The sequence below is a fragment of the Celeribacter halophilus genome, assembly GCF_900114135.1.
Classification (GTDB): Bacteria; Pseudomonadota; Alphaproteobacteria; order Rhodobacterales; family Rhodobacteraceae; genus Celeribacter; species Celeribacter halophilus.
In genome coordinates this window covers 295109-350335 of sequence record NZ_FORY01000001.1, presented here as the reverse complement: position 1 = coordinate 350335, position 55227 = coordinate 295109, and the positions used below count along the sequence as shown (strand labels likewise).

The following is a 55227-nucleotide window of genomic DNA, read 5'->3' as shown; positions in this document are numbered from 1 at the left end:
GCAGGAGATTCTGCTCGACCAGATTATCGAGCTGGACGACTGCCAGCGCATGGTGCTGAGCTATGAAGATGTGATCTGTATGCATCCGCTGATCTTCGAGAAGGGTCAGTTCTACAAGAAGGCGAATTTCAAGCTGCCGTGGCTGCGCAATGTATTTGCCGATCACGATATGGAATTCTTCATCGGGTTGCGCAATCCGGCGACATTCGTGCCCAATGCCTTTGCCAAATGCGGAGCGAACACCAGTTTCGAGGCCTTCATGTCCGGCGTCGATCCGGAAACCCTGCGCTGGTCGGAGCTTCTCGAACGGATTCAGGCGGCCTGTCCCGATGTGGGGATCACCTGTTTCGCCTATGAGGACACGCCGCTGACATGGTCGCAGGTGATGCGCGAGATGACGGGGGTTGGTCCTTTGGTGCCCATGTCGGGCGGTTTGGACATTCTGGCTACGATCATGAAGCGCGAGGGCATGAAGCGGCTGCGCACCTATCTGAACACCCATCAGCCACAGAACGAAGAACAGCGACGCCGGATTATGCAGGCGTTTCTCGACAAATATGTGGATGAGGACACGCTGGAAGAAGAGATCGACCTGCCCGGATGGGACGAGGCGCTGGTGGCGCGGCTGAGCGAGGCCTATGAAGAGGATCTCGACCGGATTGCAGGGATGAACGGCGTGCGTTTCATCGCGCCGTAAGCTGCGGAGCTTGGTGTCAGTTTTCCAGATGTCGGGCAATCAGCCCGTCCAAGCGGCTCACCGGATGGGATTTCACCCATTGCGCGACACGGCATCCGGCCTGCGCATAGGCGCTGGCATCGCGGGCGGCGGCGGAGTGGCGCCAGTCGTGGGATTTGATCGGCAACGCCCCCTGCCCCGGATCGCATGTGTCGGGGTTCACGTGTGACACCCAGACCGCAATCCCCTCGTCCACCCAAGCCGGAAAACGCATCTGGCCGCGCAGCCCGATTTGGCGGTGTAGCGCCACATGGGCCAGTTCATGGGCGATGATCTCCGTGTCATGGCCGTCTGGTGTGAGGTAGAAGAGATGGCTGCCATAGGTCATCGCGCGCGCATCCATATCGCCCATCACCTTGTTGCAGGTCTCGGTATAGCAGATCAGGATGCGGGGTCGCGCCTGCGGGCCGAACACTTCGGCGACGCGCGCCTCGGCGCGGGCAAGGCGGGTCAGCAAGGGCACGGACGTGGTGGGGCCGCGCAACTCGGAATAGACCTGCGGGGCAATTTCCCTGAACCCGAAACAGGACGGGCAGACTCCGGCCAGAACCGGAGACCGCCACAGAAGACCCAGCCCGATCCCGAAACCGAGGCCAAGCGCGACAAGCACGGCGGCGGCTCGGTTGCGGGTATGTCGGGTCATGGGAACCTCGCCGGACGAACGCCTCAGCGCATGCCCAGAGCTTCTTTATACATATCGAGAATGGCCTCTTCTTCAGCGATCTCGTCTGCGGATTTCTTGCGCAGCGCGATGAGTTTGCGCATGGCCTTGGTGTCGTAGCCACGGCCCTTGGCCTCGGCCATCACCTCTTTTTGCTGATCAGCGATGTCTTTTTTCTCAAGCTCAAGGCGCTCGTAACGCTCGACGAACTGGCGCAGCTCGTCGGCGGTGACACGGTAGGATGCGTCGGGACCGGATGCGTGGCCGGAGGTGTTGTCGTCGTCCATCATGGGGAAACCTTCCTCAAAGTTTTTGCTCTTATCAAGTCCTGATCCCTACCCGCGACGCCGCGCTATGGCAAGCCTGTCCCCCCGCACAAAGCGAGAGGATTTCCGCGCAATTTGCCCCCGCGCTAGAGCGAGGCGATCTCGACCCCTCGGGCCTCAAGTCCGGCGCGCAGTCCCGTTGTCATCGCCAGCGCCCCCGCCGTGTCACCATGCACGCAGATCGTGTCGATCTTGCACGGAATGCGTTTGCCACTCTCGGCAATGATCGCGCCCTCTTGGAGCATCGCCAGAATCCGCGTGGTGATTGCCTCCGGATCATGCAGAACGGCACCGGGCTGGCTGCGATCCACCAGCGTGGCGTTGTCGTTATAGGCTCGGTCGGCGAAAATCTCCCCCGCCCAAGCGCAATCAAGCTCGCGCACCACCTGCTCCATCGCGGTCGCCGCCAGCACCATAATCACAATGTCGGGCTGCACTTTGAGCGCGGCTTCGTAGCAGACCCGCGCCAGACCGGCATCCTCGGAGGCCATGTTGGCCAGCGCCCCATGCAGTTTGAGATGTCGCACCTCGCCGCCCGCCGCACGCGCCATCGCCTGTGCCGCGCCGAGTTGATAGGTCACCATATTGGCGATTTCCTCATGGCTCAGCGCCAGACGCCGCCGCCCGAAACCCTTGAGATCGGCAAAGCCCGGATGCGCGCCGATGCCGACACCGTTGGCCACGGCCAGACGCATGGTCTCGGCCATCACATCCGGATCACCCGCGTGAAAACCGCAAGCGATATTGGCCGAAGTAATCACTTCCATCAGCGCCGCATCGTCGCCTTTGGACCAGTCGCCATAGCCCTCGCCAATGTCGGAGTTCAAATCCGTTTTCAGCATCTCTCAACCCTCCAGGTCATCGCCAGCGGTCACACCGCTGATCAGTTGATAGCGTAAAAGATCATGGATCGTCGCCGGATCACGGATGAGCGGCTTGGCGCGTCTGCGCAGATCCTTGAGCCGTTTCTCTTGTGCGGCGGCGATCCGGTCGGCCTCCTCCAGCGTGATCTGCCGGAACCGCAGCGCCGCGCCCAAAGGGGCCTGCGCCACCACGGGCAGGTCTGCGGCAATCACCGTGCCGATCCGTGGATAGCCGCCGATGGTCTGACATTCGTTCAGCAGCACATAGGGCAAACCGTCACCGGTCATCTGGAGATCGCCCTCCAGAATAAAGTCTGACGCCAGCCCTTCTGGCGTTTGAGCCGGAAACCGTGCCTCCGCTTCCAGCCGCACGCCCTGACGGTTGGCCATGACCGATCTGGCAAATGTCGTCGCCTCGAAGCGTTCGCGGGTCTCAGGCGCGAAGAGCGCGGTTTGCGGCCCCGCGATATAGCGCAGCTCGCCGCCAGAAAACCGCGTGTCCAGCGGCAAGCCCAGCGCAGAGGCGCCCGTATCTTGATCCGGTCCCAGCGGCAGGCGCGCGCCCGTTGCAAGCGCCGCGCCGATCCCCGCAACACCGTGGGTCGAGCGGCTGCCCATCACCTCGGGCGTCTCGATCCCGCCCGCGAAGGAGAGATAGCCATAGGTGCCGCGCTCCGCCGCGCCGATGCTCAGACGCTCTCCGGCCTCCAGCAGATGCGACGCATTCCAGCGCAACTCCTTACTGCCGAGTCTGACCCGCATGGGCGCGCCGGTCAGGGCAATGCGCGTGGGCGCGGTGACTTCAAACGTGCCGCCAAAGCCCGCCATCTCGATGGCCGCCAAAGGCTGACGATGCCCCAGAAGGGCGGCGGCTTCATAGAGGGCGACCGGATCGGCAGCACCTCCGCGCGACAGGCCCAAATGGGTCAGCCCCGTGCGCCCGAGGTCTTGCACCGTCAGGCCGGGGCTGGATTTATGGATCACAAGCTCTGTCATCGGCGCACCTCCAGCCGTGCCCCGCCTGCGGGATCGCCTGCAGACAAAAGCACCGACATCTCCGACCCCGAGACCGGCACCAGCCGCATCTCGTCGCCCGCACGCAGCGGGATCGGCGTGTCGCTGTCGGGACGGAAAGGACGAAAGGCCGTGCGGGCCACCTGACGCCAGCCGGTCGGGGAGGCATTGGCGAAGAGCACAAGCTGGCGCACCGCCAAGGCAATCGCGCCCTGCGGCACCTGCGGGTTGAGCGCAGACATGCGCGGCAGGTCATAGGGCGCGGGCAAGAGGCCGAGATAGGGCTGCCCCGGTGCAAACCCGATGGCCAGCACCCGCAGAGGCGTTTGCGCGATGTCTTCGATCACCTGCGCCGCAGCGCGACCGCTCAACGTGGCGACCTCGTCGAGATCGGGGCCGTGCTCTCCGCCAAAGGCCACGGGCACCTGCCACAAACGCGCAGCGGGTTCCGGCGTGGCCGTGTGCCAGTCTTCGGCCTCCACAAGACGCGCGATGGCGGCGCGCATGGTGGCCCGCTCCGAGCTTGCCGGATCAAAGGAGAACAGCACGGAGGTGAGACAGGGCGAGACCTTTGTCACGCCCGGCAATGCGCCGGACCGAGCGGCCTCTTGGGCCTGCGCATGCAGCTTTTGCACGGCGGCTGTGACCCATGGCTCCAGCGTCAAAGCGAATCGGACCAGCCATCCGTCACGCCCCAAGGTCAGGATTTCCGGCGCACCGGTCCCTGCAGGTCGTCGCGAAATTTCTTCCGCGATTTCAGGTGGTTTCCCACGCATTTTCATATCCCTGTTGTGCGACGTCTGACTGCGTCTTGAAAGTTTTCATTGACATAAATCTCAAAACGCTGACAATTTGTCAACGATATGACATCGAGGTGAACCAATATCACCCGATCCCAACAGGAGAGAAAAGATGAATAAATTTGCATTCACCCTCGCAGCCGCGATGGGCGTTGCCACTGCCGTATCCGCCGACACTTGGGACATGCCGACCCCCTACGGGGATGCGACCTTTCACACGGTGAACATCCGCGAATTTGCCGCCGATGTGGCCGAGGCCACCGATGGCGCGCTGGAGATCGAGGTCCATTCCGCAGGCTCTCTTTTCCCTCACGGCGAGATCAAGAACGCTGTGCGCTCCGGTCAGGTGCCGCTGGGCGAGTTTTTCCTCTCGACACTGGCGAATGAAGACCTTGCCTTCGGCATGGACAGCCAGCCCTTCCTTGCCACGTCTTATGAGGAGGCCGAAAAGCTCTGGGCCGCGCAGAAACCTGTGATTACCGAGCTTCTGGGCGAACAGGGTCTGATGCCGTTGTTCTCCGTCGCATGGCCTGCGCAGGGGCTTTACACAAATGGCGAGATTGCCACGGTAGACGATCTGTCGGGGCTGCGGTTCCGCGCCTATAACCCTGCGCTCGAACAATTCGCTGCCCTTGCCAAAGCCGCGCCGGTTCAGGTTGAAGCCGCCGATATTCCGCAGGCGTTCACCACCGGTCAGGTCGAAGCGATGATCACCTCGCCCTCGACGGGTGCCAATTCGAAAGCATGGGATTTCGTTGACACCTATACGCCGATCAACGCATGGGTGCCGAAGAACATCGTGGTGGTGAACCAGCGCACCTTTGACCGTCTCGATGAAACCGTGCAAGCCGCCGTTCTGGCCGCTGCTGCCGAGGCCGAGAGCCGCGGTTGGGAGATGTCCAAGGCCGAAGCCGAGGAAAAAACCGCTGTCATGCAAGAGAACGGCATGACGATTGCAACTCCGACGCCGGAACTGGTCGCAGGTCTTCAGGCCATTGGCGAAGAGATGCTCGCCAAGTGGAAAGAAGAGGCCAGTGAAGACGCTCTGGCCATTCTCGACGCCTATCAGGCCGAGTAACCCCTGCCCCGTCCTGCCGGTCCGCTTCGCACGAGCGGGCCGCGCCTTGTTCTGTTGGGAGACCCTTGGGAGTTGCCGCCATGCGCCGCCTGCTTGATACGCTTTACACGATTTCCGGCGGTCTGGCCGCCCTGTCCATTCTCGCGATCTGTCTACTGGTCAGCGCACAGGTCGGACTGAACATCCTTGCCCGTCTGGGCGGGCCGTCCTTATCCTTCACCATCCCCTCCTATGCCGATTTCGCAGGCTATCTGCTGGCGGCTGCGAGTTTTCTGGCGCTGGCGCCAACCTTTCGCCACGGCACGCATATTCGGGTCAATCTGGTGATCTCGCGTCTCGGCGCACGGGTGAGCTGGGCTCTGGAGCTGTTCACGCTGGCGGTGGCCGGATGCGCTATGGGATATGCCACATGGTATGCAGCCAGCCTGATGATGGAGAGCCACCACTACGGCGACAAATCCACCGGCATGATCGCCGTGCCGATCTGGATACCGCAGGTGGTGATGGTGCTGGGGCTGGGTCTTTTGACGCTGGCCATCCTTGATCGACTGGTCGAAAGCCTGCGGGCGCGCCAGCCGGTTCTCACAGATGATGCGACGGAGTAAACATCATGTCTGATCCCGTCGTCTTCTCGATCCTTCTCGCCTTGTTGCTCGGCCTGCTCGCCAGTGGCGTCTGGGTGGCGGTCGCGCTGCTCACCGTGGCTCTGGCCGGTCTCACCTTTTTCTCCAACGCGCCGACAGGGCTGGTGATGGCCACCACGCTCTGGGGCCATAGCCACAGCTGGCCTCTGGCCGCGCTGCCGCTCTTTATCCTCATGGGGGAAATCCTGCTGCGCTCGCGCCTGTCGCAGGATATGTTCTCCGGCCTCGCACCGTGGCTGGGCCGTGCGCCCGGACGGTTGCTGCATGTCAACGTGCTGGGCTGTGCGATCTTTGCAGCAGTTTCCGGCTCCTCCGCCGCCACCGCCGCCACCATCGGACGCATGTCCGTGCCGGAACTGACCAAGCGCGGCTATCCCGAAAGCCTGATCCTCGGCACGCTGGCGGGTTCTGCCACGCTGGGCTTTCTGATCCCGCCCTCGGTGATCCTCATTGTCTACGGCGTGGCCACCGAACAATCCATCGCGCGGCTGTTCATTGCGGGTATCCTGCCGGGGATCATGCTGGTCGGGCTGTTCGGCGGCTATGTGGCACTTCGGGCATGGATGAATCCGGCCCTCATCCCCGTCGAAGACAGCCATTTCTCACTGCGTGAAAAGCTTCGCGCCTCCAAGAGCCTCCTGCCCGTCATCCTGTTGATCGGTAGCGTGATCGGCACGATCTACACCGGCGTGGCCTCCCCCACGGATGCCGCCGCCGTGGGCGTGCTGTTCTCCATTATCCTCGCCGTCTCCACCGGCAGCTTCACCCGCCGCGATTTCATGGATGCGCTCATGTCGGCCATGCGCACCAGTGCCATGATCGCCTTTATCCTCTTGGGCGCTGCGGTTCTGTCCGTCGCAATGGGCTTCACCGGCATCCCGCGCAATCTGGCGGCGTGGATCGGCACATTCGGCCTCTCCCCCTATGCGCTTCTGGCGGTGCTGACGGTGTTCTTCATCGTGCTGGGGTGCTTCCTCGACGGGATTTCGGTCGTGGTGCTCACCACCTCGATCATCCTGCCGATGGTGGAGGCCGCAGGAATCGACCCGTTGTGGTTCGGCGTCTACCTCGTCCTTGTGGTGGAGATGAGCCAGATCACCCCGCCCGTGGGGTTCAACCTCTTTGTGATCCAAGGGCTGACAGGAACGAATATCCTGCGCATTGCCAAAGCCGCCCTACCCTTTTTCGGGCTGTTGCTGTTGGCGGTCGTGCTCATCACGCTGTTTCCGCAGATCGTCACATTCCTGCCCTCCGCGATGGGGAACTGACGCCGTTTGCGTCCCCCGCGCGGCGTCACAAAGACGAGGCCGCGCGGCTGGCCTGATCGTAGAAACCGGACAGGACCCGCAGCGCGGCGGCGATCTCGCTCAGGTTTGCGCCTGCCATATTTCCGCCTTCAAATGGCTCCAACAGACATTCCTCGCGCACCTTGCGGTAACTCTCGCACAGGGCGCGGCCCGTCTCCGAGGTGCGATAGAACACTTCCTTGCCGCGTTTCTCCGAGGTCAAAAGTTCCAGCTTCAGCAATTTGCGCAAGGCGTAATTCACCGTATGGGTGTCCTCGATATTGAGCAGAAAGCAGATGTCGGTCAGTCGTTTTTCACGGTCGCGGTGGTTGGTGTTGTGCAGCACAAGGATTTCCAGAGCGGACAACTCCCCCATCCCTGCCGCCGCCATGCACCGCTGCATCCAGCGGGCAAAACTGTTGTAGGCGATAATCATGCCATATTCGAATTCGGAAGCCTCCGCCGCCGGACCTTCGGCAAGGTGCTGCGAGGAAACGATGCGGCGTTGTGGGTCTGACATGGGAAACCTTCCAGAAATATCCGTCCTTACCCGCATATTATAAATAATTTGTAGGTGTTTTGTAGCTTTTTCACCGCTATATTTCGATGTCCTTACCTCGTGCTGCGCAAATATGGGGGTGAGCGCATCTTTGGGCCTGTGCAAATGCTTGCTTGAACGCGCCGGTTCTGTTTCAAGCGGGGCACGCGCACAAGAGCATAAACGAGGGACGAAGATGGACATATTGATCTGGGGCGGAGTGGCTTTGACTTTGGGGGGCGTGGCCCTGTTGGTCTATTGCATCATGGCCGCGCTGAAGGCCAAGAAAGCCGGTGGCACGGATGAAGAAATCCGCGCACGGCTCCAGAAGGTCGTGGCCCTCAATCTCGTGGCCCTTCTGGTCTCTGCGATGGGGCTGGGCGCGGTCACCATCGGCATCATCCTCGGCTGATCTTTTGATTCTCGGACTGCGGGGGCAATGCCCCTGCCTGACCCGGCGCCCTTAGGGGCGGCGGCCATATTTTGCGGCGTAATTATGCAGCCTTCCCCATCAAAGCGGCAGCAATCCGCGCACCGTTTCCTCTAACGAGACAGTGAACCGGAAAACCTTAACCCTCTCTTCAGAATGCCCCATAAAAGCCTTAATTGGAGAAGAGATGGTTAACCAAATTCAAGATTATCTCTGATCCAAAGACCTGCGGGTTGGTACGGCACCGAAAATGCGCCTGCCCGACGCCACAGGGTCTGCGTAAAGAGAGCAAGGAGAAGTCCGGTGAGTGAGCAGAAGACCGAGTTGGAAAACGCGATGAGCGCGGTCAACGATATTTCGGATTTGCCACGGGAAGACTGGCGCGATGCCATCGCCGAGTTGGGCGAGGAGCTGGGCTATTTCCAATCACTGGGTGACGGGCACAGCGTGGCCTTTCTGGACGAGAAACCGTGCCTTCTGGTCACCTTCGAGAGCTATGAACGCGCCACCGAGCGCACGGAGAACGGCTACCCACTCGGGATGACACTGGCCGGACAGCATGGCTGGTCCTCGCTCACGCTGATGTCGCATGGGACCGACGAGACCGGCGACTGGTTCCGGTCCAAAAAGATTTACCGCTATTTCGACCGTCTCGTGGACGAGGGGTTTTTCGAGGATTTCGATCAGGTGGTGTTTTATGGCGCAGGCGCCTGTGGCTATGCGGCCGCGGCCTATTCCGTGGTCGCCCCCGGTGCCACGGTCATCACCATCGCGCCGCAAGCCACGCTCAACGGGCGGCTCGCCTCTTGGGACCACCGTTTCCCGAAAACCCGCCGTATGGATTTCACGACACGCTACGGCTTTGCCCCTGACATGCTCGAAGGGGCGGAGAAGGCCTATGTCTTCTATGATCCCAAGGTCGAGCTCGACGCGATGCATGCGGCGCTGTTCAACGCCCCGCATGTCGCCCGTGTGCCCTGCCGGATGTTCGGGGTTGATCCGGAATATGAACTCATGGAGATCGGTGCACTGGCTCCGATCCTTGAGGCCGCGATGGAAAGCCGCCTCACCCAGCGCGTGATCACGCAAGCCCTGCGCAAACGTCGCGAGAATCTGGGGTATCTGCGCCGTCTTCTGGCCGAAACCGCCCCCAGTTCACGTCCCTATCAGACCGTGCTGCTGTGTCGCCATGTGTTGCGCGACCGCAAACACGCGCCACGTTTCCAGCGCGCCTACAATGCGGCGGCAGAAATCCTGAAAACACAGGGCAAACCGCTCCCCGCAGAGCGTGCGAAATCCGAGAGCGAGACCGCCTGAGCACAGGCTCAGGCGAGGCCGCCCTCCTCCTCGACAAAGCGCAATACCTCCTCGACGCCCTGACCGTGACGCAGCGCGGCCATGACATAGGCATTGGAGCCGCGGGCGCGTTTGGTGTCCGCTTCCAGAAGCACCGGATCGACGCCCACATGCGGTGCGAGGTCCACCTTGTTGACGATCAGCATATCCGAACGCGTCACCCCCGGCCCGCGTTTGCGCGGAATGTCCTGCCCCGCCGCCGTGTCGATCACATAGAGCGTCAGATCCGCCAGTTCCGGCGAAAATGTCGCCGCGAGATTGTCGCCGCCACTTTCGATCAAGATCACGTCGAGATCGGGAAAAGCCTCCGTCAGATCGGCAATCGCCGCAAGATTGATCGAGGCATCCTCACGGATCGCCGTATGCGGACAGCCGCCGGTTTCCACGCCGCGAATACGCTCCATCGGCAGGATTTGCTGGCGCATCAACGCCTCCGCATCCTCGCGCGTGTAAATGTCATTGGTGATGACCGCGATGGAATATTTCTCCGAGAGTGCCTTGGCCAGCGCCCCTGTCAGCGTGGTCTTTCCCGCGCCCACAGGGCCGCCAATGCCGACCCGCAAAGGTCCGTTCGGTGATGCCATTTCTGCCTCCAACTGTTGTTCGACCATCAGGCCCTCAAGCCTTTCGCTCTTGGCCTTATGTCTTGAAAATCCTGACGTCCATATCCTCATGACGCGCCGCGTTCAGATCTGCGGCAAACGCGCCCGTGGTCAGTGTCTCCGCCGTCGCGGACAGCACCGCCTCCGAGACACGTTCGATCTCGTCATGCAGGGTCGCAAGTACCCTCTGCCCCGCCGCCTGCCCCAGCGGCACAAAACGCACTCCGGCAGACACGAGGTTGGACGTAAAGCTATGTAGATAAAGCGCAATCACGGTGCGGTCAGGCAGGTCCAGATCCCGCGCCGCCTCGCCCACCGCCACCGGCAAGGCCCGCGCAGCACGCTCCGGCCCGCCCATCTGCGCCACGGTTTTCACAAAGGCCTGCCCCTGTTCGAATGTCTCCGCCCAGCGCTCTTTCGAGCCTGCCAGAGCCTCGGACAGATCCCCGACCTCCTGCGCATCCGCCCCTTGCAGAACCATCCCCAGAAGGCAGGCATCCACATGCCCGCCGCCGCGCGTAAGGATCATCCGCAGCCAGCTTTCCAACCCCTCGGCATCCCGCACCGCCCCCTCGGAAATCGCCAGCTCCAGCCCGTGTGAATAGGCAAACGCACCGAGCGGGAAAGATGGCGAGAGCCATTGAGTCAGGGTCAGAAGGGCATGAGGATCAGTCATGGTGGTGTTCATGGTGGTGATCGTGGTCATGCGAATGGCTGTGCCCGTGACTGTGATCGTCCCCGTGGTCATGGCTGTGCCCGTGGTCGTGGCTGTGCCCGTGGTCGTGGCTGTGCCCGTGGTCGTGGCCCATCGTGCGGCCATGCCCGTAAGCTCCGCCTTCCGGAGTGAACGGCGCGACAATCTCCGTCACCTCGGCCCCAAGCTGCTCCAGCATCGCTTTGAGAACCGGATCTCGCTGGATCACCAATCGCTCCGGCGCGATCTGGCAGGGCGTGTGCCGGTTGCCGATGTGCCACGCATAGCGCGTCACCGTCTCCCCCGTGATCGCATAGAGCTCTTCTTCGGCAGCGCGCACCCCGATCACACTCCCGTCCTCACAAGCAAACCCGTCGCCCTGCTCGACAGACACGGTCTGCGGCAGATCGACAAACACCACCTCGCCCGAAGAGGTGGTCAGTTTCTTGCGCCGCAGCAAGCGCTGGTCATAGGTCAAAGCGACCCGATCCGTTGCGCCCGCGCCGCCTCCTTTGCAGATTTCATAGGATTTTTTGCTCATTTTCAAACTCCGGTCGGATGATTGGGACTTTCTTAACCGACTCGCCCCCAAATGTAAGGCAAGGAGATCTTGCCGATGACGTCCATGCCTGACCACACACCTCTTGATGCCGTTGACGCGCTCTTTGAATTGCGCGCGGAACTGGCGCGGCTGCGCGAGCGCGAGGCCGAACTTTGCGATGAAATCCGCAGCTTTGCGACAGAAAACGGCGGCGGGAGGGTTCGCGGTGCGCAGCGGGTCGCCGTGATCGAAACCCGCAAGCCGCGCCGGATTTCTCCCGACAGGCTGCCGCCGGCGGTGCTCTGTGATCCGCAATTTTTCGAGACAGAGGAAGAGACGGTTGTGCTGCTCTGGCCCCGCTCCGCGACGGGCCATGCGGTCTCAAGCCCGCAGGAGGTCGCGTTTGAGGGAAATGTTGGTAGCGTGTCGGGGGCCGGTGACATGGCGGAAACGCAACAGCCCGCGCTCTCGGACCCCGCCGAAGGGGCAAAATCGGAACCGCAGGACGCGCCTTTTGTGAACCCCGACGATCCGTTCGGCCTCAGACAAGAGACCGCCGACAAAGCACCAGATGCGGAGGCATCGTCCACGCCTGCGATCACAGACGAGAAAAACCCGCGCGATTTGCGGCCCACCGAACACGCGGATTTGCAGCCTTTGGTTGGCCTGCCGGAAGAGGACGTGGCGCAGATGCGTTGCGATCTGGAGACCGACCTCGCGCCCGCCACCCTGCCAGATGCTCTGGCGACCACACAGGCGCTGGAGGCCAAAGCCGATATGCAGGCCGGTTTGGGCGGCGCATTGAACGACGCCCCGACGCCGCAGAACGCGGAGGACAGCGCCTCGCCAGAGGACGGGTTCAACGAATTCGCCCTGCCGCCTACCACCGCCTTTGCCACAAGTCGCATTGCTGCAAACGGCGAAAGCTGAGCCACCCGCCCCTCTATTGTCCACGATCCAGAAGGAGAGAAAACACCATGTATATGACCCGTTCGCCCGTAGACGAGCTTGCCCGCCTGCGCGCAAAGATCGCCGAATTGCGTGCGCGCGAAGCCGCTCTTGAAGCCCGTTTCATCGAGTGCAATGACACTGGCCGGTTTCCGGGCTACACCTGCGACGTGGTTGTGTCCCGCACGGCCTATCAGGTGTTTGATATTTCCAAACTGCCGCAAGAGATGCTCGACGACGACCGCTATTATGCGACCAAACATGTCACCTCGATCCGCATCGAGGACCGCGAGGACGGCATGGATGTGATCGCGCTGGACGATCCCGAAGAAATCGAAGTGCTCGAAAGCCTGTGACGCAGACCATCCTTGTGCGCCCCTGTCACTCAGGTGGAAAACAGGTCGCGAAAGACATAATGCGGGATCCGGTCGCGGGTGATGCCAAGCTCCGACAGTTCGGCATCGCTCATCGCGTCCAGTCGCGCCAGTTCGCCCAGACGCTTGCGCCGGACGGAATAGGCATTCACCCCCTGCCCCAAGGAGGCAAAGAACAGATCGATACGCGCCCGCAGGCCCGGTGTGAGAATAACGATATTGGCGACATGCTGCATGTCTGGAAACCTCTCGTGAGACGGGTTTCCTCCCTGTCCCCTCACGATAGAGCATCACAGCCAACACACAAAGCCTCACCACCGCTCACGCAGGCCTGTGGCAAAGACGCGCCGAGAAAGACCGCATCCCACAGGAAATTTGCCCGAAGAACCATCAGAACAGGAAGTAACGCTGCGCCATCGGAAGCTCTTTGGCCGGTTCACAGGTCAGCAATTCCCCGTTCGCCCGCACCTCATAGGTCTCTGGATTCACTTCGATATCCGGCGTCGCATCGTTCATCACCATCGATGATTTGCCGATATTGCGCGTGTTCTCCACCGCTACGGTCTGTTTCGCCAGCCCCAGCGATTTGCCGATTCCATCGGCCTGCGCCGCCTGCGAGACAAAGAGCACAGCAGACTGTTCCACCGCGCGGCCCATCGACCCGAACATCGGGCGCGTATAAACCGGCTGCGGCGTCGGGATCGAAGCGTTCGGATCACCCATTTGCGCCACCGCGATAGAGCCGCCCAAGAGCACCATCTCGGGTTTCACACCGAAAAACGCAGGCGACCACATTACCAGATCGGCGCGTTTGCCCACTTCGATGGAGCCAATCTGTGTCGACATACCATGAGCAATCGCGGGGTTGATCGTGTATTTCGCAATATAGCGTTTGACCCGCAGATTGTCGTTGTCGCCGGTCTCGTCAGAGAGACGCCCGCGCTGTTTCTTCATCTTGTCGGCGGTCTGCCATGTGCGGATCAGAACCTCACCCACCCGCCCCATCGCCTGACTGTCCGAGGCAATGATCGAAAACGCGCCCATGTCATGCAGGATGTCTTCGGCGGCAATGGTTTCCTTGCGGATACGGCTTTCGGCAAATGCCACATCCTCGGGGATGGATTTGTCGAGGTGGTGACAGACCATGAGCATGTCGAGATGCTCCTCCAGCGTGTTCACCGTATAGGGTCGCGTCGGGTTGGTGGAGCTGGGCAATACATGCTCCTCGCCCACCACCTTGATGATGTCCGGCGCGTGACCGCCGCCCGCCCCCTCGGTGTGGAAGGCGTGGATGGTCCGCCCCTTCATCGCCGCCACCGTGTTCTCCACGAACCCGCTCTCATTGAGCGTATCCGTGTGGATCATGACCTGTACATCCATGTCATCGGCCACCGAGAGACAACAATCAATCGCCCCCGGCGTGGTGCCCCAATCCTCGTGCAGCTTCATCGCGGCAGCACCGGCCTTGACCATCTCGACCAGCGCGGCGGGTTGGCTTGCGTTGCCCTTGCCCGCAAGCGCAATATTCATCGGCACCCCGTCCAGCGCCTGCAACATCCGCCCGATATGCCACGGCCCCGGCGTGCATGTGGTCGCCAAAGTCCCATGCGCAGGCCCCGTGCCGCCTCCCAACATGGTGGTCACACCGGAATGCAGCGCGTCCTCGATCTGTTGCGGACAGATAAAATGGATATGGCTGTCAAAGCCGCCCGCCGTGATGATCCGGCCCTCGCCTGCAATCGCCTCGGTTCCGGGACCGACAATGATGTCCACATTCGGTTGCGTGTCGGGATTGCCCGCCTTGCCAATCCCCGCAATCCGCCCGTCGCGCAGCCCGATGTCGGCCTTGTAAATGCCCGTCACATCCACAATCAGCGCATTGGTAATGACCGTATCCACAGCCCCCTCGGCACGGGATTTCTGGCTCTGGCCCATGCCGTCGCGGATCACCTTGCCGCCGCCGAATTTGACCTCTTCACCATAGGGGCCGGTGAGATCATGCTCGACCTCGATGATCAGATCCGTATCCGCCAGACGCAGCTTGTCGCCAGTGGTGGGGCCGAACATATCGGCGTAAGTCGCGCGGGAAATCTTTGCAGGCATCTTGGTCCCTCTCAATTCATCTCGTAGACGGCGCGCATCTCTTCGGTGCGCTGGCGCGTCAAATGTTCCAAACAACTGTTAACGATGAACGGCTCCATTGAGCCCCCATCGAACAGAAACCCTTCGGCTTTGCAGGCCGCATCGCGGTAAGGTATCCACGCCCGTTGCGCCGCACGCAGCGCCTCGGCCGCCCCGTCACTCCAGCCCCTCGCGACCTCCATAGCTCTTGCATAGGTGTCGTTCAGGTCAACGTCGGCGCGCTGCCAAGCCTCATTGGCGCAGATCTTCATATCGGACTGGCTCACGGGATCGGCGCAATCGCGCTCCTGTGAGAACCCCGCCGCGGGCACGACAAAACAAAGCGATATGAGGCCCTTGCGGATCACAGCTCCCCCATGACTTTCTGATTGAACCCGTAAACCTTCCGCGCACCGGCCAGCGGCACGAGGCTCACCTCCCGCATCTGCCCCGGCTCGAAACGCACAGCCGTTCCCGCCGCAATATCAAGCCGCTTGCCTCTGGCCGCCTCGCGGTCAAACTCCAGCGCCGCATTGGTCTCGAAGAAATGATAGTGCGAACCGACCTGCACCGGACGGTCGCCGGTGTTGGACACGGTCAGGGTCGTGACCTCCGCGCCCGCGTTCAGTTCGATCTCGCCGTCCTGAATGAAATACTCTCCGGGGATCATGGCCGCGCCTCCTGCTTTCTGATGGCAAAAATACTCATTTCAACGGATCGGGTGATGCACGGTGACAAGTTTGGTGCCATCGGGGAAGGTCGCCTCGACCTGCACCTCATGGATCATCTCCGGCACTCCTTCCATGCACATGTCTTTCGTGACCACATGCGCCGCCGCCTGCATCAACTCGGACACCATCTTGCCGTCGCGCGCACCTTCGACCACGAAATCCGTGATCAGGGCAATCGCTTCGGGGTGGTTCAGCTTCACACCGCGTTCCAGCCGCCCCCGCGCCACCATAGCGGCGAGCGAGACCAGAAGTTTGTCCTTTTCCCTAGGCGTCAGGTTCATCTTTATTCCTCGTTGTCATACCTGCCAGACACGCGGCAGATCCGCCTGTCTGATCTTTATCAAAACCTGCGCCACATAGCGGCGCAAAGGATAACCGTCGGCGGCCATGGCACGGATCACCAGCTTGCCGTTCCAGCCGGACACACCCGCGGTCACGCCCTCTTGCGTGATCTGTTTGACCAGATCGGCCATACCCTCGGCCCCCTGATCAAACAGGCCCACCGTGGCAATCGCACGCGCACCGTTCAGCGTCGCCGGATGGTCACGCGCGGCCAGAAGCCCCGCGTCGATTTCCAGCGGTTCCATAAATTCCAGCCGCCCTGCGCGGCGGATGTCGCGGCGGTCCATCAGGTGCAGGCTCTCGATGACCTCGCCCATCGCAGCGCGGCCCAGCACCAGCGACTCAACAAAGAGAAAGCGCGCATCACCGGCGATCTCCGCCTTGGTGTGCCGTGACAGGCGGGAGCGCTCGAACAGGATCGTCTCCTGCGGCAACCATTCCAGCGTGGCCCCCTCCCCCGCGACCAGTGCCACAGACACCTCGGCATTTGCGCCCTGCGCGACCGACGCATAGGCGCGTTCGGCGGTCTGGGTGGTGCCGATCAATTGTCCTCCGGCCTCGACCTCAAGCCGGTAGTCGAGCCGGTCCCCTGCGGTCAAACCACCGGATGTATTGAGAAAAACCACTTCGGGCACATGGCTGTGCACCTTGGGCATCATGGCCTTGGCCGAGCCGGACTGGTGCAGGTCTTTGAGCCCGCCTGCCCCCATAACCACATGCGCCCGCCCCCGCACGCGCTGCATCTGCGCGGTGTCGGTCCGGTTCGCCTGCGGGTGGTGTAGATCCAGCATCAAAGCCTCCAAGTCGTTCAGAGCCTAGCGGCAGAGAAACCGAAGCTTCAATCCCGCACGGGGGGCATTCGCCCTAAAAACCGACCAAACGCTCAAAAAATAAGCGATATCTACCGTCTGGCGCTTTGAGCCGGAAAGAGGTAATCCAATCGCATGACCGAGACTCTCACCATCCGCCGCCCCGACGACTGGCATCTTCATCTGCGCGATGGCGCAATGATGGAAGCCGTCCTGCCCGAAACCACGCGCCACTTCGCCCGCGCGATCATCATGCCGAACCTTGTTCCGCCTGTGATCACCAGCGACGATGCCAGCGCCTATCGCGAACGCATCCTCAAGGCGAACCCGCGCAAGGGGCAGTTCGACCCTTTGATGACGCTTTACCTTACGGAACAGACCGATCCCGAAGATGTGGCCTTTGCCCATGCCTCCGGTCTTGTGAAAGCGGTCAAGCTCTATCCGGCGGGGGCAACGACCAATTCCTCCTCCGGCGTGACGGAGTTCGAGAAAGTCCGCCCTGTGCTTGAGAAAATGGCCGAGATCGGCCTGCCACTCTGTATCCACGGCGAGGTGGTGACACCGGACATCGATATTTTCGACCGCGAGAAAGTCTTTATCGACAAGGTTCTGGACCCGATCCGCAAGGCCAATCCCGATCTGAAAGTGGTGATGGAACATATCACCACGAAAGACGGGGCCGATTATGCCCGCGAGGGCGGCGAGAAACTGGGCGCGACGATCACCACGCATCACCTTGTCATCAACCGCAACCACATCCTCGTGGGCGGGATCAAGCCGCATTACTACTGCCTGCCGGTGGCCAAGCGAGAGACGCACCGCCTGGCTCTGGTCGAAGCGGCGACATCGGGCGATCCGACCTATTTCCTCGGCACCGACAGCGCCCCCCATCTCGATGGCGCGAAGGAAAGCGCCTGTGGCTGTGCGGGCTGTTTCACCGCGACGAACACCATGTCCATCCTTGCCGAGGTTTTTGAAAAAGAGGGCGCTCTGGACAAGCTCGAAGCGTTCACCTCGCTCAACGGGCCGCGTTTCTACGGGCTGCCATTCAACGAGGCGACGATCACCCTGAGAAAGGGCAATCCCGTGCAATACCCCGACAAAATCGACACGGAGAACGGCCCTGTGACCGTTTTCGATCCGCAAATGCCGCTCCACTGGAGCGTCGAGGCCTAAGAGAGACTGCCCATGATCCCTTCTTCCTTCCCCGATGATAGCGAAATCGCCCGCCTGACGGCGCGGATGCTTCTGGAAATCGGCGCGGTGAATTTCCGCCCCGAAGACCCTTACATTCTCGCCTCAGGCCTGCCTTCGCCGACCTATATCGACTGTCGCAAGCTGATTTCCTTCCCGCGGGTGCGCTCGACGCTGATGGATTTCATGGCGGTGCAGATCATGCGCGAAGCCGGTTTCGAAGCCTTTGACAATGTCGCAGGCGGCGAGACGGCGGGCATTCCCTTTGCCGCGATGGTGGCGGAACGTCTGGGCCTGCCGATGTCCTATGTGCGCAAAAAGCCCAAAGGCTATGGCCGCAACGCCCGGATCGAAGGCGCGATGTCCGAAGGGGATCGGGTGCTTCTGGTCGAGGATCTGACCACAGATGGCGGCTCGAAACTCTCCTTTGTAGATGCGATCCGCGAAACCGGCGCGACCTGCGGCTGGACCGCGGTGATTTTCTACTACGGCATCTTCCCCGAAACGGAAAAGACGCTGGGTGATCACGGGGTGAATCTCATCAGCCTGTGCACATGGTGGGATGTTCTGGCTGAAGCGAAGAAACAGAAAATCTTCAACGAAGAGACACTGGCCGAGGTCGAGCATTTCCTTGGCGCGCCGCGCGCGTGGCAGGAAAAGCACAAGAAATCCTGACCCCCGCAAATTGCGAAAAATTTTTGCGCCGCCCGCTCGGGCGGCGTTTTTCTTTGCAGCAGCGCGGTTTAGCGCGGCCTGTAAACTTATCCACAAAATATACCCTTTGCGAGACCTCGCGCGACTGGTCTAAGACAGTCAAATCCGAGAGCATCACGCGACTCGCGGACAGATAATCAAGGGGCCGGACAGCATGACTGACATTACCGATCTCGAGCGCAATCTCGAAGACCGTCGTGACCAAGAAAGTGCACAGGACACCTCTGGTGCAGACACCGAACGCAATGAGAGCAAGCCGGCGGAGAAAGGCTCTGTCATCTCCTCCTACGCGGGCGCTGTGCCGCATAACATCGAGGCCGAACAGCAGCTTCTGGGCGCCTTGCTGACTAATAACGATGTGTTCGACAAGATCGCCTCCATCATCGCGCCCGAACATTTCTATGATCCGGTCCACAAGGATATTTTCGAGAAAGCCGCCGAGCGCATCTCCAAGAACATGCTGGCCTCGCCCGTAACCTTGAAGGCCTATATGGAAGATCACGAGGGCCTGAGGGAACTGGGGGGGCCGAGCTATCTGGCAAAGCTCGCGGCCTCGGCCATCTCGACCTATGCGGTGCGCGACTATGCCCAGCTAATCTACGACCTCTTCTTGCGGCGCCAGCTTATCGAACTGGGCAACGAGATCGCGGGCTCTGCCGCCTCCGGTTCCGACATCCGCGACCCGAGCGAACAGATCGTCGCCGCAGAGCAACGGCTCTACAACCTTGCCGAACAGGGCAAGGGCGAATCGGGTTTCACCTCCTTCCTCTCCGCCGTGACCAAAGCGGTCCTGAACGCCAACGCCGCCTACGAGCGCGGCGGCGGCATGGCGGGGATCGAGACAAAGCTGATTGATCTCGACAAGAAAATGGGTGGCTTGCACCCTTCGGATTTGATCATTCTGGCGGGGCGTCCCTCGATGGGGAAAACCTCGCTGGCGACCAACATCGCCTTCAACATCGCCAAATCCTACAAAAAGGGCCAACTGCCCGACGGGCGGCAGGGCGCAGTGGAAGGCGGCGTTGTGGGCTTTTACTCGCTGGAGATGAGCGCCGAACAGCTGGCCGCGCGTATTCTCGCGGAAGCCTCGGAGATTTCCTCACACAAGATCCGCCAAGGGGACATGACGGAAGAAGAATTCCGCCGCTTTGTCGATGCCGCCAAGACGCTGGAAAGCTGCCCGCTATATATTGACGACACGCCCTCGATCCCGATTTCGCAACTTGCGGCCCGTGCGCGGCGTTTGCAGCGGACCCACGGGCTGGACCTTCTGATCGTCGACTATCTGCAACTGGTCCGCGGCACCTCGCGCACCGAAGGCAACAGGGTGCAGGAGATTGGCGAGATTTCCATGGGCCTCAAAGCCATCGCCAAGGAATTGAACATTCCGGTGATTGCCCTGTCCCAGCTCAGCCGGACAGTGGAAAGCCGCGACGACAAACGGCCACAGCTTTCGGATTTGCGGGAATCCGGCTCTATTGAGCAGGATGCCGACGTGGTGATGTTCGTCTATCGCGGCGAATATTACAAAGAGCGCGAAAAACCCGATGATGACAATCTGGAAGCGATGGAGAAATGGATGGCGGATATGGAACGCCTTCATGCCAAAGCCGAAGTCATCCTCGGCAAACAGCGTCACGGGCCGATTGGCACGATCGAGCTGTCTTTCGAGGCGGAGTTCACCCGCTTCGGGAACCTCGCCCGCGAGCAACAAGGTTATTCGGATTATTAACAGGACACCGTGCCGCGCGCGGATTCGCCTTGCGACTCTGCGTGCTGCGCGTCAATAAACCACCATGGCTACTTCAGTTTTACAAATCGATCTCGGGGCGCTGGCCGACAATTGGCGCGCGCTTGATGCCCTTTCATCTCCGGCTGTGGAAACCGCTGCCGTGGTTAAAGCCAATGCTTACGGGCTCGGGGTCGGCAAAGCCGCCCGTGCACTGATGAAAGCTGGCGTGAAAAGTTTCTTTGTCGCCACCGCCGAAGAAGGCGTGGTGCTGCGCAACGAAGTGGGGCCGACCCCGTGGATCGGCTTGCTTGGCGGGCATATGGCGGGCGACACCGACATGATCGCGGATATGTCCCTGACGCCAATCCTCAACTCGCTCGATCAGATCACCCGCCATTTCGAGGCTCTTCCGGGAGCCTCTTTCGGCGTGCAGCTTGACACGGGCATGAACCGTCTGGGTCTTGAGCCTGCGGAATGGGATGCCGTGCGTGCTTTGGTGCTCAAGGAGAAACCCGATCTCGTCATGAGCCATCTGGCCTGTTCCGACGAGCCGGAGCACCCGATGAACGCGCAACAGCTTGCCGCCTTCCGCGAGATGACAGACGGGCTGAAAGTCCGCCGTGCGCTTGCGGCCACGGGGGGGCTTCTGCTGGGGCCGGATTATCACTTCGACATGGTACGTGCCGGGATCGGCCTTTACGGCGGCCTGCCCTTCGAAGGTGGCAAACCCGTGGTCAAACTCGAATGTCCCGTCATCCAGACGCGCGAGATTCCCGCCGGAGAAACCGTTGGCTATTCGAACAGCTGGACGGCCAAGGTGCCCTCAAGGATCGCGACCGTCTCCGCAGGCTATGCCGACGGGATCACGCGGCTGATTTCCAACAAGGCGTTCCTGTTCGACGGGTCGGTGCCCTGTCGGCTTGTTGGACGTGTCTCGATGGACCTGATCACCGTGGACATCACCCATCTGGACCATGTGCCGCAATCTCTTGATCTGTTGTGTGAGTATCAGACGGTGGATGATCTGGCCAAGATCGGCCAGACCATCGGCTATGAAATCCTCACATCTCTGGGTGCGCGGTATTATCGCCGCTATATCGGATGACTGCTCTTGTGACCCGCCCTCTGGCAGCGCTCGGCGCTGCGGTTCTGGCCGCTTTGGCGACCGTGGGGCGGGTGACCCTTTTTGCGCTCACGGCCTTTCGCCATATTGTGACGCCTCCGTTTTACGGCCGCGAATTCCTTCACGCGCTCATGACAGTGGGCTACCTGTCCCTGCCGGTTGTCGGGCTGACAGCCGTGTTCACGGGCGGCGCTCTGGCGCTCCAGATCTATGCGGGCGGATCACGGTTTTCCGCCGAACAGGTCGTGCCACAGATCGTCGCTCTCGGCGTTGTGCGCGAACTTGGCCCTGTGATGGTCGGGCTGATGATCGCGGCGCGGGTGACCTCCTCCATCGCTGCCGAAATCGCCACGATGAAAGTGACCGAACAGATCGACGCGCTCGTGACCCTCTCGACCGATCCGATGAAATATCTCACCGCCCCGCGCGTCTTTGCCGGTCTTGTGACCCTGCCCCTCTTGGTGGCGGTCGGGGATACGATTGGCGTTTTCGGCGGCTGGTTCGTCTCCACCCAGTCTCTGGGCTTCAATCCGGCCACCTATCTCAAGAACACCATCGATTTCCTCGAGCCTGCCGATATCATTTCCTCGCTCGTCAAGGGCGCGGCCTTCGGTGTGATCGCCACGCTCATGGGCTGTTATTTCGGCATGCACTCCGGTCGCGGTGCGCAAGGCGTGGGACGGGCGACGAAGTCCTCCGTGGTGGCTGCCGCCGTCCTGATCCTTGCCGCCAACTTCCTTCTGACACAGGCGTTTTTCACCACATGATCTCGCTCAAGAATGTCCATAAAGCCTTTGGCTCCAAAGAGATTTTGCGCGGCGTCGATCTGGACGTCGCCAAGGGCGAAAGCTGTGTCATCATCGGCGGGTCCGGCACCGGAAAATCGGTGATGCTCAAATGTATCCTCGGCCTTATCAAGCCGGATCAGGGCATGATTTCCGTGGCGGGGGAAGACATCACCACCACGGGCGACCGCGATGCCTTCCTCGCGCGCTTCGGGATGCTGTTTCAGGGCGCGGCCCTGTTCGACAGCCTGCCGGTCTGGCAAAATGTCGCCTTCCGCCTGCTGCGAGGTTCGCTCAAACGCCCGAAAGCCGAAGCCCGCGACATCGCCATCGAGAAGCTGCGCCGCGTCGGGCTTGGTCCCGATGTCGCCGATCTCTTCCCTGCCGAACTGTCCGGCGGGATGCAGAAACGTGTGGGCCTAGCCCGTGCGATTGCCGCCGATCCGGAGATCATCTTCTTTGACGAACCCACAACCGGTCTTGACCCGATCATGGCAGGCGTCATCAATGAGTTGATCCGCGAAATCGTCGTCGAGATGGGGGCCACCGCGCTCACCATTACGCATGACATGACCTCCGTGCGCGCCATTGCCGACAAGGTGGCCATGCTGCATGGGGGCAAAATCCGCTGGCACGGGCCGGTGTCCGAGATGGACGGGGCGGATGACCCCTATCTGACGCAGTTCATCACAGGCTCCCCCGACGGACCGATCGAGACGCTGCGGTGAGGGTGTCATGACCCTTCCGCGCCTTGCCAACCTCTCTCTTCTGCTCCTCTTTCCTCTCGCGTGGGTCGCGCCGCTCCTCAAAGCAGGCGTCTTGCCGCTCTTTGCATTGTCGGAAATCTCGGTCCTGTCCGGCATTGGCGCATTGTGGGAAAAGGACAAGTTTCTAGCCCTTGTCGTGACCTTTTTCGCCATGATTGCACCAATCGGAAAAGTTCTGGCGCTCGAAGGATTGCTTTCAGGCCGCCTGCCCGCACGGATCAAGCCGTGGCTCTACCATCTCGGGCGGCTGGCTATGGCCGATGTCTTCCTGATCGCCATCTATATCACCGCCGCCAAAGGGATCGGCATTGGCCGGATCGAGATCGGCTGGGGTCTCTATCTTTTCACCTTTTGCGTTCTGCTCAGTCTGGGATTGAGTATTTTTGCCATCAGAAAGCCCAAAGAGAGCTTGCCGCACCCGCCTTCGACAGACTAGAACGAAGCGAGAACAATCGAGAGACGGCAAGATGGCCAAGGCACAAAAGAATTTCGTGTGCTCCAATTGCGGGGCGGTGACGACCAAATGGTCGGGGCGCTGTGACGGGTGCGGCGAATGGAACACGATTGCCGAAGAAAAGCCGCTCTCAAGCGCCGGTCCGACGAAAAAGACGCTAGGCGGGATGCGGGGCAAGGAAATCCCGCTCTCGAAACTCTCGACCAAGGAAAGCCCGCCGCCGCGCACCTCCTCCGGATTGGGCGAGTTTGATCGGGTGCTGGGCGGTGGTCTGGTGCCTGCCTCGGCCATTCTTGTGGGGGGCGATCCGGGAATCGGGAAATCCACGCTCCTGTTGCAGGCGGCCGCAAAGTTCGCTGATGCGGGGCTGAAGGTGATCTATATTTCCGGCGAGGAAGCCAGTGCGCAGGTCCGGATGCGGGCGCAGCGTCTTGGCCTGTCGGAAGCGGCGGTGCAGTTGGGGGCGGAGACCAACCTGCGCGACATTCTAACGACGCTGGAAAAGCAGGAGCCGGATCTTGTGATCATCGACTCGATCCAGACCATGTGGGCGGACAATGTCGAAAGCGCACCGGGCTCTGTGTCTCAGGTGCGTGCGGCGGCGCATGAACTGGTGACATTTGCCAAGACGCGCGGGGTTTCGGTGGTTCTGGTGGGCCATGTGACCAAAGAGGGCCAGCTTGCCGGTCCGCGTGTGGTCGAGCATATGGTGGACACGGTTCTATATTTCGAAGGCGAGCGCGGGCACCAGTTCCGGCTGTTGCGCGCGGTGAAGAACCGCTTTGGCCCCGCTCATGAAATCGGTGTGTTCGAGATGACCGGAGACGGGCTGAGCGAGGTGACCAACCCATCGGCGCTCTTCCTGTCCGAACGCGACCAGCCCGCGCCGGGTTCCGTGGTTTTTGCCGGGATTGAGGGCACGCGGCCCGTTCTGGTGGAGTTTCAGGCCCTCGTCGCCCCCTCGCCGCACGCGCAGGCAAGGCGCACGGTGGTGGGCTGGGACGGCTCGCGTCTGGCGATGATCCTCGCGGTTCTGGAAGCACGCTGCGGGATTCCCTTTGCGGGGCTTGATGTCTATCTCAATGTCGCAGGGGGGATGAAGGTCTCCGAACCCGCAGCCGATCTGGCGGTGGCCGCAGCACTTTTGTCGGCGCGCGAAGATGCCGCCTTGCCGAAAGATTGTGTGGTGTTTGGCGAATTATCCTTGTCGGGGAGCCTGCGTCCGGTAGGGCAGACCGAAAACCGGCTGAAAGAGGCCAAGAAGCTCGGGTTTTCCTCCGCCATCGCGCCTGCGCAATCGAAAGCCGGTGAGAAAAGCGGCATGGATATGCGGCTGATGAGTGACCTTGTGGGCTTTGTCGGCGAGGTCTTCGGGGCCGGATAATGCGCTTTGTGACAGGCTTTGCACCCCGCAAAAAGGCCCGAAAGCCCGCGCCAACACGGGCATAGCGTCCTCACATGCCAGCTTTTTTACCGTCACACACGGGAAAAAGGTTGAACAAAACGGCAAAACTTGGTTCTTCACCCGCGACCCTTCCCGTTCGGGAAGGAGAGTGTGGACAGACGAAGGACTTGCCATGGAAGGCTTTACTATCATCGACGGCATCGTGGCGCTTGTCATCATCGTTTCGGCCATTCTCGCCTATAGCCGGGGCTTCGTGCGCGAAGGCATGGCGATTGCGGGATGGATCGTGGCGGCCGTTCTTGGCTATATGTTTGCGCCCCAAGCCGTGCCTCTGGTCAAGGAAGTGCCTTACCTTGGCGACTATATCGCGGGATCATGCGAATTGTCCGTCATCACCGGTTTTTTTGCGGTCTTCGCACTGGCGCTTATCGTGGTGTCGGTGTTTACGCCGCTGTTTTCCTCGGCCGTGCAACGCTCGGCACTGGGCGGTATTGATCAGGGGCTTGGTTTCCTGTTCGGCGTGGTGCGCGGGATCGTCCTTGTCGCCATTGCTCTGGTCGTTGTGGACCGCATCTCCACAGGGGATCCGATCGACGTGCTGGAGAGCTCCCGCACGGCCAAGGTCTTTGCCCGTTCGCAAGACAAGATCGACGAGAGCCTGCCGGATGACGCCCCCGACTGGATCACGCAACGCTACGAAGCGCTGGTTTCGACCTGCACCGAATAAGCCTGCGACATGAACAGAACAAAGCGGCCTCTGGACTCGGTTCAGGGGCCGTTTTTCATGCAACGACACAAAAACGGGCCGCCGGATCGCCGCCTTTCACAAAAGAAGTGCCAAAAGCTATGTGATCCTTTCGTGACAGTCGGGCCGCGAGGGCTTAAAGGAGGTGCAAGACACCCGTGACAGGATTCGGAGCCCGGCTGGATGCGCCTTTCGCCCCAGACCTTTATCGACGACATTGGCGTATTCGGTTACGTCGGCACAGGTGCACCTTCTCAACAGACAATGACCGGGGCCCTGCCCCTCAAGCACTTCCTGTCCAATCGACAGGGTGCGCAAGCGACGACGAATTGGAGCTATTGATATGTGCGGGATTTTTGGGATCGCGAGCCGGACTCACGACGTCTTCGCAGAGTTGTATGACGGGCTATTGATGCTCCAGCACCGCGGACAGGATGCGGCGGGCATTGTCACCTATGATGGCGAATTCTTTCGCGAGCGCAAAGGCGCGGGTCTGGTGAAAGACGTGTTCGGGCCACAGGACGCCACGACGCTTCTGGGGCGTCTGGGCCTTGGCCACGTCCGCTACCCCACCGCCGGATCGCTGTCGGCGGCCGAAGCCCAGCCGTTTTTCGTCAATGCGCCCTATGGCATTTACCTTGTGCACAACGGCAACATCACCAATACGGCAGAACAGCGGGCCAAGGTGGTCGGCAAATATTCCCGCCACCTGCGCACCAATTCCGATTCCGAGATCCTGCTCAACGTGCTGGCCGACAAAGTCTCCGACGCAATCAAGGTGAACGGCACGGAAGACGCGGTGCGAAACATTCTCGCCGGAGTCAAAATGACTATGGAGCGGGTGCAAGGCGCCTATTCCGTGATCTGCCTGATCGCAGGTGTCGGCCTTCTGGCCTTCCGCGACCCGCATGGCATCCGCCCGCTTTCCGTCGCCAAACGCAGCACGCCGGAGGGGGACGAATATTCCTTTGCCTCCGAAGACGTGGCCTTCGGCATCAACGGGTTCGAGAAAATCCGCGATATGGCACCGGGCGAGGCGATCCTAGTCGATCTCGACGGCAACATGCACACGCGGCAATGTGTCGAGGGCAAGCTGACGCCCTGTATTTTCGAATATGTCTATCTCGCCCGCCCCGACAGTATGCTGGACGGCATTTCGGTCTACAAAACCCAGCTGCGCATGGGGCAGACGCTGGCCAAACAGATCATGGACAGCGATTTCGAGATCGACGCGATCATCCCCGTGCCCGACAGTGCCCGCCCTGCGGCGCTTGAAGTCGCCAACATCACCGGCATCCGCTACCGTGAGGGGCTGGTCAAAAACCGGTATGTTGGCCGGACCTTTATCATGCCCGGTCAAAGCGAGCGCCAGAAATCGGTGCGACGCAAGCTCAATGCCATGTCGCTGGAAATGAAGGGGCGCAATATCCTCCTGATCGACGACAGCATCGTGCGCGGCAACACGATCAAGAAGATCGTGCAGATGTGCCGCGAAGCCGGTGCGAAGAAAGTCTATATCGCCTCGGCCTCCCCGCCTGTGAAATACGCCAATGTCTACGGCATCGACATGCCGACGAAGCGCGAGCTGGTGGCCAACGGACGCACGACGGACGAGATATGCGAAGAACTGGGCGCCGATGGTCTGATCTATCAAAAGCTCGACGACCTGATCTGGGCCGCGAAAGAGGGCAATCCGGAGATCGACAATTTCGACTGCTCCTGTTTCAACGGTGACTATGTGACAGGCGTCACACCGGAATACCTCGCCTCTCTGGAGACCTCAGAACGGGTCAGCGAGAAGATGAAAGACGAGGGCGTCGCCCCGAAAAAGGCGCGCAAAGCCGCTCCTGCGGCGAGCTAATCGCTTGGCCGCGCTGCTTGATCTCGACCCGCGCTGGCGTGCGCTGATGGACCCCGAAGGCCCCTATGGCGGGCTGATCGACATCGGATTCGATCATCCTTCCGACTGGCCGCATGATCCGCGCGGGGACCAGCCCTTTGTCAAAGCGAGCGACGATCAACTGGCCTCCGAACTCTGTCGCCTGGACGATGCGCGCTATCTCTGTGCCACGCTCGCCCTGCCCGTGCGCGGTGCCGAAGAGGTGCTGATGATCGCGCTCTGGGTCGAGGTGCCGCATCCGGTCTTCTACGCCTATCTCGACCTGCTCAATGGCGGGGCTGTGCCGGAAAGCACGCTTGCGACACTAGCCAATGACCTCTCCCCCGTTGCAGCGCAAGACAGCCCTGTAACGCTTGAGTTCGGGGACGGGACGCAACGCCCGCTCGCCACGCTCGACGGTGTGCCGGACATCTCTCTCGACCAGTTGCTTGACCTTTACGAGGCCAGTGGGACACTCGCGCGCAGTGCACTCAAACCCTCTTGACGCAAGCCCATGCACAGGCCACACCGCATGTCATGACAGAGAACACCAAAATCGCCCTCATCACCGGAGCCTCGCGCGGCCTTGGATTTTTCCTCGCCGAAACCCTTGCGCCCGCCTATCACATCGTGGCCGTCGCCAAGACCACAGGCGCGCTCGAAGAGTTGGATGACAGGATTCAGGCCAAGGGCGGTCAGGCCACGCTTGCACCGATGGATGTGACCAATCCCGACGCGATGGCCCATCTGTGTCGCGGGATTTACGACCGTTGGGGGCATGTTGATCTCTGGGCCCATACAGCCGTCTATGCCCAGCTTCTGTCCCCTGCCGATCATATGGACCCGAAGGATTTCGACCGCACGATCCTCACCAATGTAACCGCGACGGGCAAACTGATCCCCATGATCGCGCCCTTGCTCAACATGGCCCCTGCTCCGGCTGATGTGCTGTTCTTTGACGATCCCCTCGCCGGAGAGAAATTCTTTGGCGCTTACGGTGCCTCAAAAGCCGCGCAGATCGCTATGGCGAAAAGTTGGCAGGCGGAGACGCAAACGGTCGAAAAGGCCCCGCGTGTCCACATCCTGTCGCCGCGCCCCATGCCCACGGCCACCCGCGCACGGTTCTTTCCGGGAGAGGACAAATCCGCCCTCGCCCATCCGCGTGAAGAGGCCCCGCGCCTGTTGAAAGAAGCCGGCATTCTCTAACACCCATCTCACGCGCTGTGGGCTAAAGCGGGGCGAAAAGGTCCACACGGTAGCCGTCAGGATCGACCACGGTCGCATAGCGCTGTCCCCAGAACGCATCCCAAGGCCGCGTCGCCACCGTAAACCCCACCTCCGCGATTTTCGCGGCCAAGGCATCCACCTCTGCCGGTCGGTCACACAGTAACGCAAAGGCCGAATGATTGGGCGGGCGCGGTCCCTCGCCTGTGAGACGTTCCATCGACTCGGCACTGTCAATCATCAAACGCGGCTCTCCCGGACCCCGGACCGGTTCGACATGATCCTCGCTCAGAAAGCCGCCCGCAAAGTCGAAACCGAGTATTTCGTAGAACTCTATCGCACGCGCCATATCCGTTGCAGTCACCGCCACGGCATCTAAAACAGGTTTCGGCATGGTTTTTCCTCCTGAAGCGCTGTTTTTGCGCATTCTTCCGGCACGCGACTTGCCGCGATTCCTAGCCTGCTTTAAGGACTAGGGCAACACAAGAGAAAGTCCCTTTCATGCGCATCCTGATCACCAATGACGACGGCATCAACGCTCCCGGCCTGAAAACACTGGAGGCGATCGCAGCAGAGGTCGCGGGCCCCGATGGCGAGGTCTGGACCGTCGCCCCCGCCTTCGAACAATCCGGCGTGGCCCATTGCATCTCCTATTCGCATCCGACGATGATTACGGAACTCGCCCCCCGCCGCTGGGCCGCCGAAGGCTCACCCGCTGATTGCGTTCTCGCGGGTCTCTACGACATCCTGCCCGAGCGCCCCGATCTGGTGCTCTCCGGCGTCAACCGCGGCAACAACGCGGGCGAGAACGTGATGTATTCGGGCACCATCGGCGGTGCGATGGAAGGCGCCTTGCAAGGCGTGAAATCCATTGCCCTGTCGCAATTCCTCGGCCCGCGCAACGCCAAGATCGACGATCCGTTTGAAAGCGCCGCCCATCACGGGGCCGAGGTCGTCCGGCGTCTTCTGGCCAATGCCCCTTGGGGCGAAGGTGAGGATTACGGCCTGTTTTACAACGTGAACTTCCCGCCGATCCCCGCCAGCGAGACCAAAGGGGTGGCCGTTTGCCGCCAAGGGCGTCGCCAGACCTCCGGCTTCGGACTTGAAGGGCAAAACTCGCCCACAGGACGCCGTTTCCTCTGGGTGCGTGGCTCCGAGCAATCCGTGGATACAGGTCCCGGCACCGATGTGACCGCCAATCTGGCCGACCATATCTCCGTCACCCCCATGCGCGCCGATCTGACGGCCCATGACCAACTGGCCGATCTGGAGCGCACTCTCTGATGGCCATGTCTCCTGAAGCCAAAATGCAATTCCTGTTCACGCTCCGCTCCAAGGGCGTGACGGAGGCGCGCACGCTTCAGGCTATGGAAAAGGTCGACCGTGGCGATTTCGTGAAAGGCATCTTTGCCGAACGCGCCTATGAAGACATGCCGCTGCCCATTGCCTGCGGCCAGACGATTTCCCAGCCCTCTGTGGTCGGGTTGATGACACAGGCGCTGAACGTGCAGCCACGCGACAAGGTGCTCGAAGTCGGCACAGGCTCCGGCTATCAGGCCGCGATCCTGAGCCAGCTTGCCCGTCGCGTCTACACCGTGGACCGCTACCCCCGTCTGGTGCGCGAGGCGCAAAGCGTATTCGACCGTTCGGGCATCGTGAATATCACCGCCATGTCCACCGACGGCTCCTTTGGCCTGCCCGATCAGGCCCCGTTTGATCGCATCCTTGTGACAGCCGCCGCAGAAGACCCTCCGGGCCCCCTCTTGGCGCAACTGAAAACAGGCGGTATCATGGTCCTGCCGGTCGGTCAGTCCGATGCCGTGCAAAGCCTGATCAAGGTGACGCGACTTGAGCAGGGTTTCGATTACGAAGAACTTCGTGCCGTGCGTTTCGTGCCCCTTGTCGAGGGGATGGGGCAAGAGTGAAAACCGTTCAACGCCTCCACACGAGAGGGGCCAAAGGGGGAAGAAACCCCGCCATTGAGGACAGAGTAAACATGACGATTTTCCCGATGTTTGAAACCCGCCGCGCAGGCCTTGTGATGGCCGGATGCGCCGTTCTGGCGCTAAGCGCCTGTGACAAGCCGATTGATTTCGATCTGCGTGGCATGACCGATGCGTTCTCCACCGCCGATGCCGCTTCAGAAGCACGCACGATTTCCAAGCCGCAGCCGAACGCACAGGGCATCATCTCCTACCCGAACTATCAGGTGGCCATTGCCAGACGCGGCGACACAATTGCCGATGTTGCCAACCGCACGGGGCTTTCTGTGACCGAGCTTGCCCGCTACAACGGCATCACCGAAGACGTCACCCTACGCGAAGGCGAAGTGATCGCCCTGCCGCGCCGTGTCGATGGATCTTCGGCCTCCACCCGCGCGGGCACGATTGCCTCCGGTGAGCGGATCGACATCACCGCACTGACCGACGAGGCGCTGAGCGATGCCCAGAGCGGACAGACGACCTCGAGCACCTCGACGACGATGACACAGGCCAAGGCCTCCGACCCGATCGAAGGCATGGAACCTGTCCGTCACCAGGTGCAACGTGGCGAGACCGCCTATTCCATCGCCCGCAAATACGGCATCTCCGTGCGTGCGCTAGCGGATTGGAACGGGCTGGATTCCAACCTGTCTGTCGAGGAAGGCCGCTACCTCCTGATCCCTGTGAAGGCCTCCGACGTCAGCCCACTTACTGTGGAAACAGAACCGGGCGAAGGCTCTCCGACGCCGACACCGCCCTCTGCGGCCGAGCCTCTGCCCGATCCGGCGCAAGCAGTGCCAGCACCCAAAGAGGTCGCCCCCGCCGCCGATCTGGGCGCCACCCAGAGCAGTTCCAGCTCAGAGATGACCAAGCCCGTCTCCGGCGCCATCATCCGCGACTACGACAAGACCAAATCGAAATTCATCCTCTTCGCCGCTAGCTCCGGCACGCCTGTGAAAGCGGCAAAAGACGGCACGGTGAAACTCATCTCCACCAATGCCGACGGGGTGAAGATCATGGTCGTGGACCACGGTGGCGGCCTGCAAACGGCCTATAGTTTCATTGATGATATCTCGGTGAAAAAGGGCGACAGCGTGAAGCGTGGGCAGACCATTGCCAAGGTCACGGCCAACGAATTCAACGCGCTTCAGTTCATGGTGTTCAAAGGCACTCAGACGGTTGACCCGACACCTTATCTGAACTGATTGGAAAATCGAGTATTTAGACCATCAGAAAGCCCCGGCGTTACAGCGTTCGGGGTTTTCCTTTGCAGGGTTTTCTGATGGCTTAAATACTCAGCCCAGCTTGACGCCTTTGCGACCGGCCAGATCGGTAAAGAACTGCCACGCCACACGCCCTGAACGGGAACCGCGCGTGGCCTGCCATTCAATCGCTTCGGCATGAAGTGTCTCGTCGTCAATCTCGACCTCATATTCCCGACAGTAGCCGCGAATCATCGTCAGATATTCCTCCTGCGAACAGGGATGGAAGCCAAGCCAGAGCCCGAAACGGTCCGAAAGAGAGACTTTCTCTTCCGTGGCCTCGGACGGGTTGATCGCAGAGCTGCGCTCGTTCTCGATCATGTCGCGCGGCATCAGGTGACGACGGTTCGAGGTGGCGTAGAACAGCACATTGTCAGGGCGCCCTTCGATGCCACCGTCCAGCACCGCTTTGAGCGATTTGTAATGCTGGTCGTCGTGGCTAAAGGACAGGTCGTCACAGAACAGCAGGAAACGATGCTCCGAGCCGCGCAAAATGTTCAACAGACGTGCAACGGTGGGCAAATCCTCGCGCTGCATTTCCACGATCTTAAGCGGGAGCCCTTGCGCATTGACGGCGGCATGAACCGACTTCACCAGAGATGACTTGCCCATCCCGCGTGCGCCCCACAACAGGGCATTGTTCGCCGGAAGCCCGCGCGCGAATTGCAAAGTGTTCTCCAGAAGCGTGTCACGCGACCGGTCCACCCCGACCAGAAGTGACAGATCAATCCGCGCAACGGATTTGACCGGCTGAAGCGCATCCGGCTCCGTCTGCCAGACATAGGCATCTGCCGTGTCGAAATCCGGCGCGTCCATCGGCACGGGGGCCATCCGTTCGAGGGCCTCGGCGATACGTTTCAAGGTCTTATTTGTCATCGTCGTCAAATCCGGAATAGAGGTCTTCATCTTCGTCCAAAACACCCGCAGCACGCAGTTCTTCCGTGCGCTTTTTCTCGACATGAGCCACGAGGAAGATCGAAATCTCGTAGAGGCCATACACGACGATGAAGAGGATCAGCTGTGTCGTCACATCCGGCGGCGTGACCAGAGCGGCCACGGTCAGGATACCTACGACCGCATATTTACGCGTGCCCCGAAGGCCCGCAGCCGTGGCAAGCCCCGCCTTCCCCATCAGGGTCAGCAGCACGGGAAGCTGGAAGCAAATCCCGAAGGCCACGATCATTTTCAGAGTGATATCAAGGCTTTCGTTCACCTTGCCGTTGAAGACAATATCGATCCCCGTGTCCGACGTTGCCGCCACGACATCGCCACCATTGGCCACCAATGCGCCGACGAAAGACGGCAGGTCAGCAAAGCCCAGAAAGAAGGTCATCGCCAAAGGCACGACCACATAATGCGCGAATGCCGCGCCGGCCAGAAACAAAAGCGGCGAGGCAATCAGGAACGGAAGAAAGGCATTTTTCTCATTGCGATAGAGCCCCGGCGCCACGAAACGCCAAAGCTGATAGGCAATGACCGGAAAGGAAATCGCCAGACCTCCGACCATAGAAATACGGATCAGGGTAAAGAAATATTCCTGCGGCGCGGTGTATTGCATCACCGGATTTGGGTTGCCCAGCGCACGCATGGATTTTTCGATCGGAACCAGCAGGAAATCAAGGATCGGGCTAGCCACGGTGAAACAGATCACCATCCCCACGATAAACGCCAGAGCCGCACGGATGATACGGGTGCGCAACTCGGCTAGATGCTCGATCAGTGGCGCGCTGCTGTCTTCAATATCGCTGTCGCTCATGCCTCATCCCCGGTCTTTTGGGCCGCATCCTCTGTGGTCGCAGCCACCTCCGCCGCTTTGCGCTCCGTGGCTTTTTTCGCTGTCGCCTCGGAGATTTTCTTTGCCGCCTCCGCACGTTCCGGACTCAGATCGTCTTTTTGGGCCGTGTCCGTCTTGGGCGCTGCCTTGCCATCGGGCGCCTTCATCGGATCCCATTTTTCAAAGGTTTCAGCCGCTTCGTTGAGCTTGTCGAGGCCGAATCTCTTAGGATTGGCAGCGCCCTTGAGCGCCTCGGAGGCTTCTTTCATTCCGCTTTCATCCGCAGCCGCCTCCATCGCCCGCGAAAACTCGCGCGCCATGGATTTTGCCCGTGCGGTAAACCGCCCGAGCGTGCGAAACATACCGGGCAAATCCTTCGGCCCGACGACGATCAACGCCACGATCCCGATGATCAAAAGTTCTGACATGCCGATGTCAAACATCACGCACCGCCTTGTCCAAATACCACATTAACGGGACCTTTCGCCCCGCACACCAAAGAGCGCAACCGCGCAGGACTGGTCTCAGACCTTGTCCTTTTCCTCTTCGGGAGTGACATCTTTGGCCACTTCTGCAGCTTCCTCTTCGATTTCCTTGGTGCCTTCGGCCACGCCCTTTTTGAATGACGTGATACCTTTACCAACCTCGCCCATGAGGCCAGAAATTTTGCCGCGGCCAAAGAGGACCAGAACCACGACGGCGATGAGCAGAAGACCCGGAAGGCCGATATTGTTAAGCATGTGTCTCTCCATCTTTCGCGGACCGCAGCCGGTCCGTTACAATTCTCGGAGACTAGGATTAGGCCGCTCGCTCGCCAAGGAAAAGCGCAAAAACGCGATTCAGCCCCCATTGCACAACATTGGCGCGGCTGTAGCGGGTGGCTTTTGACAACTGACAGGTTTATGTCTGTTGCTGAGAGTGCCCTTGGAACACAACAATCGAATCAGGAGAAATGTAATGACTGACATTCAAATGATTGAAATTGTTGAGGTCTCCAGAATGGCTAAACTTTGATGGCGCACGGACGCAAAAGCACAGGCTCACAGCGCAGCGAACGCCTGTTCAGCCTCATCCAGATCCTGCGTGACGGAGAACTCCACACTGCGCGTGAACTCGCCGCACAGGTCAACGTTTCTGAGCGCACCATCTGGCGCGACATGGCGACCCTCAAAGCCTCTGGCGTCCCTGTCGAAGGCGAGCGCGGCGTCGGCTATACGATCACCGCACCAATCACCCTGCCGCCATTGAATCTGACCATGGGAGAATTGGAAGCTTTACACCTCGCCGTGGCCATTCTGGGCGAAGCCTCCGATCCGGACCTGGCAAACAGTGCGCAAAGTCTCGCTGCCAAAATCGACGCCGCTCTGCCCGAGAACACCGGCCCCGCCGCAGCAGAATGGGGCCATGCGCTTCATCTTTTTGCCTTTGCGGATGTGCAGACCGGCTTCAGACATATCCCCCTTTTGCGTCAGGCGGTGCGGGAAAAGAAAATTCTGCGCATCACCTATGCCGCGCTTTCAGCCGAGCCTTCAGGCAAAACTAGCCCCCGCCTCGTGCGCCCCCTACAGCTCGAATACTGGGGCCGCGTCTGGACCATGGGCGCATGGTGCGAAGAATGCAGTGCTTTTCAGACCTTGCGTGTGGACCGGATTGAACACGTCATTGATACAGGCGCACAGTTCAAGGATGAGCCTGGGAAAACCTTGAAAGACTTCATAGCATTTCAAAACACCTCTCACGTCCCGATGTGAGTATTTTTACCATCAGAAAACCGGATGCATCCCGACTGCCGGTACATAGCGCAGTGACGTCTCCGAAAGGGTTTCAGGCCACACGAGTCGGGACGGCTTTCCGATGGGCGGCCATCGGCGCTCCCGCCTGTACCGCGTGACACATGTTAGAACACGAGTTTTAACAAAGCGTAATCATCGGCGCTTTCTGATGGCAAAATACTCAAACGCGGTCCGAGGAGGCAGAACCGTCTTTGACCGGAAAGACGAAACACCGGTCCCGGCGCAGCATCAGCCACATCGGTGTGCCGGGTTTCGGCAAAAAGACCGAAGGCACCGTGGCTTTGAGCACAGAGCCGTCAAATTCCATCTTGAATTCCACAAGGCTCTCGCGCCCCATGAACCGTGCCCGTTGAACAACGGCGCGCGCGGGGGTGCCGTCTTGCGGCGTCGGATTGGGGCCGCGCCCGTGCCGGTCGAAATCAATGCGCAGATGTTGCGGACGGATCACGATGTCCACTTCCGCCCCGTCCGGTTGACCGGGACAGAGGAACTTGCCAAACGGAGTGGTCACCGAAAGGTCTTGCACCTTACCCCGTATCACATTGATATCGCTGAAAAATGCAGCTGCTTTCCGGTCGACCGGGGCGTTGTAGATATTATAGGGTGCGCCTTGCTGAACGATCCTGCCATCTCGCATCAACGCAATCTCATCGGCCATGCGCATGGCTTCGTGCGGCTCATGGGTCACCAGAAGCACGGCGGTGTTTTCCGACTTCAGCACATCCAGTGTACTGTCGCGAATATCGTCCTTGAGCCGCTCGTCGAGACCCGAGAATGGCTCGTCCATCAACATAATCGACGGGCGCGGAGCCAAGGCGCGGGCAAGCGCGATCCTCTGTTGTTCGCCGCCGGACAATTCATGGGGATACTTGTCAACGGCAGACAGAAGTCCGACCTTATCCAACAGTTCCTCGACACGCGCGCGTTTGTCGGATTTGTGACCGTTCAAGCCAAAGGCCACATTCTCTGCGACGCTCAAATGTGGGAAAAGTGCAAAATCCTGAAACATCATTCCGATGGAACGCTGCTCGGGCGGAACGCGGAAAACGGTATCGCAGACCAGTTCCCCGTCAACATAGATCTCGCCCTCGTCCTGCATGTCGACGCCCGCAATGATGCGCAGCGTTGTGGACTTGCCACAACCGGACGGTCCCAGAAGGCAGGTCACCTGCCCCGGCATCACTTTGAGCGAGACGTCCGAGACGACTTCGCGTCCCTGAAAGCGACGGCGGATGTTGCGGATTTCTAGGCGGGGATCAGTCACAGGCGGGGCTTTATCTGATGGAAACTCTCAAGTTGCCTATCAGGCCCGCGCCGCTATCGCAACTCTCGACGGTCTGCCAGGATGCGCTTGACCCGAACACCGCGCCATGCGAGCCGAAGCCGGAGCATGGCGCGGGTCAAATATTCACATCGTGGTATTCGTCGCACCGCCATCCAGAAGGATGTTCTGCCCGACCATGAAACCCGCAAATTGCGAACACATGAAAGCACAGGTCGCCCCGAATTCCTCAATCGTCCCGTAGCGGCCAGCCGGAATGGCGGCGGATTTCTCGGCACGCACCTCATCGAAACTCCTGCCGGAGGCCTCTGCCGCAGCACTGTCGAGGGAGACTGTGCGGTTTGTAGCGTGAAGCCCGGGCAGAAGATTGTTCATGATCACACCTTTCGGCGCAACCTGACGTGCTGTGCCGGCGACATAGCCGGTCAGTCCGGCGCGGGCGGAATTCGACAGGCCCAGCACAGCGATGGGGGCCTTCACCGAGACAGAGGTGATATTGACCACCCGCCCCCAGCCGCGCTCCATCATGCCCGGCACCAGCGCCTTGATCAGAGCGATGGGGGTCAACATGTTTGCGTCAAGCGCCTTGATGAAATCCTCGCGCTCCCAGTCTGTCCACTGTCCCGGCGGCGGGCCACCTGCGTTGTTCACCAGAATATCCACCTCGCCAGCCGCCTTCAGCAAAGCCGCACGCCCGTCCTCGGAGGTCACATCAGCGGCGACTGTCTCCACGGAAACCCCGAATTCCTCGCGGATTTTCTGTGCTTCGACCTCAAGCGCATCCTTGCCGCGGGCGTTCATGACCAGATCGACACCCGCCTCGGCCAAAGCCCGTGCGCAGCCCAGCCCCAAACCTTTCGAAGAGGCACAAACCAGTGCCTTTTTCCCTTTGATCCCCAGATCCATTCCAATCTCCTTTGCAGTCATCAGCGCGTTCCACACAAACTATGTGCGTTTTGCATTAAATAACACCAGTTCCGCCCAAATCACGCCATTGTTTCGCGGCACAATAGAAATGTTAAAGATCAAAGCCCTGTGGATCGAGGTTGCGAGGCGTCTCTATGTACAATATTCGCAAGATACGGCATATTCACCGTCCAGATAATCACCACTTGATCCAGCCGGCGCAGCGCATCATTTTCAACAGGATATCGAGCCTCTCAGGCATCCGGAGCACATCATGAACAGGAAGGACAGCAGCTTGGTCACGCCACAGCAACCAGAAGGTCAATCCAGCCTGCCGGTGCAAAGTCTTGTTGTGTATCGCGGTCAGGATTTTCGGGTGACCAACGGAGTGAACCTCGGCGACGGGTTGTCTTATGCTGCCGAGATGGAACTGGCCGACAATTATCAGCTGCGCAAATCCGCCGGTCGTGGACGGCTGTCAGTGCTGATCGACAACGACTCACTGAGCGTTGCGGACAACACCGAACTCGGAGGGGTGAGCCACACGCTTCACCTCGATTGCGTTGCGACCTTTATGGCCGGTTCCGGTGTAACCGTCGAGCTTCTGGTGCTGGTGGAAACCGATGAGGACGGGCTGGTGGAAGCCACTTACTTTTTGCCCTTCGCGCCGCTCAAACCCGATGTCGAATATGCGCTGGTCAAGATTGACAAGGACACCGCACACACCCGTCTGGCGGATGTAGCCAGTGTCGCCTTCACTCGCGGCACACGGATCACCATGTCCAACGGGATGCAAAAACCGATTGAGGAGCTTTCCGTCGGCGACCGTGTTCTGACCCGCGACCATGGCCCCAAGGAAATCCGGTGGATCGGGGCGCAAACGGTGCGCGCCACCGGTGCCTTTGCTCCGATCGTGATCAAGAAAGGCGCCCTGAACAACGCCAATGATCTGGTCCTCTCGCCGCATCACCGGATTTTCATCTACCAACGCCGCGATGCCGTGCGTGCCGGTCGCGCCGAAGTTCTGGTCAAGGCACGGCTTTTGGTGAACGGGCAAAATGTCATTCAAACCGAAGGGGGATTTGTGGACTATTTCCAGATCCTCTTTGACAGTCATGAGATCATCTATGCCGAAGGTATCGCCGCCGAGAGCATGTTTGTGGACGGGCGGGTGAAGCCCTTCCTCCCGTCCGACATCCGTGCGCGGCTCTCCCCCGAGCATAGCGCCGATGAGGCCCCGCGAGCTTTCGAGCTGCGCGACGGGATGCTGGAACCTTCTGTGGCGGCCGATGTACTGCGCGCCGCGTCGGGAAGCTGAGTATTTCCGGCACAAAGGAAACATCCGTCAGGACAGGACCGCACCCGAAACGCGAGCCATTGTGTTTCCTGCATATTCGCCCATTGCCCGCTCCCGCGCCCGCGCGTATATGAACGGCCATGTTGGATCGCTCGCATAACGCCCCCGAATTGCCGCCGGAGATTGCCCGTCGCCGGACCTTTGCCATCATCTCGCACCCGGACGCCGGTAAGACGACGTTGACGGAGAAGTTCCTGCTGTATGGTGGCGCGATCCAGATGGCCGGTCAGGTGCGTGCCAAGGGTGAAGCGCGGCGCACGCGGTCGGACTTTATGCAGATGGAGAAAGACCGCGGGATTTCCGTGTCGGCCTCGGCCATGTCTTTTGACTTTCACAACTACCGTTTCAATCTGGTGGACACCCCCGGTCACTCGGATTTCTCCGAAGACACCTATCGCACACTCACGGCAGTGGATGCGGCGATCATGGTGATTGACGGAGCGAAAGGTGTGGAAAGCCAGACGCAGAAGCTTTTCGAAGTCTGCCGTATGCGCGACCTTCCGATCCTGACGTTTTGTAACAAGATGGACCGGGAAAGCCGAGACACACTTGATATTATTGACGAAATTCAAGAAAATCTCGCCATTGATGTAACACCGGCCTCTTGGCCTATTGGTGTCGGACGGGACTTTCTCGGCTGCTATGACGTTTTGAACGACCGCCTCGAATTGATGGATCGCGCCGACCGCAACAAGGTGGCCGAGAGCATCAAGATCGAAGGGCTGGACGATCCTAAACTCGCGGAACATGTGCCGGAACACCTGCTGGAACAGCTCAAGGAAGGGTTGGAAATGGCGCGTGAACTTCTACCGCCGTTTGACCGGCAAGCCTTTCTCGACGGCACGTTGACGCCGATCTGGTTCGGCTCCGCGATCAACTCCTTCGGCGTGCAGGAACTCATGGACGGGATGGCAAAATACGGACCCGAGCCGCAACCGCAAAAGGCCACACCCCGCCCGATCAGCCCCGAAGAAAAGAAGGTCATGGGCTATGTGTTCAAGGTGCAGGCCAACATGGACCCGAAACACCGCGACCGTGTGGCCTTTGTGCGTCTGGCCGCCGGACATTTCAAACGCGGGATGAAACTGACTCATGTGCGTTCGAAAAAGCCGATGTCGATTTCGAATCCCGTGCTGTTTCTGGCCTCTGATCGTGAATTGGCCGAAGAGGCTTGGGCCGGTGACATCATCGGAATTCCGAACCACGGGCAGTTGAGGATCGGGGATACACTGACTGAAGGCGAGGATATTCGCGTGACCGGTATCCCCTCCTTTGCGCCGGAGCTTTTGCAAGGCGTGCGCGCGGGCGATCCGATGAAGGCCAAGCACCTTGAAAAAGCCCTTATGCAATTCGCCGAGGAAGGAGCCGCAAAGGTTTTCAAGCCCGCGATTGGCTCCGGCTTTATCGTCGGCGTTGTAGGAGCGCTCCAGTTCGAGGTTCTGGCCAGCCGGATCGAATTGGAATACGGGCTGCCTGTTCGATTTGATGCGTCTCAATTCACATCTGCGCGCTGGGTGACAGGTCCAAGGTTGGAATTGGACAAGTTTATCAACGCCAACAAACAGCATATTTCCTATGATCACGACGGCGATCCGGTGTTTTTGACCCGCCTGCAATGGGACATCGACCGAATCGAGCGCGATTATCCGGAACTGACTCTCTCCGCGACAAAAGAGATGATGGTGTAACGCCACTCATCCCTTCGTGCGAGTTTTTGCCGATCTGACAAATGGGGGATTCCCATATGCTGTCAGGTCGGTTACCGTCCCCGCGGAATGCAACTAACCACAGGTTTTGTCTCATGAGCCCCGTCAGCCGTCTCGCCCTTACCGCAGGACTTTCCGCCACCGCAACTTCCGCCTTTGCGGATGCACCGGGTTGGGACCTTCTGAAAGGGATCACGATTGACGAAGTGGTCACGGAAACCTCCTATGAGGTGAAAAAGGGCTTCCCCGACCGTCTGAAAAACGGTGTTCAGGGCATGGAGTTGACGGGCTATGCCGTGCCGCTCACACCGGGATCAGAGATTCGCGAGTTGATGCTCGTCTCCGACATGGGTCTGTGCCCGTTCTGCGGGAGTGCAGATCACGGCGCCTCTGTTCAGGTCAATCTCGACACACCTCTGGTTGGCCTTGAAGAAGGCACCCGCGTCACGCTTCGCGGCGATATGATGCCTGTTCATGATCCGGAAACATGGCAAGCCGCCATTCTGGAAAATGCGGTGCTTGTCAGCGGCTGAGCCGCCACTACAGCCAAAGATCACGCTTCCCTTTGCCTTTCCTTGACCTTTTACGCCAACAGGCGTAAAAGACGCGCCAAAGACGTCTCGGCAATATGGCCGGACGGGCCGCGTGGAATTTGCGGCCGTTTTTACAGCCGCACATCGCGAAAGGCACAGTTTGACCAAGTTCTCCGATCTAAATCTCGCTCCCAAAGTTCTCAAAGCCATTGAGGATGCGGGCTACGAAAGCCCGACCCCTATTCAGGCCGGCGCCATCCCGCCCGCTCTTGAAGGCAAAGACGTGCTCGGCATCGCGCAAACAGGGACCGGCAAGACCGCCTCTTTCGTTCTGCCGATGATCACCATGCTGGGCCGGGGCCGCGCACGCGCACGGATGCCGCGCTCTCTGGTGCTCTGCCCGACGCGCGAACTCGCCGCACAGGTTGCCGAGAATTTCGACCAATACACCAAATACATGAAGCTCACCAAAGCGCTGCTCATCGGTGGCGTGAGCTTTAAAGAGCAGGATTCGCTGATCGACAAAGGCGTCGATGTCCTGATCGCGACACCGGGCCGTCTTCTTGATCATTTCGAACGTGGCAAGCTGATCCTCTCTGACGTCAAGGTCATGGTGGTGGACGAAGCCGACCGGATGCTCGACATGGGGTTCATCCCCGATATCGAACGTATTTTCGGCCTCACGCCTTTCACCCGCCAGACCCTGTTTTTCTCGGCCACGATGGCACCGGAGATCGAACGGATCACCAACACCTTCCTCTCCGCCCCTGCGCGGATCGAGGTGGCCCGTCAGGCGACATCCGGCGAGAATATCGAACAGCATGTGGTGATGTTCAAAGGCTCCCGCCGCGACCGTGCCGCCAGCGAAAAACGCAAACTTCTGCGCGCTTTGATCGACGCGGAAGGCGAAAAGCTGCAAAACGGAATCATCTTCTGCAACCGCAAGACGGATGTGGATATCGTCGCGAAATCCCTCAACAAATACGGCTATCAAGCCTCTCCGATCCACGGCGATCTGGAGCAGAGCCAACGGAATGCCACGCTTGAGAAATTCCGCAACGGCGAGCTTAAAATCCTTGTGGCTTCAGATGTGGCCGCACGCGGGCTGGACGTGCCCTCTGTGACCCATGTGTTCAACTTCGACGTGCCCGGCCATGCCGAAGACTATGTGCACCGGATTGGCCGGACAGGGCGCGCAGGCCGCGACGGCAAGGCGATCATGATTTGCGAACCGCGTGACGAAAAGAATTTCGCCGATGTCGAAGCGCTCATCGCCAAAGAAATTTCACGGCTTGAAAACCCGCTCGGGACACCGACCGAAGATGCGCCGGAGCAGGAAGAAGTGAAGGCCGAAAAGCCGAAGCGTAGCCGGTCGCGCAAGCGTAAGTCCGACAAGGTTGACGAGGTGAAACCCGTCGAGACCAAGGAAGAGCCGCGTCAGGTCGCCGCCGAGCCGGAGGCTCCGAAAGAAGCCGCTCCGGAACGCCAGAGCGCCCCTGCCCCGTCCGAACCGAAGCCGCGCCGTGGTGGCCGTGGTCGCAGGGAGGATGACAACAAGGTCGTCGGTCTAGGCGATCACCTGCCCTCTTTCATTGCACTGAGTTTTGAGGAGCGTCAGGCGGGCTGATCCCCCTGACAGCCCTCTTCCAGACATTGAAAAACCCGCGCCAAAAGCGCGGGTTTTATTTTGAGTATTTTCGGCAACAAAGGAAACGGGATAGTTGTCTCGAACCTTGGCTGAGTAACCGATGCGGGAGAGTGAAACCCCTCCCCCGCATTAAGTCTAAAATGCTTTATTAATGGTGCTGATCAGCTCGACAGTCGCGAGATGATGATTTGCACTTCCGGTTTCTTGCCGACTTCCTCTTGTGTCGTGCGACGGATGATCCGGCGCATTTCCTCTTCGAGTTTATCGTCATCCCCGAGCGTCTTGGGCTTGGCGCGCATAAGGAACTGATTCACGTCTTCTTCAAGCACCTCGTTCAGAGGTGCGCGCGACAGGCCGGTTTCCGGCAGACCACGCAGCTCGCACCAGCAATCGCCCAAGGGTTCGTCGTCCTCGACGATCACCGTCGCCACCACAAGACCGTTCAGGGCCATGCGAATACGGTCGCGCACGATACCGTCCATCGCGCCAATCTGGATCTTGCCATCGAGATAGGTGCGGCCTGTCTCGACATATTCCACCACGCGCGGCGTTGCTGCGGAGAGGTCCACGCCAACACCATTGGGCGCGACGATGGCCTTGAACCCGTTGGATTCGGCCAGTTTCGCATGTTCGCGCAGGTGACGGTGCTCCCCGTGCATGGGCACGACGACTTGCGGCTTCACAATCTCATGCATCATCGCCAGATCGGGGCGGTTCGCGTGGCCGGAGACGTGAATATCGTCACGACCGGAGATCGTCTCGACCCCCATTTCCGAGAAAGCGTTCAGGATACGACCGACAGAGACCTCGTTGCCCGGAATGGTTTTAGAGGAAAAGATCAGCGTATCGCCCTCGGTCATTTTCAGGCCAAGATATTTGCCCCGCGACAACTGTGCCGTGGCCGCGCGATGTTCGCCTTGCGAGCCTGTCGTCAGAAGCATCAGGTTCTCGCGCGGAATATCACCGGCGTTTTCGGGCGACACGGTTTTCGGGAAATCGGAAATGATCCCCGTCTCGATCGCGGCGGTGATCATGCGGCGCATGGCACGGCCCAGAAGCACGACCGAACGGCCCGCTTTGGATCCGGCATCTGCCAGCGTTTTGACCCGTGCAATGTTGGAGGCGAAAGTGGTCGCAGCCACCATCCCGTCGAGAGACGCGATGAGATTGCTCAGGGGTTCAATAACATCCGCTTCCGAGCGCCCCGGATTGGGGGAGAAAACATTGGTCGAATCGCAGACCAGAGCTTTCACACCGTCTTTCGCGATATCCTCGAACAAGGCGCGATCAAAGGGTTCGCCCACCACGGGGTTTTCATCTGTCTTGAAGTCGCCGCTATGGATCACACGCCCTGCGGGGCTGTCGATCACAAGTGCCGAGGACTCCGGAATGGAGTGGGAGATCGGAACGAAACCCACTGTGAAAGGGCCGACTTTGATCTGTTCGGGCCATGCGGAGACCGTCTTGATCTGCAATTCGTCATGGCCGTGTTCTTCGAATTTCAAACGCGCCAGATGCGCGGTGAAGGCGCGGGCATAGATCGGAGCCTGAAGGCGCGGCCAGAGATGGCCAACAGCGCCGACATGGTCCTCATGCGCGTGGGTGATAAAGATGCCGTCGATCCGGTCCTTGCGCTCTTCGAGCCAAGCCACATCGGCGAAAATCAGATCGACGCCGGGCGTGCCGTCCATCGAGGGGAAAGTTACGCCCAGATCGACCACGATATAGCGTTCGTTGCCAGCGGGACCGTAGCCGTAAACATAGCAGTTCATGCCGATTTCGCCGGCGCCGCCAAGGGGTAGATAGAGAAGTCTGTCGCTCATAGGGTGCCCTGATCCTTATTATATTGGTGAATGACCACGAGGCCGTGAATGGTCAGGAATTCGTCAAATGCGTCAAAGAGTTTGTGACCCTGATTGAACAAAGGCGCAAGCCCTCCGGTCGCGATCACGCGCATCGGGCGGCCATATTCGTCTTTGATCCGGTTGCAGGTCTCGCGCACAAGACCAGTATAGCCCCAAAACACACCGGATTGCATACAGGCCACTGTATTTGTGCCGATCACCTTCTGCGGCATGGTCACATCCACATGCGGAAGGGCGGCTGCAGCGTGGTGCAGGCTTTCAAGAGAGGTGTTGACCCCGGGAGAGATCACACCGCCCACATAGGCCCCGTCTTCGGCCACCACGTCGAATGTGGTCGCCGTGCCGAAATCCACTACGATGAGATCTCCGCCATAGAGATCGAATGCGCCTGCGGAATTCACCAGACGGTCAGGCCCCACAGTGGTGCCCTCATCGACACGCGCCATATGCGGCAAAAGGCATTCCGGTTTGCCGACCACCAAGGGGCGACAATCGAAATAACGGTTGGCGAGCACGCGCAGGTTGAAGACCACGCGCGGCACGGTCGAGGAGATAACCACTTCAGTGATATCCGCCTCGATCTTCTGGAAGTTCATCAGCGTCGACAGCCAGACGTAATACTGGTCGGCCGTGCGTTGATGCTCCGTCGAGGTGCGCCATGTGGCGATGAAATCCGACCCGTTCCAGATGGAAAAGACGGTGTTGGTATTGCCTGCATCGATACAGAGAAGCATCAGAAATAGACCTCTGCGGCTGGAATGGAGAGTTTGCCTTTCGGCGTCGCAAGAACAAGATTGCCGAAGGCATCCACGGTTTCGAATATGCCGTGATGGGTCTCGCGTATGGTGCGGGCGCGGATTTCTGTGCCTAGACGCGCGGCGCGGGAGAGCCATGCCTCACGGACCGGACCAAAGCCGAAGTTCGTGAACTGCGCTTCCCAATGGGCATAGGCGGGGGCAAGCTGGTCCAGAAATTCCTCCGGCTCGACCAATGCGCCGGTCTCATGGGCCAGCGAGACAGGCGGCAGCGCGCCCTCTTCGACCATAGAGACGGGAGGCGCTTCGGCCAGATTGACGCCGATCCCGATAGACAGATGCGCAGGGCCACGTTCCAAAAGGATGCCCGCGACCTTGCCACCGTTGAGAAGCACATCATTGGGCCACTTGAGAGCGAACGGGTCCGAGCGGCCCGTCACCGCGACGAAAGCATCATAAAGCGCCAACGCGGAGACAAAACTGCGCAGCGCGATGATCTCCGGACGTTCCTGCGGAAACATCAGCAGCGTGGCGGCAAAGTTGCCTTTGGGCATCGTCCATGCCCGTCCGCGTCGCCCGTGGCCTGCGGTTTGCACCTGTGCGAGAATCCATTGCGGAAATGCGCAAGAGGCCGCTACGCGTGCGGCCTCCGACATAGTGCTGTCCACGGTGGGGAGGACGGTCCGCCCTACCCCCTCGGGCCATATATGGCGACTATCGGGCATATATGTCGGTCACTTGACCAGAGCATCCGCCGCCAAGGCCGCCATGCCCTCGACCCCGAACATGTTGACGATCCCGACCAGCATGATCAGCGCGGACACCGTCAACAAGGCAAAGGCCACCGGACTTGTCACCTTGTCGAGCGGATCGGTCTCTGTGCCGAAATACATATAGTAAACGATGCGCAGGTAATAGAACGCCCCGATCACGGAGGCGATCACACCGAAGACAGCGAGGTAAACCAGCCCCGCGCCCCAAGCGGCCTGAAGCACGGCCAGTTTTCCGAAGAAGCCGAGCATCGGCGGCACACCGGCGAGCGAGAACATCAGGACCAAAACGGCCAGAGCCTTTGTCGGGGAATTGCGCCAGTAGAGGTTCAGCGAGGCAATGTCGGTGACCGGTTTGCCATCGCGTTCCATAGTCATGATGAAGGCGAATGTGCCGATGTTCATCGTGACATAGATCGCCATGTAGATCAGAGCGGATTGCACGCCTTGCGCATTCCCTGCGGCCAGCCCCATGAGCGCGAAGCCCATATGGGAGATCGAGGAATAAGCCATGAGGCGTTTGATGTTTTTCTGACCGATACCGGCAATCGCTCCCAAGAACATGGAGGCCACGGCGATCACAGCGAGCACCTGTTGCCAGTCGCCAACGATACCGCCGAAAGCATCATGCAGCACGCGGGCGAAGAGGCCCATAGCGGCGAGTTTCGGCGCAGTGGCAAAGAACGCGGTCGTGGGCGTGGGCGAGCCTTCATAGACATCTGGCGTCCACATGTGGAACGGCACGGCGGAGACTTTGAACGCCAGCCCTGTCATCACGAAGACGAGGCCGAAGAGCACACCCACCGGCGCGCCATCATGCACAACGGAGATGATGCCCGCAAAAGCCGTCGTGCCCGCAAACCCGTAGACCAGCGATGCACCGTAGAGCAAAAGCCCCGAGGACAGGGAGCCCAGAACGAAATATTTGAGACCCGCTTCGGTGGATTTCACACTGTCGCGGCGGAAGGAGGCAATAACGTAGAGCGCCAGCGACATCAGCTCCAGCCCCATATAAAGCGCCATGAGGTCGCCTGCGGAAACCATCACCATCATGCCGATCGTGGAGAAGAGCACGAGGATCGGATATTCGAACTTGGCAAAACCGCGCTTCTCAAGGAAGTCGTAGGACATCACAAGTACAGCCGCGCCCGCGAGCAGAACGCCCACCTTGCCGAACCGCGAAAACGCATCGTCGATGAACATGCCGCCAAAAGCAGTATGCGCCCCTTCGCCACCCAGCCCGATCATCAAGGCGATGACAACAAAGACCGCAGCGGTGACCCATGTGATGAGCCCTGCGAGCTTGTCCTTGCCGGTGTAGACAGCAAACAAGAGCGCCGCCATGCCATAGATGGCGAGGAGAACTTCCGGCAGGACGATGGAAAAGTCAGTAGAGGTCATATCCCCAGTGTCCTTTAATGTGTGGCGACGTCTGCAACCATCGGCAGAGCGGCGTGATAGGTTTCAAGAAGGGCGGAGACCGACGGCCCGATGAGATCAAGCACCAGCGAGGGATAGATCCCGAGAAGAAGAGTCATGGCCACCAGAGGCGCAAAGATCCATTTCTCCCGCGCGGTCATATCCTTGATCGTCTTCAGGCTTTCCTTGATCAGATCACCCAGCACAACGCGGCGGTAGAGCCAGAGCGCGTAACAGGCCGAGAAGATCACGCCCGTAGCAGCGACCAGAGCAATCCATGTGTTGGCCTGGAACATGCCGATGATCGTCAGGAACTCGCCGACAAAGCCGGAGGTGCCCGGAAGGCCGATGTTGGCCATGGTGAAGAACATGAAGATCAGCGCGTAAGCCGGCATCTTGTTCACCAGCCCGCCAAACGCCGCGATGTCACGGGTGTGCATCCGGTCGTAGATCACACCGACGCAGAGGAACAACGCGCCCGCGACAAAACCGTGGGAGATCATCTGAAAGATCGCGCCATCGAGACCTTGCTGGTTCATGGTGAAAATCCCTGCGGTCACATAGCCCATGTGCGCAACAGAGGAATAGGCGATCAGCTTTTTCATATCCTCCTGCACCAGCGCCACGACAGAGGCGTAGACGATGGCGATGACCGACAGCACCATGATGAAATCGGCAAGGTTAGCCGACGCCACAGGGAACATCGGCAGCGAGAAGCGCAAGAAGCCGTAGCCGCCCATCTTCAACAGGATCGAGGCCAGAACCACGGAGCCGGCAGTCGGCGCCTGAACGTGCGCGTCCGGCAACCATGTGTGCACCGGCCACATCGGCATCTTCACCGCGAAAGAGGCGAAGAAAGCGAGGAAAGCCAGTGTCTGGAACCCGCCGACAATGTTGAAGCCCAGCACCTGAATGGTCTCGGAAGAGAACTCATGCGCCATAAGCTGCACAATGTCGGTGGTGCCCGCGTCGATATACATGGCCACCATCGCCACCAGCATCAGCACGGAGCCGAGGAAGGTGTAGAGGAAGAATTTGAACGCGGCATAGATGCGGTTCTGACCGCCCCAGATGCCGATGATCAGGAACATCGGGATCAGGCCCGCCTCGAAGAAGAGGTAGAAGAGCATCAGGTCCAGCGCACAGAACACGCCGAGCATGAGCGTTTCCAGAAGCAGGAAGGCAATCATGTATTCCTTGACGCGGGTTTTCACATCCCACGCGGACCAGATCACCAGCGGCATCAGCGCCGTGGTGAGCATCACGAACAGGACAGAAATCCCGTCCACGCCCATTTTGTATTTCAGCCCCATGATCCAGTCGGCCTCTTCGACCATCTGGAACCCTGTGTCCTGCGGGTTGAACCCGAAAAGAATGAACAGCGAGACCACAAAGGTGATCACCGTCGCAAAGAGCGCAAGGCGTTTTGCATTCAGTTGAGCGACTTCGTCCTCGCCGCGCAAAAACAGCGCGAGCACGAGAGCGGCCACCGTCGGAAGGAAGGTGACGAAGGAAAGCACGTTATCCATTAGTGAGCCCCCCCGCCGATCGACATCCAGGTTACCAAGATCACAATCCCCAGAACCATGCTAAAAGCGTAAGTGAAGATGAAGCCCGACTGCGCACGCCCGGCAAGGCGGGTGAAGAAGGGCACGATGCCAAGTGCGATGCCATTGATGGCCCCGTCGATGGTGCCCACGTCACCGCGTTTCCACAGGAAGCGGCCAAGAGCCAACAGGGGACGCACAATGATCGCGTCGTAGATCTCGTCGAAATACCATTTGTTCAGCAGGAACTGATAGGCGACGGGCTGGCTTTTTGCCAGCTTCGCGGGCGTTTCCGGTTTCCAGATGTAGAACCAGACCGCAATCAGGAAGCCCAGCACCATGGCGATAAAGGGCGAGACTTTCACCCATGTCGGCGCGTGGTGGGCATCGTCGAGAATGGTGTTATCCGCCGCTAAGAAGATCGCACCCTGCGGAGCCATGCCCTCGGCATGTTCGGCACCATGCGTATCAGCCACGACATGCGCGTCATCTGCATGGGCGTCTGTATGCGTGTCTGCGTCACCTTCAACCATCTCCACCTCCGCATGATGCGGCAGGCCAAAGAAATCGGTGAACTTGTCATGATCGCCAAAGAAGCTGTTGTACCAGATCATCCCGCCGAAGATCGCCCCCAGAGACAAGGTGCCAATGGGGATCAGCATCACAAGCGGGCTTTCATGGGCATGGTCATGCGCATGATGGTCGCCGCGCGGCTTGCCGAAGAAGGTCAGGAAGATGAGGCGCCACGAGTAGAAAGACGTGAACAGCGCCGCGATGACCAGCATCCAGAAGGCATAACCCACACCGGACGCATAGGCGCTCTCGATGATCGCGTCTTTCGACAGGAAGCCCGCAAAGCCGATGGTGGTCAGCGGAATGCCGACACCGGTGATGGCCAGCGTGCCGATGATCATCATCCAGAAGGTGAACGGGATCTTCTTGCGCAGCGCACCGTAGTTCCGCATGTCCTGTTCGTGATGCATCGCGGTGATCACCGAACCGGCCCCGAGGAACAGCATCGCTTTGAAGAACGCGTGTGTCAGAAGGTGGAACATCGCCGGACCATAAGCGCCCACACCTGCGGCCACGAACATGTAGCCGAGCTGCGAACAGGTCGAATAGGCGATCACCCGTTTGATGTCGTTCTGCACAAGACCCACCGTTGCGGCGAAAAACGCCGTGGTGGCCCCGATGTAGACGATGAAGGTCTGCGCCTGCGGTGCATATTCAAAGACCGGCGACATACGGCAGACGAGGAAGACCCCCGCCGTCACCATGGTCGCGGCGTGGATCAGCGCCGACACGGGCGTCGGGCCTTCCATCGCGTCCGGCAACCATGTGTGCAAGAAAAGCTGCGCCGATTTCCCCATCGCTCCGACGAAGAGCAGGAAGGCCAGGAGATTGGCAGCATTCCATTCCGTCCAGAGGAAGTGCAGCGAAGTATTCGCCAGAAGTGGTCCCGAGGCGAACACATCGTCAAAGCGCACACTGTCCGTCACAAGGAACAGACCCGCCATGCCGAGGATGAACGCGAAGTCCCCCACACGGTTGACGATAAAGGCTTTCATAGATGCTGCGCCTGCGGACGGTTTCTTGAAATAGAACCCGATGAGAAGGTAGGAGGCCAGCCCCACGCCTTCCCAGCCGAAGAACATCTGGAGCAGGTTGTCCGATGTCACCAGCATCAGCATGGTGAAGGTAAAGAAAGAAAGATAGGCAAAGAACCGTGCACGGTAGGGTTCGTCATCACTGAAGTTCTCGTCATGGGCCATGTAGCCAAGAGAGTAGAGATGCACGAGCGCCGACACGGTATTGACCACGATCAGCATGATCGTCGTCAGCCGGTCGAGCCGGATACCCCAGTCAACAAAGAGTGATCCGCTTTCGATCCAGCGCAGAACCGTAACATGCTCGGTCGCGCCATCAAAAGTGAGAAACACAACCCAAGACAGGATCGCGGCGAGGAACAAAAGACCTGTGGTCAGATATTGCGCGCTCTTCTCGCCGATCACGCGCCAGCCAAAGCCGGCGATGAGGGCCCCCACAAGCGGCGCAAAGAGGATGATCGTTTCCATAGCCAGTTACCCTTTCATCACGTTGACGTCTTCGACGTCGATCGTGCCGCGGTTGCGGAAGAAGCTCACGAGAATGGCCAGCCCGATGGCGGCCTCTGCTGCGGCCACGGTAAGCACCAGCATCGTGAAAATCTGTCCCGTCAAATCCCCCATAAAGGAGGAGAAGGCGACAAGGTTGATATTGACCGACAGCAGGATCATCTCGATCGACATCAGGATGATGATGATGTTCTTCCGGTTCAAAAAGAGCCCGAAGATGCCGATGACAAACAGCGCCGCGGCCACTGTCAGGTAATGTTCAAGTCCGACCATGTCGTCCCTCAGTTCTTTCTCTCTCGCCGCCTTGTCGCGGCCTTAGGTAACGGGGCAAACTCTGCGCGCCCCGCTCATTCGAAGGCTTAAAGCCCCTGCCCCGGTTTCACGTCCTTCATTTCGAAGGAGTCTTCGGGCTTGCGATACATCTGCTGGAGCACGTTCTGGCGTTTGACATCCGAACGGTGGCGCAGCGTCAGGACAATCGCCCCGATCATCGCGACCAGAAGCACCAGCCCCGCCAGTTGGAACAGCATCAGGTAGTCGTCATACATCAACTGCCCCAGAGCAGCGGTGTTATGCACCTCGGCGGCATCCGGCGTGATAGAGCGACGCAGCGCCTCGGCCCCCTCGGCAGAACTCCAGTCGCCAAAGGCAAAGCCCATCTGCAACAGCAGAACCACACCGATCAGCAGGCCGAATGGCAGGTATTGTGCCATCCCCGCTTTCAACTCGGCAAAATCCACATCGAGCATCATGACCACGAAGAGGAACAGGACCATGACAGCGCCGACATAAACAATGACCAGAAGCATCGCGACGAATTCCGCGCCCAGAAGCACGAAAAGCCCCGATGCTGTCAGGAATGTGACGATCAGCCAGAGGACGGAATGCACGGGGTTCCGGGATACGACCGTGAACACCCCGGCCACCAGCATCACGATGGCGAAAAGGTAAAATGCGTAATCTGCGACAGTCATTCACTGCCCTCCTGCGTCTCGGAGAAGACGTCTTGCGCCAGCTCCAGTGCCTTCGACATTGCCGGAACCCCGCCCAGCATTGACATTTGATAGATCACTTCCGCGATCTCTTGTTGTGTGGCCCCCGCCTCTATGGCGTGGCGGACCGTCATTTTGAATGGCGCGGCGGCCTGTGCCCCCAAAACCGTTTGTCCGGCCAGAACAACCAACAACCGCGTTTTCGCGTCCAACCCGTCCTTGTTGAACGTATTGCCCCAGAACATCTCAATCTGTTCGCGCGACATGGTCGGGAACAACTTGTCGAGAGCCGGCATCTGGAAATTCTCCAGCGCCGGATTTATCGACGCCGCCATTTTCTGGCTCTGCTCGATCATCTCAGCGAAAAGTTTGGTGAAATCGTTCATAAAGGGGTCCAACTCTTAGCGGTAAGGCGCATCCAGTTCGAGGTTGCGGGCAATCTCCGCCTCCCAGATCGCACCGTTCTCAAGGAGTTTATCCTTGTCATAGAACAGTTCTTCACGGGTTTCGGTAGAGAATTCGAAATTCGGGCCTTCGACAATGGCATCCACAGGGCAGGCTTCCTGACAGAAACCGCAGTAGATGCATTTGGTCATGTCGATGTCGTAGCGCGTGGTGCGCCGTGATCCGTCTTCGCGCGGCTCGGCATCAATGGTGATGGCCTGTGCAGGGCAGATCGCCTCGCACAATTTACACGCGATGCAGCGCTCTTCGCCGTTGGGATAGCGGCGCAACGCATGTTCGCCGCGGAACCGCGGGCTGAGCGGGCCTTTTTCATGCGGGTAGTTGATCGTCGCTTTGGGGGCGAAGAAATACCGCAGTCCGATTTTGAAGCCGGCCCAGATGTCCATCATCAGGAAATACTTGGCGGCGCGGGTGTAATCGAGAGCCATGGGTTAGCCTCCTACCGTCCAGCGCGCATAGGTTCCCCAGAACGCACCGTATTGAGCAAAAAATGCGACCAGAACGACCCAGCCCAGCGACAGCGGCAGGAAGACTTTCCAGCCAATGCGCATCAACTGGTCGTAGCGGTAACGCGGGACAATGGCTTTCACCATCGAGAAGATAAAGAAGGCGATCAGCATCTTGAGGATCAGCCACAGGATACCATCGGGCAGGAATTCGACCGGCGAGTTCCAGCCGCCAAAGAACAGGATCGACACGAGGGCACACATCAGCACCACCGCCATCAACTCGCCCATCATGAACAACAGAAACGGTGTGGAGGAATATTCCACCTGATAGCCAGCAACGAGTTCCGATTCCGCTTCGGGCAAGTCGAACGGCGGGCGGTTGGTTTCCGCCAGAGCCGAGACAAAGAACAAGAAGACCATCGGGAAGTGCGGCAGCCAGTACCAGCTGAAGATCCCTGCCCCATCTTGCGCCGCGACGATGTCACCGAAGTTCATAGAACCCGACGAGAGCACGACACCGATGATGATGAGCCCGATGGAGACCTCGTAGGAAATCATCTGTGCGGCAGAGCGCAGCGAACCCAGAAACGGATATTTCGAGTTGGACGCCCAGCCTCCCATGATGACGCCGTAAACCTCAAGCGAGGAGACTGCGAAGATGTAGAGGATTGCCACATTGATGTCTGCGATGACCCAGCCGTCATTCCACGGGATCACCGCCCATGCGATAGCCGCCGTGATAAAGGTAATCATCGGCGCGAGGTAGAAGACGAACTTGTCCGCCCCTGCCGGTACGACCACCTCTTTCACGAGGTATTTGATGAAGTCCGCAAAAGACTGCAACAGGCCGAAAACGCCCACGATGTTGGGGCCTTTACGCATCTGGACCGCGGCCCAGATCTTACGGTCGCCATACATCAGGAAGGCGAGCGCCACGAAGAGCGGCACGAGGACCAGCAAAATCTGCCCGAGCGTGAGCAGAAAGATCCCCAAGTTAGTTGTCGTGAAAAATTCGACCATTTTTCAGCCTTTCACACCGTCGGTATTCCGTTATCCCGACAGTTTGCGACGACGACTTCTGCGTCGAGCTTGCGCAAACCTTCGGGAAGCGCTGGCGAGATGGTGTAAACAGCATCCGCGCGCCAAATTCCAGCCTCATGTGCAACATTTGTCCGCACATGTCGCGCAAATCCGAAACCCCGGATCAGCGCATATTGCGCGGCGGCACAATCTGCATAGGCCACCACGTCCTTTTTTGCCTCGTCGCCTTTGGCGGAAACGAAGAAATTCACCAGATCACCGTCCAGAAGACGGGTCTCCACACCGAGATATTCGGTTTGCCCCGCCATACGCCCCGCCTCGGCCTCGGGCGCAGCAACAGCACAGCCCGAAAGCTGAACCGCCGCCAGAAGCCCAAGCACCAGACCGGCAGGATATGTGGCGCGCCCCGTCATCACTCGGCAGCCACCGGTGTCTCTTTGCGCGCCTTGGCCATAGCGGAGAGTTCCGCCATCAGCACGGAGGAACGCGCAATCGGGTTTGTCAGATAGAAATCCTTCACCGCGTTGCGGAAAGTCGCCTTGCCCAGCGGTTTCTCCGGAAGTGCCACCACCTCGTTTTCCGGCACCGAGTCGATCTGTGCCAGATGCGGCACGTCTTCGATCAGGGCATTACGCAGTTGCGCCAGCGAGT

General features: G+C 59.7%; 63 protein-coding genes (2 of these 63 only partly in view). 28 read left to right on the top strand and 35 right to left on the bottom strand.

Annotated features, from left to right (window positions below; translation table 11 throughout):
- Positions 1-697, top strand: partial view of a hypothetical protein gene (locus BM152_RS01690; RefSeq protein ID WP_066603689.1) — the 3' portion only. 182 nt of this gene lie to the left of the window's left edge; 697 of the gene's 879 nt are visible here — the last part of the coding sequence; its start codon lies beyond the left edge, outside the window; its stop codon occupies positions 695-697.
- 16 nt (positions 698-713) lie between these two features.
- Here BM152_RS01690 and BM152_RS01685 read toward each other — a convergent pair whose 3' ends face one another.
- The 5 genes from BM152_RS01685 to BM152_RS01665 all read right to left on the bottom strand — a co-directional run bounded on the left by BM152_RS01685 (position 714) and on the right by BM152_RS01665 (position 4376).
- Complete coding sequence (locus BM152_RS01685; protein WP_066603684.1) at positions 714-1379, bottom strand: eCIS core domain-containing protein; 666 nt, start codon at positions 1377-1379, stop codon at positions 714-716.
- A 23-nt stretch (positions 1380-1402) separates the two neighbouring features.
- Complete coding sequence (locus BM152_RS01680; protein WP_066603778.1) at positions 1403-1684, bottom strand: DUF2312 domain-containing protein; 282 nt, start codon at positions 1682-1684, stop codon at positions 1403-1405.
- 125 nt (positions 1685-1809) lie between these two features.
- Positions 1810-2565, bottom strand: coding sequence for a LamB/YcsF family protein (locus BM152_RS01675; RefSeq protein ID WP_066603682.1), 756 nt, complete (start codon positions 2563-2565; stop codon positions 1810-1812).
- 3 nt (positions 2566-2568) lie between these two features.
- A complete protein-coding gene (locus BM152_RS01670; protein ID WP_066603680.1) occupies positions 2569-3582 on the bottom strand; it encodes a 5-oxoprolinase subunit C family protein in 1014 nt (337 codons plus the stop codon).
- A complete protein-coding gene (locus tag BM152_RS01665) occupies positions 3579-4376 on the bottom strand; it encodes a 5-oxoprolinase subunit B family protein (RefSeq protein ID WP_158527936.1) in 798 nt (265 codons plus the stop codon). Before BM152_RS01665 ends, BM152_RS01670 begins: the two co-directional genes overlap by 4 nt.
- A gap of 136 nt (positions 4377-4512) precedes the next feature.
- Here BM152_RS01665 and BM152_RS01660 point away from each other — a divergent pair, with 136 nt between their 5' ends.
- The 3 genes from BM152_RS01660 to BM152_RS01650 all read left to right on the top strand — a co-directional run bounded on the left by BM152_RS01660 (position 4513) and on the right by BM152_RS01650 (position 7390).
- The gene (locus BM152_RS01660) at positions 4513-5478 is read left to right on the top strand and encodes a TRAP transporter substrate-binding protein (RefSeq protein ID WP_066603671.1); all 966 of its coding nucleotides are present in this window, start codon (positions 4513-4515) and stop codon (positions 5476-5478) included.
- 80 nt (positions 5479-5558) lie between these two features.
- Positions 5559-6083 (top strand): TRAP transporter small permease, encoded by a 525-nt coding sequence (locus tag BM152_RS01655; protein WP_066603664.1) that lies wholly within the window; start codon positions 5559-5561, stop codon positions 6081-6083.
- A 5-nt stretch (positions 6084-6088) separates the two neighbouring features.
- Entirely contained in the window at positions 6089-7390 is a 1302-nt protein-coding gene (locus tag BM152_RS01650; RefSeq protein ID WP_066603661.1) for a TRAP transporter large permease, read from the top strand.
- Positions 7391-7415: 25 nt separating this feature from the next.
- On the opposite strand, the gene BM152_RS01645 is transcribed toward BM152_RS01650, so the two are convergent.
- Positions 7416-7928 carry a winged helix DNA-binding protein gene (locus BM152_RS01645; protein WP_111481306.1) on the bottom strand — a complete coding sequence of 171 codons (513 nt, stop codon included), beginning with the start codon at positions 7926-7928 and terminating at the stop codon, positions 7416-7418.
- Between the two features lie 214 nt (positions 7929-8142).
- Here BM152_RS01645 and BM152_RS01640 point away from each other — a divergent pair, with 214 nt between their 5' ends.
- Both BM152_RS01640 and BM152_RS01635 read left to right on the top strand, forming a co-directional pair.
- Positions 8143-8358 (top strand): hypothetical protein, encoded by a 216-nt coding sequence (locus BM152_RS01640; RefSeq protein ID WP_066603657.1) that lies wholly within the window; start codon positions 8143-8145, stop codon positions 8356-8358.
- A gap of 321 nt (positions 8359-8679) precedes the next feature.
- Complete coding sequence (locus tag BM152_RS01635; protein ID WP_066603655.1) at positions 8680-9693, top strand: hypothetical protein; 1014 nt, start codon at positions 8680-8682, stop codon at positions 9691-9693.
- An 8-nt stretch (positions 9694-9701) separates the two neighbouring features.
- On the opposite strand, the gene ureG is transcribed toward BM152_RS01635, so the two are convergent.
- The 3 genes from ureG to BM152_RS19130 are packed head-to-tail and all read right to left on the bottom strand — an operon-like array spanning position 9702 to position 11569.
- Positions 9702-10316: an urease accessory protein UreG gene (gene ureG, locus BM152_RS01630; protein WP_066603775.1), complete on the bottom strand. Its 615-nt coding sequence runs from the start codon at positions 10314-10316 to the stop codon at positions 9702-9704.
- Between the two features lie 55 nt (positions 10317-10371).
- A complete protein-coding gene (locus BM152_RS01625; protein WP_066603773.1) occupies positions 10372-11010 on the bottom strand; it encodes an urease accessory protein UreF in 639 nt (212 codons plus the stop codon).
- Positions 11003-11569, bottom strand: coding sequence for an urease accessory protein UreE (locus tag BM152_RS19130; protein WP_066603652.1), 567 nt, complete (start codon positions 11567-11569; stop codon positions 11003-11005). The genes BM152_RS01625 and BM152_RS19130 overlap by 8 nt, the downstream gene beginning before the upstream one ends.
- 75 nt (positions 11570-11644) lie before the next feature.
- Between BM152_RS19130 and BM152_RS19125 the strand changes: the two genes are divergently transcribed.
- Both BM152_RS19125 and BM152_RS01610 read left to right on the top strand, forming a co-directional pair.
- A complete protein-coding gene (locus BM152_RS19125; RefSeq protein ID WP_066603646.1) occupies positions 11645-12499 on the top strand; it encodes a hypothetical protein in 855 nt (284 codons plus the stop codon).
- 47 nt (positions 12500-12546) lie between these two features.
- Positions 12547-12873, top strand: coding sequence for a hypothetical protein (locus BM152_RS01610; RefSeq protein ID WP_066603644.1), 327 nt, complete (start codon positions 12547-12549; stop codon positions 12871-12873).
- 29 nt (positions 12874-12902) lie between these two features.
- Here the strand turns inward: BM152_RS01610 and BM152_RS01605 are convergent, their stop codons facing one another.
- The 6 genes from BM152_RS01605 to BM152_RS01580 all read right to left on the bottom strand — a co-directional run bounded on the left by BM152_RS01605 (position 12903) and on the right by BM152_RS01580 (position 16876).
- Positions 12903-13127 (bottom strand): DUF1127 domain-containing protein, encoded by a 225-nt coding sequence (locus tag BM152_RS01605; RefSeq protein ID WP_066603641.1) that lies wholly within the window; start codon positions 13125-13127, stop codon positions 12903-12905.
- A 154-nt stretch (positions 13128-13281) separates the two neighbouring features.
- Positions 13282-14994 (bottom strand): urease subunit alpha, encoded by a 1713-nt coding sequence (gene ureC, locus BM152_RS01600; RefSeq protein WP_066603639.1) that lies wholly within the window; start codon positions 14992-14994, stop codon positions 13282-13284.
- An 11-nt stretch (positions 14995-15005) separates the two neighbouring features.
- Entirely contained in the window at positions 15006-15380 is a 375-nt protein-coding gene (locus BM152_RS01595; RefSeq protein WP_066603637.1) for a lysozyme inhibitor LprI family protein, read from the bottom strand.
- Positions 15377-15682, bottom strand: coding sequence for an urease subunit beta (locus BM152_RS01590; RefSeq protein ID WP_066603635.1), 306 nt, complete (start codon positions 15680-15682; stop codon positions 15377-15379). The genes BM152_RS01595 and BM152_RS01590 overlap by 4 nt, the downstream gene beginning before the upstream one ends.
- A gap of 39 nt (positions 15683-15721) precedes the next feature.
- Positions 15722-16024: an urease subunit gamma gene (locus BM152_RS01585; protein WP_066603632.1), complete on the bottom strand. Its 303-nt coding sequence runs from the start codon at positions 16022-16024 to the stop codon at positions 15722-15724.
- A 15-nt stretch (positions 16025-16039) separates the two neighbouring features.
- Positions 16040-16876, bottom strand: coding sequence for an urease accessory protein UreD (locus BM152_RS01580; RefSeq protein ID WP_082715364.1), 837 nt, complete (start codon positions 16874-16876; stop codon positions 16040-16042).
- A 153-nt stretch (positions 16877-17029) separates the two neighbouring features.
- Here BM152_RS01580 and pyrC point away from each other — a divergent pair, with 153 nt between their 5' ends.
- The 12 genes from pyrC (at position 17030) to BM152_RS01520 (ending at position 28898) form a co-directional block, all read left to right on the top strand.
- A complete protein-coding gene (pyrC, locus tag BM152_RS01575) occupies positions 17030-18070 on the top strand; it encodes a dihydroorotase (protein WP_066603630.1) in 1041 nt (346 codons plus the stop codon).
- 12 nt (positions 18071-18082) lie between these two features.
- Complete coding sequence (locus BM152_RS01570) at positions 18083-18763, top strand: orotate phosphoribosyltransferase (RefSeq protein ID WP_066603624.1); 681 nt, start codon at positions 18083-18085, stop codon at positions 18761-18763.
- A gap of 193 nt (positions 18764-18956) precedes the next feature.
- A complete protein-coding gene (locus BM152_RS01565) occupies positions 18957-20534 on the top strand; it encodes a replicative DNA helicase (RefSeq protein WP_082715363.1) in 1578 nt (525 codons plus the stop codon).
- Positions 20535-20598: 64 nt separating this feature from the next.
- The gene (gene alr, locus BM152_RS01560) at positions 20599-21639 is read left to right on the top strand and encodes an alanine racemase (protein WP_066603622.1); all 1041 of its coding nucleotides are present in this window, start codon (positions 20599-20601) and stop codon (positions 21637-21639) included.
- Entirely contained in the window at positions 21636-22424 is a 789-nt protein-coding gene (locus BM152_RS01555) for an MlaE family ABC transporter permease (protein WP_066603621.1), read from the top strand. Before alr ends, BM152_RS01555 begins: the two co-directional genes overlap by 4 nt.
- Positions 22421-23170, top strand: a complete 750-nt coding sequence (locus BM152_RS01550; protein ID WP_066603615.1) for an ABC transporter ATP-binding protein — start codon at positions 22421-22423, stop codon at positions 23168-23170. The genes BM152_RS01555 and BM152_RS01550 overlap by 4 nt, the downstream gene beginning before the upstream one ends.
- Before the next feature lie 7 nt (positions 23171-23177).
- The gene (locus BM152_RS01545) at positions 23178-23645 is read left to right on the top strand and encodes a paraquat-inducible protein A (protein ID WP_066603613.1); all 468 of its coding nucleotides are present in this window, start codon (positions 23178-23180) and stop codon (positions 23643-23645) included.
- 31 nt (positions 23646-23676) lie between these two features.
- Positions 23677-25047 (top strand): DNA repair protein RadA, encoded by a 1371-nt coding sequence (radA, locus tag BM152_RS01540; protein ID WP_066603611.1) that lies wholly within the window; start codon positions 23677-23679, stop codon positions 25045-25047.
- Between the two features lie 193 nt (positions 25048-25240).
- Positions 25241-25795 (top strand): CvpA family protein, encoded by a 555-nt coding sequence (locus BM152_RS01535; protein WP_066603609.1) that lies wholly within the window; start codon positions 25241-25243, stop codon positions 25793-25795.
- A 361-nt stretch (positions 25796-26156) separates the two neighbouring features.
- On the top strand, positions 26157-27674 hold the full coding sequence (gene purF, locus BM152_RS01530; RefSeq protein WP_066603603.1) for an amidophosphoribosyltransferase: 1518 nt from the start codon (positions 26157-26159) through the stop codon (positions 27672-27674).
- A 4-nt stretch (positions 27675-27678) separates the two neighbouring features.
- Positions 27679-28197: a DUF2199 domain-containing protein gene (locus tag BM152_RS01525; protein WP_066603601.1), complete on the top strand. Its 519-nt coding sequence runs from the start codon at positions 27679-27681 to the stop codon at positions 28195-28197.
- Positions 28198-28229: 32 nt separating this feature from the next.
- Entirely contained in the window at positions 28230-28898 is a 669-nt protein-coding gene (locus BM152_RS01520) for an SDR family NAD(P)-dependent oxidoreductase (RefSeq protein WP_066603593.1), read from the top strand.
- Positions 28899-28920: 22 nt separating this feature from the next.
- Here BM152_RS01520 and BM152_RS01515 read toward each other — a convergent pair whose 3' ends face one another.
- Positions 28921-29310: a VOC family protein gene (locus BM152_RS01515; protein WP_066603589.1), complete on the bottom strand. Its 390-nt coding sequence runs from the start codon at positions 29308-29310 to the stop codon at positions 28921-28923.
- 107 nt (positions 29311-29417) lie between these two features.
- On the opposite strand from BM152_RS01515, the gene surE reads away from it, so the two are divergent.
- The 3 genes from surE to BM152_RS01500 all read left to right on the top strand — a co-directional run bounded on the left by surE (position 29418) and on the right by BM152_RS01500 (position 32103).
- Positions 29418-30200: a 5'/3'-nucleotidase SurE gene (gene surE / locus BM152_RS01510; protein WP_066603587.1), complete on the top strand. Its 783-nt coding sequence runs from the start codon at positions 29418-29420 to the stop codon at positions 30198-30200.
- A complete protein-coding gene (locus BM152_RS01505) occupies positions 30200-30841 on the top strand; it encodes a protein-L-isoaspartate(D-aspartate) O-methyltransferase (protein ID WP_066603584.1) in 642 nt (213 codons plus the stop codon). Before surE ends, BM152_RS01505 begins: the two co-directional genes overlap by 1 nt.
- Positions 30842-30912: 71 nt before the next feature.
- Positions 30913-32103 (top strand): LysM peptidoglycan-binding domain-containing protein, encoded by a 1191-nt coding sequence (locus BM152_RS01500; RefSeq protein ID WP_066603578.1) that lies wholly within the window; start codon positions 30913-30915, stop codon positions 32101-32103.
- 90 nt (positions 32104-32193) lie between these two features.
- On the opposite strand, the gene BM152_RS01495 is transcribed toward BM152_RS01500, so the two are convergent.
- The 4 genes from BM152_RS01495 to BM152_RS01480 all read right to left on the bottom strand — a co-directional run bounded on the left by BM152_RS01495 (position 32194) and on the right by BM152_RS01480 (position 34674).
- Entirely contained in the window at positions 32194-33036 is an 843-nt protein-coding gene (locus BM152_RS01495) for an ATP-binding protein (RefSeq protein ID WP_066603575.1), read from the bottom strand.
- On the bottom strand, positions 33026-33916 hold the full coding sequence (gene tatC, locus BM152_RS01490) for a twin-arginine translocase subunit TatC (RefSeq protein WP_066603571.1): 891 nt from the start codon (positions 33914-33916) through the stop codon (positions 33026-33028). The genes BM152_RS01495 and tatC overlap by 11 nt, the downstream gene beginning before the upstream one ends.
- Positions 33913-34377 (bottom strand): Sec-independent protein translocase protein TatB, encoded by a 465-nt coding sequence (gene tatB / locus BM152_RS01485; protein WP_066603569.1) that lies wholly within the window; start codon positions 34375-34377, stop codon positions 33913-33915. Before tatB ends, tatC begins: the two co-directional genes overlap by 4 nt.
- Before the next feature lie 81 nt (positions 34378-34458).
- Positions 34459-34674: a twin-arginine translocase TatA/TatE family subunit gene (locus BM152_RS01480; RefSeq protein WP_066603566.1), complete on the bottom strand. Its 216-nt coding sequence runs from the start codon at positions 34672-34674 to the stop codon at positions 34459-34461.
- A 273-nt stretch (positions 34675-34947) separates the two neighbouring features.
- Here BM152_RS01480 and BM152_RS01475 point away from each other — a divergent pair, with 273 nt between their 5' ends.
- On the top strand, positions 34948-35685 hold the full coding sequence (locus BM152_RS01475; RefSeq protein WP_066603565.1) for a helix-turn-helix transcriptional regulator: 738 nt from the start codon (positions 34948-34950) through the stop codon (positions 35683-35685).
- A 202-nt stretch (positions 35686-35887) separates the two neighbouring features.
- Here the strand turns inward: BM152_RS01475 and BM152_RS01470 are convergent, their stop codons facing one another.
- On the bottom strand, positions 35888-36991 hold the full coding sequence (locus BM152_RS01470) for an ABC transporter ATP-binding protein (RefSeq protein ID WP_066603564.1): 1104 nt from the start codon (positions 36989-36991) through the stop codon (positions 35888-35890).
- 144 nt (positions 36992-37135) lie between these two features.
- Positions 37136-37915 (bottom strand): SDR family oxidoreductase, encoded by a 780-nt coding sequence (locus tag BM152_RS01465; RefSeq protein WP_066603562.1) that lies wholly within the window; start codon positions 37913-37915, stop codon positions 37136-37138.
- Between the two features lie 274 nt (positions 37916-38189).
- Here BM152_RS01465 and BM152_RS01460 point away from each other — a divergent pair, with 274 nt between their 5' ends.
- The 4 genes from BM152_RS01460 to BM152_RS01445 all read left to right on the top strand — a co-directional run bounded on the left by BM152_RS01460 (position 38190) and on the right by BM152_RS01445 (position 43138).
- Entirely contained in the window at positions 38190-39233 is a 1044-nt protein-coding gene (locus BM152_RS01460) for a Hint domain-containing protein (RefSeq protein WP_082715362.1), read from the top strand.
- A 119-nt stretch (positions 39234-39352) separates the two neighbouring features.
- On the top strand, positions 39353-40960 hold the full coding sequence (locus tag BM152_RS01455; RefSeq protein ID WP_066603560.1) for a peptide chain release factor 3: 1608 nt from the start codon (positions 39353-39355) through the stop codon (positions 40958-40960).
- A 113-nt stretch (positions 40961-41073) separates the two neighbouring features.
- Positions 41074-41511: a hypothetical protein gene (locus BM152_RS01450; protein ID WP_066603558.1), complete on the top strand. Its 438-nt coding sequence runs from the start codon at positions 41074-41076 to the stop codon at positions 41509-41511.
- Between the two features lie 160 nt (positions 41512-41671).
- Positions 41672-43138, top strand: a complete 1467-nt coding sequence (locus BM152_RS01445; protein WP_066603760.1) for a DEAD/DEAH box helicase — start codon at positions 41672-41674, stop codon at positions 43136-43138.
- Between the two features lie 182 nt (positions 43139-43320).
- Here the strand turns inward: BM152_RS01445 and BM152_RS01440 are convergent, their stop codons facing one another.
- From BM152_RS01440 to nuoG, 13 genes are all read right to left on the bottom strand, one after another.
- On the bottom strand, positions 43321-44982 hold the full coding sequence (locus BM152_RS01440; protein WP_066603556.1) for a ribonuclease J: 1662 nt from the start codon (positions 44980-44982) through the stop codon (positions 43321-43323).
- The gene (locus BM152_RS01435; RefSeq protein ID WP_066603552.1) at positions 44979-45758 is read right to left on the bottom strand and encodes a type III pantothenate kinase; all 780 of its coding nucleotides are present in this window, start codon (positions 45756-45758) and stop codon (positions 44979-44981) included. Before BM152_RS01435 ends, BM152_RS01440 begins: the two co-directional genes overlap by 4 nt.
- A complete protein-coding gene (locus BM152_RS01430) occupies positions 45758-46504 on the bottom strand; it encodes a biotin--[acetyl-CoA-carboxylase] ligase (protein ID WP_066603549.1) in 747 nt (248 codons plus the stop codon). Before BM152_RS01430 ends, BM152_RS01435 begins: the two co-directional genes overlap by 1 nt.
- A gap of 9 nt (positions 46505-46513) precedes the next feature.
- A complete protein-coding gene (nuoN, locus tag BM152_RS01425) occupies positions 46514-47950 on the bottom strand; it encodes an NADH-quinone oxidoreductase subunit NuoN (protein WP_066603547.1) in 1437 nt (478 codons plus the stop codon).
- 14 nt (positions 47951-47964) lie between these two features.
- Positions 47965-49497, bottom strand: coding sequence for an NADH-quinone oxidoreductase subunit M (locus BM152_RS01420; protein ID WP_066603546.1), 1533 nt, complete (start codon positions 49495-49497; stop codon positions 47965-47967).
- The gene (gene nuoL, locus BM152_RS01415) at positions 49497-51590 is read right to left on the bottom strand and encodes an NADH-quinone oxidoreductase subunit L (RefSeq protein ID WP_066603544.1); all 2094 of its coding nucleotides are present in this window, start codon (positions 51588-51590) and stop codon (positions 49497-49499) included. Before nuoL ends, BM152_RS01420 begins: the two co-directional genes overlap by 1 nt.
- A gap of 6 nt (positions 51591-51596) precedes the next feature.
- On the bottom strand, positions 51597-51902 hold the full coding sequence (gene nuoK / locus BM152_RS01410) for an NADH-quinone oxidoreductase subunit NuoK (RefSeq protein WP_066603543.1): 306 nt from the start codon (positions 51900-51902) through the stop codon (positions 51597-51599).
- 86 nt (positions 51903-51988) lie between these two features.
- Positions 51989-52603: an NADH-quinone oxidoreductase subunit J gene (locus tag BM152_RS01405; protein ID WP_066603540.1), complete on the bottom strand. Its 615-nt coding sequence runs from the start codon at positions 52601-52603 to the stop codon at positions 51989-51991.
- Positions 52600-53007, bottom strand: a complete 408-nt coding sequence (locus tag BM152_RS01400) for a carboxymuconolactone decarboxylase family protein (protein ID WP_066603538.1) — start codon at positions 53005-53007, stop codon at positions 52600-52602. Before BM152_RS01400 ends, BM152_RS01405 begins: the two co-directional genes overlap by 4 nt.
- Before the next feature lie 15 nt (positions 53008-53022).
- The gene (nuoI, locus tag BM152_RS01395; RefSeq protein WP_066603536.1) at positions 53023-53514 is read right to left on the bottom strand and encodes an NADH-quinone oxidoreductase subunit NuoI; all 492 of its coding nucleotides are present in this window, start codon (positions 53512-53514) and stop codon (positions 53023-53025) included.
- 3 nt (positions 53515-53517) lie between these two features.
- Positions 53518-54555, bottom strand: coding sequence for an NADH-quinone oxidoreductase subunit NuoH (nuoH, locus tag BM152_RS01390; RefSeq protein WP_066603534.1), 1038 nt, complete (start codon positions 54553-54555; stop codon positions 53518-53520).
- A gap of 11 nt (positions 54556-54566) precedes the next feature.
- Positions 54567-54989 carry a hypothetical protein gene (locus tag BM152_RS01385; RefSeq protein ID WP_170845852.1) on the bottom strand — a complete coding sequence of 141 codons (423 nt, stop codon included), beginning with the start codon at positions 54987-54989 and terminating at the stop codon, positions 54567-54569.
- On the bottom strand, positions 54989-55227 hold the 3' portion of the coding sequence (gene nuoG, locus BM152_RS01380; protein ID WP_066603533.1) for an NADH-quinone oxidoreductase subunit NuoG. 1780 nt of this gene lie beyond the right edge of the window; only the last 239 of its 2019 coding nucleotides appear in the window; the start codon falls outside the window, past its right edge — the gene reads right to left on this strand; its stop codon occupies positions 54989-54991. The genes BM152_RS01385 and nuoG overlap by 1 nt, the downstream gene beginning before the upstream one ends.

Bases quoted from the DNA above. Each gene is read 5' to 3' on its own strand.
- BM152_RS01580 (WP_082715364.1), bottom strand. From the start codon at position 16,876: ATGCTGGATCTACACCACCCGCAGGCGAACCGGACCGACACCGCGCAG.
- BM152_RS01590 (WP_066603635.1), bottom strand. From the start codon at position 15,682: ATGATCCCCGGAGAGTATTTCATTCAGGACGGCGAGATCGAACTGAAC.
- radA (WP_066603611.1), top strand. From the start codon at position 23,677: ATGGCCAAGGCACAAAAGAATTTCGTGTGCTCCAATTGCGGGGCGGTG.
- BM152_RS01650 (WP_066603661.1), top strand. From the start codon at position 6,089: ATGTCTGATCCCGTCGTCTTCTCGATCCTTCTCGCCTTGTTGCTCGGC.
- BM152_RS01455 (WP_066603560.1), top strand. From the start codon at position 39,353: ATGTTGGATCGCTCGCATAACGCCCCCGAATTGCCGCCGGAGATTGCC.
- ureG (WP_066603775.1), bottom strand. From the start codon at position 10,316: ATGGCATCACCGAACGGACCTTTGCGGGTCGGCATTGGCGGCCCTGTG.
- BM152_RS01555 (WP_066603621.1), top strand. From the start codon at position 21,636: ATGACTGCTCTTGTGACCCGCCCTCTGGCAGCGCTCGGCGCTGCGGTT.
- BM152_RS01685 (WP_066603684.1), bottom strand. From the start codon at position 1,379: ATGACCCGACATACCCGCAACCGAGCCGCCGCCGTGCTTGTCGCGCTT.
- BM152_RS19130 (WP_066603652.1), bottom strand. From the start codon at position 11,569: ATGAGCAAAAAATCCTATGAAATCTGCAAAGGAGGCGGCGCGGGCGCA.
- BM152_RS01605 (WP_066603641.1), bottom strand. From the start codon at position 13,127: ATGCAGCATGTCGCCAATATCGTTATTCTCACACCGGGCCTGCGGGCG.
- nuoN (WP_066603547.1), bottom strand. From the start codon at position 47,950: ATGACCTCTACTGACTTTTCCATCGTCCTGCCGGAAGTTCTCCTCGCC.
- BM152_RS01645 (WP_111481306.1), bottom strand. From the start codon at position 7,928: ATGTCAGACCCACAACGCCGCATCGTTTCCTCGCAGCACCTTGCCGAA.
- tatC (WP_066603571.1), bottom strand. From the start codon at position 33,916: ATGAGCGACAGCGATATTGAAGACAGCAGCGCGCCACTGATCGAGCAT.
- purF (WP_066603603.1), top strand. From the start codon at position 26,157: ATGTGCGGGATTTTTGGGATCGCGAGCCGGACTCACGACGTCTTCGCA.
- BM152_RS01610 (WP_066603644.1), top strand. From the start codon at position 12,547: ATGTATATGACCCGTTCGCCCGTAGACGAGCTTGCCCGCCTGCGCGCA.
- BM152_RS01660 (WP_066603671.1), top strand. From the start codon at position 4,513: ATGAATAAATTTGCATTCACCCTCGCAGCCGCGATGGGCGTTGCCACT.
- BM152_RS01625 (WP_066603773.1), bottom strand. From the start codon at position 11,010: ATGACTGATCCTCATGCCCTTCTGACCCTGACTCAATGGCTCTCGCCA.
- alr (WP_066603622.1), top strand. From the start codon at position 20,599: ATGGCTACTTCAGTTTTACAAATCGATCTCGGGGCGCTGGCCGACAAT.
- BM152_RS01670 (WP_066603680.1), bottom strand. From the start codon at position 3,582: ATGACAGAGCTTGTGATCCATAAATCCAGCCCCGGCCTGACGGTGCAA.
- pyrC (WP_066603630.1), top strand. From the start codon at position 17,030: ATGACCGAGACTCTCACCATCCGCCGCCCCGACGACTGGCATCTTCAT.
- nuoL (WP_066603544.1), bottom strand. From the start codon at position 51,590: ATGGAAACGATCATCCTCTTTGCGCCGCTTGTGGGGGCCCTCATCGCC.
- BM152_RS01680 (WP_066603778.1), bottom strand. From the start codon at position 1,684: ATGGACGACGACAACACCTCCGGCCACGCATCCGGTCCCGACGCATCC.
- BM152_RS01520 (WP_066603593.1), top strand. From the start codon at position 28,230: ATGACAGAGAACACCAAAATCGCCCTCATCACCGGAGCCTCGCGCGGC.
- nuoK (WP_066603543.1), bottom strand. From the start codon at position 51,902: ATGGTCGGACTTGAACATTACCTGACAGTGGCCGCGGCGCTGTTTGTC.
- BM152_RS01475 (WP_066603565.1), top strand. From the start codon at position 34,948: ATGGCGCACGGACGCAAAAGCACAGGCTCACAGCGCAGCGAACGCCTG.
- BM152_RS01405 (WP_066603540.1), bottom strand. From the start codon at position 52,603: ATGACTGTCGCAGATTACGCATTTTACCTTTTCGCCATCGTGATGCTG.
- BM152_RS01440 (WP_066603556.1), bottom strand. From the start codon at position 44,982: ATGAGCGACAGACTTCTCTATCTACCCCTTGGCGGCGCCGGCGAAATC.
- BM152_RS01545 (WP_066603613.1), top strand. From the start codon at position 23,178: ATGACCCTTCCGCGCCTTGCCAACCTCTCTCTTCTGCTCCTCTTTCCT.
- BM152_RS01565 (WP_082715363.1), top strand. From the start codon at position 18,957: ATGACTGACATTACCGATCTCGAGCGCAATCTCGAAGACCGTCGTGAC.
- nuoH (WP_066603534.1), bottom strand. From the start codon at position 54,555: ATGGTCGAATTTTTCACGACAACTAACTTGGGGATCTTTCTGCTCACG.
- tatB (WP_066603569.1), bottom strand. From the start codon at position 34,377: ATGTTTGACATCGGCATGTCAGAACTTTTGATCATCGGGATCGTGGCG.
- BM152_RS01420 (WP_066603546.1), bottom strand. From the start codon at position 49,497: ATGGATAACGTGCTTTCCTTCGTCACCTTCCTTCCGACGGTGGCCGCT.
- BM152_RS01495 (WP_066603575.1), bottom strand. From the start codon at position 33,036: ATGACAAATAAGACCTTGAAACGTATCGCCGAGGCCCTCGAACGGATG.
- BM152_RS01385 (WP_170845852.1), bottom strand. From the start codon at position 54,989: ATGACGGGGCGCGCCACATATCCTGCCGGTCTGGTGCTTGGGCTTCTG.
- BM152_RS19125 (WP_066603646.1), top strand. From the start codon at position 11,645: ATGACGTCCATGCCTGACCACACACCTCTTGATGCCGTTGACGCGCTC.
- BM152_RS01675 (WP_066603682.1), bottom strand. From the start codon at position 2,565: ATGCTGAAAACGGATTTGAACTCCGACATTGGCGAGGGCTATGGCGAC.
- BM152_RS01435 (WP_066603552.1), bottom strand. From the start codon at position 45,758: ATGCTTCTCTGTATCGATGCAGGCAATACCAACACCGTCTTTTCCATC.
- BM152_RS01505 (WP_066603584.1), top strand. From the start codon at position 30,200: ATGGCCATGTCTCCTGAAGCCAAAATGCAATTCCTGTTCACGCTCCGC.
- BM152_RS01465 (WP_066603562.1), bottom strand. From the start codon at position 37,915: ATGGATCTGGGGATCAAAGGGAAAAAGGCACTGGTTTGTGCCTCTTCG.
- BM152_RS01515 (WP_066603589.1), bottom strand. From the start codon at position 29,310: ATGCCGAAACCTGTTTTAGATGCCGTGGCGGTGACTGCAACGGATATG.
- surE (WP_066603587.1), top strand. From the start codon at position 29,418: ATGCGCATCCTGATCACCAATGACGACGGCATCAACGCTCCCGGCCTG.
- BM152_RS01430 (WP_066603549.1), bottom strand. From the start codon at position 46,504: ATGCCCGATAGTCGCCATATATGGCCCGAGGGGGTAGGGCGGACCGTC.
- BM152_RS01460 (WP_082715362.1), top strand. From the start codon at position 38,190: ATGAACAGGAAGGACAGCAGCTTGGTCACGCCACAGCAACCAGAAGGT.
- BM152_RS01500 (WP_066603578.1), top strand. From the start codon at position 30,913: ATGACGATTTTCCCGATGTTTGAAACCCGCCGCGCAGGCCTTGTGATG.
- BM152_RS01570 (WP_066603624.1), top strand. From the start codon at position 18,083: ATGATCCCTTCTTCCTTCCCCGATGATAGCGAAATCGCCCGCCTGACG.
- BM152_RS01665 (WP_158527936.1), bottom strand. From the start codon at position 4,376: ATGCGTGGGAAACCACCTGAAATCGCGGAAGAAATTTCGCGACGACCT.
- BM152_RS01550 (WP_066603615.1), top strand. From the start codon at position 22,421: ATGATCTCGCTCAAGAATGTCCATAAAGCCTTTGGCTCCAAAGAGATT.
- BM152_RS01585 (WP_066603632.1), bottom strand. From the start codon at position 16,024: ATGAACCTGACGCCTAGGGAAAAGGACAAACTTCTGGTCTCGCTCGCC.
- ureC (WP_066603639.1), bottom strand. From the start codon at position 14,994: ATGCCTGCAAAGATTTCCCGCGCGACTTACGCCGATATGTTCGGCCCC.
- BM152_RS01400 (WP_066603538.1), bottom strand. From the start codon at position 53,007: ATGAACGATTTCACCAAACTTTTCGCTGAGATGATCGAGCAGAGCCAG.
- BM152_RS01450 (WP_066603558.1), top strand. From the start codon at position 41,074: ATGAGCCCCGTCAGCCGTCTCGCCCTTACCGCAGGACTTTCCGCCACC.
- nuoI (WP_066603536.1), bottom strand. From the start codon at position 53,514: ATGGCTCTCGATTACACCCGCGCCGCCAAGTATTTCCTGATGATGGAC.
- BM152_RS01480 (WP_066603566.1), bottom strand. From the start codon at position 34,674: ATGCTTAACAATATCGGCCTTCCGGGTCTTCTGCTCATCGCCGTCGTG.
- BM152_RS01535 (WP_066603609.1), top strand. From the start codon at position 25,241: ATGGAAGGCTTTACTATCATCGACGGCATCGTGGCGCTTGTCATCATC.
- BM152_RS01655 (WP_066603664.1), top strand. From the start codon at position 5,559: ATGCGCCGCCTGCTTGATACGCTTTACACGATTTCCGGCGGTCTGGCC.
- BM152_RS01640 (WP_066603657.1), top strand. From the start codon at position 8,143: ATGGACATATTGATCTGGGGCGGAGTGGCTTTGACTTTGGGGGGCGTG.